Source organism: Photobacterium sp. WH24, assembly GCF_019204055.1.
In the GTDB taxonomy this organism is placed as follows: Bacteria; Pseudomonadota; Gammaproteobacteria; order Enterobacterales; family Vibrionaceae; genus Photobacterium; species Photobacterium arenosum.
In genome coordinates this window covers 1-57,671 of sequence record NZ_JAGSOZ010000020.1, presented here as the reverse complement: position 1 = coordinate 57,671, position 57,671 = coordinate 1, and the positions used below count along the sequence as shown (strand labels likewise).

The following is a 57,671-nucleotide window of genomic DNA, read 5'->3' as shown; positions in this document are numbered from 1 at the left end:
CGAAGGTTACACTGCCAAAATCGGGACCCAAAAAAGCGCAACTATGACCAGCTGTTACCTGCTGATCAAATGCGAAAATGGCTGGAAGAAAAAAGTGTGTGACAGCCTGAGAGAAATTCCGGAGATTAAATCCATCAGTGTCGTCGGTGGTGGGTTTGACATCATCACTTTACTGGAGGCTGCTTCATTACACCTGATGAATGAACTGTGTGATGAAGCAGAAAACATTGTCGGCATTAAGGAGCTGCATACCACAGTCGTATTCCACAGCCCTATTTGCCGCTAAGCGCCCGAATCACGCTTAGCCGCTTCATTACGGCATTACCCTCCTGGCACTCTACCATGCAGTCAATACTGCAGGCAGCAGAGTGCCAGGTACTCATCTAGACAGCACCGATGATCACCACTGTCTGTTTATCACCTTGCACTTTACCCAACCAACTGACCTGTCCAAGCCGATTTGCTTCCTTCGAACCCAAAATGCTGGCAGGTAATCCATCCGTTTTCACTTCCAGTTTCAGATCCCAGGCCATAGGGTCGCGCAATACAAAACGCATCAGCTCTTTGAGTAACCCGTAACCCTGTTCACCCGGCAAAAAATGACAGTATTGCTCATAATCCAATTCATGGAAGACCAGATTAAATTTACCCGTGATATCGGTAAGGTGATCACCCAAGTGATAATCCTGGCCCAGCACACAGTTAACATGCCCTAAGCGGTTAAGCTGTGAAGGGGCAATTTTCACCCTGCGGGGTACCCACTGTTCAATACTGACTTTTGCCAGATTAAAGCAGTGAGCCACAATACCTGACACCAGATTTGGAGAGCGCGTTCTTGAAGATAACTGACCAATATAAGAGAGCAGTTTTGCCCTGTCGAAGTTAAAATCACTGTCTTCGCTGAGATCAGAAGAAATACCAACCAGGTTAAACAGATTACGGGACAGCGGGTCGACCGCCCCGGATTCGTACCGGACATGGTATCTGTATTTTTTCCATATCCGGTACAAGTGTGAGAGATACCTGTGATGAAAGAAATCGAAAAAATCTTTCACCGGATTATCTTCGCCTTCCCGGCCGGCCAGCTTTTCTGTATATGCGGTGGGTAAAGGTGAGCCAGTACCGTGCAGACCACCGAAATTCACCGTCAGGCTGGGAACATCTCTGTTATCCCATTGCACAGACTCAAACTGCGAAATATCAGAGCGGGGAAAACCCAGCTCAGGCGAAATGCGAAACCGCAGAAACTCCTGCTGCGGTGTTTTCGCCTGGCCTACAGAGGCAAATTGTACGGATGTTTTCTTTTTCTCAGCGGCCTCCAGTAAATAAACGGCCTGAAAAAAAGCATACTCATGGCTGGACTGATTGATCTTATCTATCATATCACCGCCTGTTTGCCCTGATTGCCATCCCACCGGTACACTTCGCCGGTTTTTACATCAATCACTTCCAGTTCAGAGAATGAGTTAATGCTGGAATACAAAGAGAAAAACTCATTCAGGATAGACACCAGCAGGTACATATCCCCTTCATTGGCAAACATGGATGAATCCATTTGCAGTACAATCTGGTTTCCCCGGATCGGCAAGCCACGGAATATACGTTCTATGGGCTTCATGTTAATGGCTTTAATGCCATTTAAGCGGTTAGCTGACGCGCGCTGAGACTGCCTGTCACTGCGTGAATGAAAGTCGTAAATACTCAGCATCATTTTCAGCACATCAGTATCAATTAAAGACAGATAGTTAAGCGACATATTGGCAATCAATTGCCAATGAAGACTACTGTCAATTTGTGGACTGACAGAAACTGTCGGCTTGGTCAGATTGGTGAAATTGGCATAGTTAGGCGACTTATGGGTAGAAAATGTAATGTCTCCGGGGGCCAGCCGTTGCGGCAGTTTACCGTTAGTGCAGGTTAACTTAATCAGTACGGTTTCAGTTTCAAGGTTAGCGACACCGGCATTGTGATCAAAAAAGGAAATATAGTGTGACAAGCCTTTCCCTGAAACATGTTCCGAGACTTTGACATTGTAGTAATGGCGATTGTTATCAATACCTAACTGATGCTCAAAGGATTCAAACGGCAAATAATCAACCTGACGACGGTTTTCATTACTCCAGCCTCGTACCTGATTAACAGAATACACTTCGAAGTTATTTTGCCGGGTTGTTTGCGGACGAACCCGGTATTCAGTGCGTTTATGATCCAAGCGGATCGGATCGGCATCCAGTTCAAACACATTGGCTATCGGTGTACAGAAAAGCCGCAAATTTTTCTCTCTTATTGTCACTTCAGACGGCAAAGAGCGTGAAAAATTAAACACCAGGCTCATGGTACTCTGGCTGGGTACACCTTTGAGCCATTCCAGACCATCGACATCAAAGAACATAAATTTGTCCGGCATCGAAAAATACTCCTGGATTAATCGATAACCGGAAAAAGAATTTGGCCCGTAGGGTAATAGGGCTTCATCTTCTGAAAAACCCACTTTCTTTATACAAGAAGCAGGTAAACGCTGACTTCCTCCTCCCGCAAGATTGACATCAACACTGTCTAAATAGCGAAATAACCACAGATACAGTATGCGGGAGATATGCAATTCACCGTGAATATGGAAACGTAATTTATCTAACCCAATGCGTGATAACTCTACCCCTGTGTCGGTTGATAAGGTGACATTGAGGTGGCTGTTCGAGCGGGTATTCTGCTGAGTCACGGAATTGATCGACAGTGGATACAAATCGACATCGTAACAGGTGCGAAACTGGCACTGAGTCTCATCGACCTTTTCACTGGCCATTTCATGGCCACGCGTCACTGTGCTTTTCTGCGACACACTCCCGGCATAGGGGATCATCTGCGCAATGCACATTGAAGGAACAGAACGTAAATAATGCGGCCACAACAGAGATATCAGGGATTGGGTCAGCTCAGGAAGCTCATCATCCAGCTTCTGACGTAATTTGCCGTTGAGAAATGCAAAGCCTTCCAATAAGCGCTCTACATCGGGATCATTGCTGCTTTCCGACAGAAACTTAGTCAGCTGAGGGTGGCTTTTCGAAAACTCAGAACCCGCTTCTTTAAGAAACGAGAGTTCATCCTGAAAATACTTGCTATAAGTCATGTTCGTCGTCTCTACACTGAAAACTTGCCGTCTACACCAACAGACAAGTCAATGTTCATTCTGGTTTTCTTATTGTTATGAAAAACTTCACCATTAACGGCAAACCGGAGCTGGAGCGGATCATCGGTATGGGGAACATATCTCACCACTACGCCGGCTAATCTTGGCTCAAACTTTTCGATGGTGGCTTTCACACTGTTTCTGATTTCCCGGACGATATTGGATTTATCGGCCAAAACATCATTAAAATCAGGCAGACCATAATCTTTGGCTATCATTGCATTGCCCGAATGGGTATTGAGCAAATCCGCCAGATGATGATGGATCGACTCAATCAGAAACTGTGTCGACTCCACAGCATCATAGCTGTTCTTTGCTTCGCCCATTTCAATGCGCTCGAGTAATCGGTAACCTTTATCCATAGACAGATTTCGAACGGCAGACCACTTCAGAGTCACTCGACCTGACAATAGCTGCCGTTCGCCTTTACTTAGTTTTGATCCAGTTTACCGACCAGAGACAATTCAAAACTGGCGCCCATGTACTTGAAGTGCGGACGCACAGCAAGAGACACACGGTACCAGCCCGGATCGCCTTCAACATCTGATACTTCAACCCGCGCAGCACGCAACGGACGACGGCCACGTACTTCTGCCGGCGGATTTTCCTGATCAGAGACGTACTGACGAATCCACTTGTTCAGTTCAATTTCAAGATCAGTACGCTCTTTCCACGATCCGATCTGCTCGCGCTGCAGCACTTTCAGATAATGCGCCAGACGGTTGATAATGAACATATACGGCAGCTGAGTACCTAACTTGTAGTTAGTTTCAGCGGCTTTACCTTCTGGCGAGTTACCAAAGAATTTTGGCTTCTGCACAGAGTTGGCTGAGAAGAATGCCGCGTTATCTGAGCCTTTACGCATCGTCAGTGCGATAAAACCTTCTTCAGCCAGTTCAAATTCACGACGATCAGACACCAGAACTTCTGTCGGAATTTTGGTTTCAATGCGACCCATCGACTCAAAGTTATGCACCGGCAGATCGTTCACCGTACCGCCGCTTTGAGGACCGATGATGTTCGGACACCAGCGGAAATTGGCAAAAGAATCGGAAATACGGGAAGCCAGCGCGTAAGCAGAGTTACCCCACAGATAATGGTCATGGCTGCCTGATACAGTTTCGTTGTAGTCAAACGCCTTAATCGGGTTATCTGCAACAGAATACGGCGCACGCAGCATGAAACCTGTGGTACACAGGCCCAGATAGCGGGAGTCTTCATGTTCACGCAGACCGCGCCATTTAGTGTACTGAGGGCCTTCAAACACCGATTTCAAATCTTTCAGGTTTGGCAGCTCTTCATAGCTGTCGACACCAAAGAACTGTGGACCCGCAGAGGTAATGAAAGGTGCGTGAGACATGGCACCTACGTTCGCCATGTATTCCATCAGTTTGATGTCCGGTGAGGTTGACGACATCTTAAAGTCACAGATAACCGCACCCACTGGCTTACCACCAAACTGGCCGTATTCACGGGTATAGATTTGCTTATACAGACCCGATTTCACCACTTCCGGGGCATCGTCAAAATCATCAAGGACTTCATTTTTCTTGGCCGAAATCACTTCGATCTGAATGTTTTCGCGAAAATCAGTCTGATCAACCAGATACTTCAGTCCGCGCCAGGAAGATTCAATGGCCTGAATTTCTGGCGAGTGCAAAATGGCATCGACCTGAGCAGACATTTTCTGATCGATTTCAGAAATCATCAGATCGACCAGCGACTGATCAACTTTATCGGATACATTTTTGCTCAGCAGTTCAGAAATGAATGCTTCAACGCCACGCTTTGCAACATCAAAACCTTCATCAGATGGCTTGAGCCGGGTTTCGTTCAAAATACTGTCTAACAGTGAACCGGATTCAGCCAATTGTGCATCCTGCTCCGGAGTCATAGCTTCAGTTGTCATGTGCCACCTGTTTATTCTTCGTTATTAGAATTGATGCTCAGTTCACTGAGCAGCTTGCTGCGCGCTTCATCATCCTGCAGCACCTGAGCGATACGTTTGCGGAATGCAGGCACGTTACCCAGAGGACCTTTCAGTGCAACCAGAGCTTCACGCAGTTCCAGCAGGCTGCTTAATTCAGGCACCTGGCGGGCAACGGATTCCGGTGAAAAGTCTTTGATATTTTTAAAGGTCAGATCAACGCCCATCTGAGCGCCTTCTTCGCCGCTCAAGCGGTTATCAACGTTAACTTTGACATTCGGCGCATAAGCACTCAGCACATCATTAAAGTTTTCTTTATCAACGTTTATCGGATCACGATCCTCGATGGGAGTCTCGTCATCACGGCCGGTGAAATCACCAATCACCATCATGCTCAGGGGCAGTTCCACTTCTTCCTGAGCATCACCTGTAGCAGGAACATATCGGATATTAATTCGCTCTTTAGGAGCGACTGAACCATCTTTAGACATAACTTGTCCTTCTTAGCAGCTATATGTTAATGAACGGCCGCAAGCCATTCTCTGTACTTAGCGGGAAACGCATCTTCCCGTGAATAAATTTGAGTCAGCGTTAAAGACAGTAACTGCTCCAGTTCGGCATCCAGAGTCGGTTCCCAGTAACTCAAATTAATGCGTTCTCTTTCTGGCCAGATCACTTCCAGATGCGGCAGCGCAATACTGTGCAGCCCGTTGTGGTGCAGTAACCTGGCCAATTGCAGATGCAAGAGAAATCGTGAACGCCCTGACTGGGCGTCATCCAGTAATGAAGACGCTGAAACCAGGAGCTGTCCCAGTTCTGCACCTTCCAGAATGTCATCACCTCTGTCGCCCAGCAGCTCAGCGAGCCCTTCATGGCCTGATGAGCCGGAAGTGGCTGACTGTGCAGCCAGCCATTGGCGGGTAGCTTCATCAGCGAAAGGGGTGTCATCCTCAAACTTCAGCGCGTCGATACCGGCTAACCGTGTGGTAAAACGCCGTGTCTCTTCGCGCACGGACTCCGCAGCCTGGCTAAATCCCAGCTGTTTGAGCATGTCGTGCATCAGGCGCTGACCGGTCAGCCAGAACGGGGTATTGCGCAGGCTTTTTTCAAGCCGGCGGTAATGTTCAGAAGCCGACTGATTGACCAGTGCCGACTCATAATCCGACAAGGTATCCTGATTAACCGGCAACCTGAGCGGTGTTTTTCCTTCTGCATCGTGAGGCGGTAATTCGTCAATTGCCATCCAGGTCACAAATCGTCCAACCTGATAGGCAAGCGGCATCTCAGGGCTCTGATGCAGTAAGTGTTCTGCCATCTGATCCAGGGATTTTTTATCCGCCTCGCCGCTCAATACACTTGTCTTTGCAAGGGGAACTGGCGGGGTTACTTTAGGCGGGGTCGCCGCAGAGGCAGACACAGGTTCAGGGGTAGCAACCGCTTTAGGCTCAGTCACAAATGACTGCCCGCCTGCCATCCGGCCTTTTTCTGGTTCCACTGCGGATTGTGGTGATGCAGGCACTTCCCCCAGAGAATTGCTGCTGGTAGTCAACGCATTGCGCGCATTGATTAAGGATGCCTCTGAGCCTTCAAAGACTTCGCCCATCGCAAAACTGATGTCCTGGCACAAGGCAGCACAGGCTTGCAGATCAGACTGAACAGGATTACTGAGTTTGGCTGCAATCAGTTCAATTTGATTATCCAGCCATTCTATCGCGCCATCCCGGCCACGCGCTCTTGCCGGATACAGTGAACTGCCATACTGTTCCAACGCCGATTTCAGCAAAGTGAGTCCGGTTTTCAGCCCGTCGCTACCGTAATGTTCTGCCCACGCACGCGTTATGTAAGCCATGGCTTTCAGATCTTTGCTGTGCTGTAACAGGACAGTTTCAGCCTGTAACTCAACAACTTGCCAATCCACCGTTTCACCAAATAATGAACCGAACTTTTTGACTTCAGCTTCCATTAGCTCATAGCAAAGTTCATAACGGGCATCTTCTCCAACCGGAAGCCCGGCACCTATCGGTGACAACAGCTCATCTAATCGGGTATTGAGCTCACTCATGTATCCCACTCCCAGTCAGGTAACACAACAGAGGTAACATTATTGGCATTGATACTGAGTGCCCCGGCTTTAAAACGGGTTGCCTGACTTGCTTCAATGTCCTGTTTAAGCAGAGCTTTGATGGTATCCACCCTGTCTGGCGCGAAGGTTTTCACATCCTGATAGGCCTGCTGAATGATATTTTTTTCGACCACCAGATCGGACTGCAGAGACTGACGGAGTATGTATTCACCGCGGCGTGCATAGAGTAAGGCTCCCATGCTTCGGATATCCTTACTTTCAGGAAACACCTGCTGAGCACTTTCGATCAGCCCGGCTGCATCTTTAAATTGCGCTTTATCCATTAGCTGCGACACCCGGGAAAGAATTTTGGTAACAGTCTGATACCGGATTTCGTGAGAATAGTAATACGCGCTTGCCGTTGCTTTTTTCCATGAGGCTTCAAACGCTTTACGGGCAAACACCACATCGCCCAACTCCAGTAAATTCAAGGCTTCTTCTGGTGTCACTGCGTTTTCACTGTATAAACTTGCGTTTTGCAACAAGGCATTAATTCTCGCCTGCGCACTCGACAGCTGTTTCTCAATGTGAACTTTGTCGCTGTCTTTTCCGCCCTGCATTAACCGGCGCATCACAATTAATTCATTCTTTATGGCTTGCAACTGATCGCGGCGTTCTGCATTGGTTGCTCTTTCCTGCTCAAATACCGGACTCATCTGCTGATAAATCTGCTTTTCCTGCGCTGATTTTCTGCGGTCATACTCTTCAACCACAGATACCGCAGTCTTTGATAACTCAGGGGTTTCTGAGGTGAATTCATTCAGAAACTGGTAGCTGTACCACGAGGTATCATCAGGCTGAAAAACCTTGCCGTCATAAGCAAAACTGGCTGGCTGACTGGTTTGGTAGCTGTCCAGGGCAAAAAAATAAGCATGTCGGATCACCAGAAACGCCACCAGCACTAACGTGGCGCAAATCAGGGTAATCTCCAATGAACGCCAACCATCAATGGCATTTACCAGATCATGTTTTCTTCTGCTTAATACCAGATCGGCATTACGCATATTGTTAAAAATAGGTGCATTAGACAGCGGCGTATCTGTGTCAATCTGACCCAGTATCTGCGCAAAATGAATCGGTGAGAAACCATGACTGCGTGGTTTGCCTATCACGGTTTTAATGGCTTTCCAGGCATGTGGCGGAATGACCACAGGCCGTTTCTGACCGGTTATCACCACCCCAATATCCGGGCTTGCCGCTACGCCCAGAAACAGGCAATACGCCATGACAGCAAGGGAGTACACATCATCTTCAGGCTGACCGATTCCGCTGCGGATATAGTCTGGCGATGCGTAATTCAGGCTGGCTTCCGCATAGGTGTTAGCTTCACCGGTATATTGTGCGGCGCCAAAATCAACCAGCCGAACGGCATCATCAGCGCCTATCAGCACATTTGAGGGTTTGACATCAAGGTGGCACACGCCTTGTGTGTGCGCATAGTCCAGCGCACCAGCCAGCTGGTAAATCAGCCAGGCAATGTGGTCGGCACGAAAACCTCCGTGATTATGGCGGCTGACTTTTTGCGCCAGATTCTCCCCGCTAACCCACTCCATGAAGAAGTAAGGCGTGGAAAACTCATGCCCGACTTTTATGTACTTCACAACATTGGGATGCTGACAAACTTCGAGTTTTGTTGCCTCGCTCAGCAATGCATTTTCAGCTGTGTCATTGCCACGCTGTAATACCGACTTACAGCAAATAATTTTATTGGGTTCATCTTTATCGGCTAATTTATACAGCACAGTGCCACGACCCGGCTTGGTAATCGTGTCGAGAATATCGAACTTCGCCCGCAAGCTTTCTTCAAGAGAAGGTCTGCTCGCAAGATCCAATTCCTTTTGACGTTTCTTTTTCTTTATCAGCGCGCGATTAATGACATCGTCAATCACAGACACCTTTTGATTGCCAGATTCAGACAAAGGGAAAAACCAGCCATAAAACCAATAGATGGCGAGAGTTTAGAGTTGTCTTATTAAGCATTTCAATAGCCGAATAACATTCCGGCCTTTTGATGGTCAAGAAAGTCATTTTCACTATAAAAAAGCTCATAATGAAACAGGGTGATGAGTGGCTTTTGCGCAGAGATAATCGCCAGAAATAAAGGGATGTTGATATTGATCCCAATTATTTTTTTCAGACTATAAAACCATGACAGATGAAATAAACACTCAATATTGAGTGTCACTTAATTAAAGCCGAAACATGGCCGTTTATATTGGTGCCATTTTAATGTTCGTACCTGTCTGCTATCGCTTCTTTAACAGGTTTTCTGACTGAGTACAGCTTTCACTGACATAGTTTTTTATAGATGCCCCGATATAAACCTGACTCTGGTTTGCAGAGAAGCAGCGCGTTAAAAGTGCAGTACCATGAAGGCCAATGAAAATGAAAAAAGGGCCATTTAAGCCCTTTTAAATTCACATCAACAAGATGAATGTTATTCGACGACCAGCTCGACGCGTACGTTGCCGCGCGTTGCATTCGAATAAGGGCAAACCTGATGTGCTTTTTCAGCCAGTTGGGTGGCGGCTTCACGATCCATTCCCGGCAGCGAAATGTGCAGCTCAACATCAATTGCAAACCCGACACCGGCAGGATTTTCACCGATACCGACTTGCGCTGTCACACTCGGCTCGCCAGGCAGTTTGATACTGTCCTGCGCTGCAACGAATTTCATGGCACCGATAAAACAGGCGGAATAGCCTGCCGCAAATAACTGCTCCGGATTGGTGCCCTCTCCTCCCTGGCCCCCCAGCTCAGCTGGCGTGCTGAGCTTCACTTTCAGTTTACCGTCCGCTGACTCGGATGCTCCGTCACGACCGCCAGTAGATGTTGCTTTTGTTGAATACAGAACTTTCATTACTTTTCTCCATTTAGTGAATGCGATAGTTCAATGACGGTTGAACACATCCTTCTGGAAAGATATTCAGTGCCATAGCTGGCCTCTCTCCAATTGCCTGAACCGTCAAATTCTTCTGTAGAAATAACTGTAGCTGAGTCTCTGAGAAATGACGTTTCCTCAGCGACGTAATTACCGGTTTTACGCCTGGTTTAAGCACTGTGATCATCGGCTACTCACAGCCACGGGCTGCATCACCTGATCGTAGTCACGCGGATTGAATCGCCAGTAGAAACAGACAGTGCTCACCACCAGGCCCAAATGCATCAGCCAGCCAGACGTGGGGATTTGAGCGCCTTACCGACTTCACGTAATGCCAACAACTCTGCATGGGCCGTAGGATCACACTCAGCCTGCATCCGGTTAACCCCAGTCGCGATCACTGTATCGTCTTTCACAACCACGGCACCAAACGGACGTCCACCTTGTTTCACGTTACTTTCGGCCAACGAGATAGCTTGCGATAAAAATGGATTCATACTGCGCCTTTTGCTTACGTGTGACTATTTCGGAATTCATTACTCAGGATAATCCGACACTATACGTTTTGTCCTGAGTACTCTGAAATTAAATGATTCACTGGCAGGTATTTGAAAATCAAATACTGGGCATTGTCTGGCTGACTCTGGCGCCTGGCTTTGGCTCTCGCTACAGAAGACATAACAGCGTTTGGCGGGAAATATTTACAGAAGCTATAGTCAATACAACAAAGTAAGCGATTATTCCAATACTGGTTACACAGGATCTGCGCATGCAAGAACCCAACACCATAATGAAACAACTCGGGTATTTAGGGCTGGTCCCTTTTGTCATCACCGCCCTGCTTGCTGTTGCTGACATCAGCCTTTTTAACATGTCCGGGCAACAAATGTTCATCGCTTACAGTGCGGTTATCCTGAGCTTTTTATCTGGGATCCTGTGGGGAAATGCCATTGACCATATTTCCCATAAACTCAGCCGCAATGCCCTTATATTAAGCAATCTGTTTGTGCTGCTTGCCTGGGCGGCCATACTGCAAGGCCATAAACATGACCTTATCGCGATAGGTTTACTGGCACTGGGTTATCTGGCCGTCTGGTTTGCAGAGAAGCTCATCCGGCAAACAGAAGGTGAAGTGAACCCCAGAGGATATCAGACTTTACGAGGCAGACTGACTGCAGGCGTGATTGTCCTGCATGGGGTGGTGATCTTGACTTAATTGACGCACAAGAGCCTGAGCCAACAAACCGAGACCGCTCCGCTGCGGACGGTCTCATTGATCAGCCCGATGTATACTCTTGCGGCAACGCTCGCTTACTCGGGTTTGATATTCTGATTCATCCTGAACAGATTGTGGGGATCGTATTTTTTCTTCAGTGCGACCAAGCGCGTGTATGCCTCCCCGTACGCGAAGGCCACACGATCACCTTCGTCCTGAGTCAGAAAATTAATGTATGCCCCGGCACTGGCGAATGGTTGTGACTTGGTGAAGAATTCCCGCGCCCAGGCGATGCAGGCTTCATCTTCCTCTGCACTGTCCCAGCGGCCATGTACATTCATGACATAGCGTGCATCACGGCTGGCGTATGCCATGGCATCCGGTGATACTTTTTCTGTCTGACCGCCAATGGTGCCGATAAATATCTCGCACTGAGGTGACGGCAATTTGCCGGCGAATTCGATCAGGATATCCAGTACCTCATCCGATAAATGGGTAAAGTTGTGCGACTTCCAGTAATTCCGGGCGCCTTGCGTCAATAAAGGATCAAATGCCTGCTGCCAGGCAACATAGGGTTGCACGCCGACATGCTCACCGTACGGTGTACCGAAACTGCGCAGGGGTGCAATCAGTTTTTCACCTTCAGCAGGATCGCCAAAATAGCACAATGCCAGCGCGATCATTTCTTTGCCATGAACCGTTTCAGGCAAAAATGGTAAGGGCGGTGCTTTGCGCGCCACCATCCAGACATTCAGCGCTTCTGGCATGGATTCGGTAAAGCGGGCAAATTGAGTCAAAACGGCTTTTGCCTGCTCAAACGGAAAGACGATCAGCCCGCTAAGCACATCCGGGCCCACAGGGTGCAGCTGAAACTCAAAACTGGTGACAATACCAAAATTACCGCCGCCACCCCGTAATCCCCAGAATAAATCGGCGTTTTCAGTGTCGCTGGCTTTTACCTGTGTGCCTTTGGCAGTAACTAGATGCGCTGAAAGTAAGTTATCGACCGTCATGCCGTACAAACGGCTCAACCAGCCAAAGCCGCCTCCCAGAGTCAAACCTGCCACACCTGTGGTTGAGTTAATGCCGAAAGGGGTAGCAAGGCCGTGTTTTTGTACCGCGGCATCCACATCGCCCAGCGTACACCCAGGCTCCACCATTACCTTTCGGGTATTCGGATTCACATGCACCGCATTCATCAATGACAGATCAATCATGATCCCGCCATCGCAAACCGCGTTACCGGCAATATTGTGTCCACCGCCGCGCACAGACAGCAGAAGGTCATGCTCACGGGCAAAATTCACCGCCTGGAGTACACATTCCGCCGAAGTACAACGAGCAATGAGAGCTGGCTTACGATCAATCATCGCGTTCCAGATCTGCCGGACCTCATCATATTCATCATCTTTGGGGACTATCACCTTCCCCTGAAAATGCACCCTGAATCTATCAATGGATGCAGCCTCTAGCTGGCTCATACCCGCCTCCGCGTCATTCATTACCTGGACCACATGCACAGAGTGCTCGCTCAGCCAACTATGGTTTATGGCGCAGGCGCACCACGGCGACCCAGAACGGATCCCGTGTAATTAAATCAACCTATCAATAGAGTAAAACCCATTCATGGGTGGCGGTGTTGTCCCTTATTGAGACGAAGTACAGGATTGGAGAATTGACGATTTGCTTCTGGCTGAAGAAGTACTCGGCTGACTTGATTCAGGTTCTTCACCCTATCTCATTTTGCCAAGGTTCAAGCGAAAAAAAACCGCTGATAGTTCAGCGATTTCTTCGAATGTGGCGGAGCCAGAACAAGGTATAGAGGGATTTTCAAATCCCGGAAAACATCATCTGAAACCCAATAAAAAAAGCCCCGTCGATGACGAGACTTTCGAATGTGGCGGAGAGATAGGGATTTATCGCTCGCAGGCTCGCGCCCCTTCGGGCGTTGCCTGAAAGGCAACGTGGTCTCGCTTCGCTCGGCTGAAGACTCGCCGTCCGCCCCTTCTAGGCTTCTTCACCCTATCTCATCTTGCCAAGGTTCAGGCGAAAAAAACCGCTGATAGTTCAGCGGTTTCTTCAAATGTGGCGGAGAGATAGGGATTTGAACCCTAGATACGCTATTAACGTATGCCGGTTTTCAAGACCGGTGCTTTCAACCACTCAGCCATCTCTCCGTAAGTGCGGCGAATAATACGTGGTGATGGTGGTGCTGTAAAGTAAAAAAAGTTCAAGTGCTCAATAAGCCGCCAGGCGGAAAGTTAACTGATGACTTTAGTCTCAGCCTGCAATAAAAAACACCACCTAAGCTAAGTCTGACGCCACAAATCCCTGATACTGACCAGTGTCATTACGGACAATATCGCGCAAAGCAACAGGGTGAAGCTGATGTGTGTCCAGTTGTAACTTGTCTGCCCAGATAAATTCAAGGTGGGGTTCTTTTGAAACGACAGCTGCCGGCACATCAATTCCTGCAAGACGGGCGCGAAACACCAGCGCGACTTCCGTTTGATGCTGCCCATTTTGCTGCCAGTCGTTTTCAGCGATACCGATCAGATCCCCGATCTCGGCGGTGAGCCCGGTTTCTTCCCGAATTTCTCTAGCTACCGCCTGCACTGCCGCTTCTCCGGCATCAACATGACCACCAGGGAGAAACGTGAATGCCTCCCCAACCCGTTTTACCAGAAGTACTTTTCCCTGCACTTCTATCAGTGCCCGGGATGCATAGTGTAATCCCAATCTTGCCACCTGTGTGGTTACTTTACTGTGCACATAGCTTAACGGCTTGAAGATACCGCGGCAAACAGCGCTCAGGTTATGCTCTTGCTATAGTTGTGCTAACCTTCTGCCTTCATTTACCTTACAAGGTTTAGAGAAATGAACATTTTCAGTAACTTCGAAAGCGGCAATATTGATGTTGTAAAAGCCGACCAGCCTGGTGATATTCAACTGCGAATAAAAAAAGACAACCAGTCTGATTTCTACCAATGGTTTCACTTTCGTCTGGAAACTCAGGCTCAGGTTGAACATGGCTTCGAATTACAGGATTTAGCGAAATCTGCCTACCCGGAAGGCTGGAAAGATTACGATGTTGTAGCATCTTATGACCGTGAAGAGTGGTTTCGCATCCCGGCTGAATTTGACGGCGACACCCTGCGCTTTAAGGTGATTCCTGAACAGCGCTCCATGTATTTCGCCTACTTTGCCCCCTACAGCTACGACAGACACCTGGATTTGCTGCATCAGGCCCAGATGAACTTCAACTGTGAACTGGAAACCCTGGGCAGCACGCTCGATAACAATGACATCAGCCTGCTGACAATTGGCGAGCCAGGCGAAGGTAAGAAGAAGATCTGGATTATTGCCCGCCAGCATCCGGGCGAAACCATGGCAGAGTGGTTCATGGAAGGCCTGCTGCAGCGCCTGCTTGATGAAACCGACACTGTCGGCCGTGCGCTGCTCGAACGTGCCGTCTTTTACATCGTGCCGAACATGAACCCGGACGGCAGCATCAGAGGCCATCTGCGGACCAATGCGGCAGGAATCAACCTCAACCGTGAATGGCTGACACCCAGCATGGAGAAAAGCCCGGAGGTCTTCCTGGTACGGGAGCGTATGCTGCAAACCGGCGTCGACCTGTTTCTCGACATTCATGGTGATGAAGCCATCCCATACAATTTTGTCGCTGGCTGTGAAGGCATTCCCTCTTATGATGAGCGCCACGCCACGCTGGAAAACAACTTTAAACAAGCCTTGCTGACGATTACGCCGGAATTTCAGGATGAATATGGCTATGACAAAGATGCACCGGGCGAAGCCAATCTGAACATGGGTACCGCTTGGGTTGGTGAGCAATTTCAGTGTCTGGCATATACCGTTGAAATGCCATTTAAAGATCACAACCTGCAACCGGATGCCTTTTACGGCTGGTCGCCGGAGCGCAGTCTGGCTTTCGGTCAGGACATGTTAGCCGCAGTACGTGTGGTCGTTGACCAACTGCGTTGATTATTGCGGCCTGAGAAATGCAAAAGCCAGTCTTCGGACTGGCTTTTTAGCACTTGGATGGCGCATTATTCAGCCCGCATTTTCTCAGGCTGGAACGGCGAAAGATACTCTGAAAACGGTTTGTGTCAAAGTAGAATTTTATCCCGCCAGCGACTTCATCTCACAAATACGCCATTGGTCACAAAGCACGATTTCTTTGCTTTGACGCTGTCTGAAAGCTCTGATAAAGATATGCCTGATCTCGACGCATAGTGCTTTCAGGAGGTAATTGTGTCTATCAACTCACTTGAATATCTGGAAATGGCTGATGCCGCTAACAAGTGGGATCAGCAAGACGAAACAGCATCATCTGCTAAAGTCTCTGCTAATAAACGTCAACAAGCTGCTGCACGCCGCCGTATCGAAATGCTGCGTGACATCCGTGAATGCGGATTAACCATTGAGGAAGCCAAAGAGCTGGGTTTACTCCACTGAAAACCCACAGTGAACTCTACCGATCTCGTCATGGCTAATGTGCTCTCTTGCATTAGCCATGAATTGTCACCACCTCATCATCGTTTTTTTCTATTGCATTAATTGCCCGATCCCCTCTTTTCTGAGCGACATAAAATCAGTACATTGAGCCCATATTGAGACAGATGGAAATTGATTATGTCGACTATCACTACCCGATGCCCGCATTGCCAGGGCCTGAACCGTATTCCCGTTGAACGTATTAATGACAAAGCCGTATGTGGTGCATGTAAAGAAGCACTGCTCGACGGAAAACCATTAGAAGGCACCACAGATAACTTCCAGGCTGTGCTGCAAAGTGAACAAGCCGTTGTGGTCGACTTCTGGGCACCCTGGTGCAACCCTTGCGTGGGTTTTGCCCCTGTTTTCGAAGATGTCGCAGCTGAGAGAGCCGGACAGGTGCGCTTCGTAAAAATTGATACCGAAGCTCAGCAGGCGCTGGCGGCGCAATACCGTATCCGCAGTATTCCTACCATTATGGTCTTCAGACAGGGCAAGCTGGTCGATACCATCAATGGCGCACTGCCAAAATCTCACTTCGACCAGTGGCTGAATCAGGCACTGGCAAAATAACCCTTTCCGCATATATAACGTGATAAATGACGCAGTATCTTTCTTATTAAAGATACCGCGTCATTGTTAGCCTCTGTATTCCTTCACTTTTTCGAGTACTTACCTATACTTAACTTCATAAAAATTATGTGTTTGGGTAATAGGTGTTGATGATATGCAAAAGCACTTTTCTCGCGCGTGTCTGGCTTTTACAGGCCTGTTCTGGCTGTCGGGATGCAGCAGTTTATCCTCGCTGGGATTCAGCAGTGACTACAGTATGTATGACACCGCCCAGGAATTTATTGACGAAAATGAGGTTCGCTCCAACGGTGCCGTGGTTGACAAAGGGCAGTATTACCCCAAAAGCGCCTACTCTTATACCTACCGTTATTGCAGTAACGGCCCGGAGCAGGCCGCGGAAGATATCGCGCAGTTTCAGAATCTGGCCAGGCAAGTTTGTGACCTCAACAATGGCCAGCTCAATCACCAGGAGACAGGCACCTGGTGCGTAGTAAACACCAACACAGCCGAGGAATACCCTTTCTTCTCAGCCAGTATCAGCGGTACGGATCAATGGGCAGATCTTTGTCTCGACGGCCCATTCGTGACGCTGAAAGTGATCGAAAATGATGGCGCACCGGACGATGAATGGTACAGCTCGGCCATTGTACTGGGCTACCTGCCTTACACGGCTGAACGCAGGCTGCTGGATGCACCCGCAGCAGCAACCGCGCTGATTGAGCCAACCAGAGCACCGGCTGCGAATGGCGCCTGGACAGAAGAAAGCGAACACATTTATACCAGTGTCGGCGAAAATGTCTGTCTGTATGAAAGGCCGCGCAACAGCACTCTGGGTTACACCTACCGAGGTACTGTCCGAAATGCCACCGATGGCAGAGTGAGGGTATTAGTCACCGAAAAATACAAAGGTGATATTCGGACAGCGCCAACCTTAGAGCGCTTAGACTGGCATGAAGAAGCCTATATTACGGCAAGCGCCAAGGCATGGTTTGTGTGCTCGTCGTGAATTGGCGACGACAGCCCCGATGGACTCCCCTTGGCAGAGAACGGCGTCAAGCCATTGATTTATAAGACACAAAAAAACCCGGCTTTTACCGGGTTTTACTTTCGAGACAGTGACAATCGCTAGACGACAAATTTCTTCATTGCACTGTTTAATTCATCCACCTGGGATTTAATGGACTGAGAAGTTTGGTTGGCATTGTCGCAATTGCCGGACACATCGTCGGCAGAAGATGACAGCTGGTGCACCAGCTCAGCAACAGACTGCGACACATTCGACTGTTGTTCTGTCGCAACCGCAATATCACTCACTTTCTGCGACACCACCTCCATGTAGCGAACCGTATCTTTGAGCATCTCATTGGCCGTCGCAGTATGCTCTGTACCTACCTGAACCAGAGACTGGCTCTGTTCGATAACCTGCACGACCTGATGTGTGGACGCCTGAAGTGCTTCAACAATGGCGTTGATCTCTGTCGTAGATTCAGTTGTGCGCTGAGCCAGCAGGCGGACTTCATCAGCAACAACCGCAAAACCGCGGCCTAAATCGCCGGCACGGGCCGCTTCTATCGCCGCATTTAACGCCAGCAGATTAGTCTGCTCTGCTACCCCCTGAATCACTTCCGTGACATGTTCGATACGATCACTGTCAGCCCTGAGTTGCTGAACCATGTCACTGGCCTGCGCTACCAGCGTATTCAGCTCTGTCACTGTCTGCTGGTTCTGATCCAACGCCTGCTCGCCATTCACCAACAGGGAAGCCGAGTGGGCAAGATCGTCAGATGCCGCCTGGGTATTTTGTGCCGTTTCATGGGCCGTAGCGGACATTTCTTCTATTGCTGTCGCCACAGAGTTGATCCGCGACGCCTGATCGTTCACTTCACCTGCCGTGTCAGCATTGGTGGCAAGCAGCTGATCCATGCTGGCATTCACCGCGTGCGCTTTGGTCGACACCCCGGTGACTAAGCCAGACAAAGCGACGGACATACGGTTCACCGCATCGATCAGTGCCGCAATTTCATCAGAACCTTTATTTGCCAGCGCTGTACCTGAGAAATTACCGTGCGATATTTCTTCAGCACGAGTTACCACACGGCTTAAACGCGAACCGATATCCCGCCCCAGCCAGGTTGCGATAAACAAAGAACATAAACTGGCAATCACACTGGTGGCAATCAGCAGAGCCACCACTTTCTGCACGCTGCTGCTAATGGCATCTCCACTTTCTGCAGCAATCACCTGCTGTTCGCTAACCACAGTTTCAATGGTTTGCGTCAGTTGTTCGACTGCAAGCAAGGTTTCTGTTTCCATCAGGTAAGTGGCTTTATTCCAGTCCTGTGCCTGACGGTGCATGACAACATCTGTCGCCATTGGCAAATACATATCCTGCATTTCTTTAAACAGCGACCAGAGACTTTTCTGGCTGTCACTCAGGCTGTCCTGCTTGCGGTTAATTTCAGACACCGCCCGGTTATTATGCCGCAGGTACTCTTCGAACTTGTCCAGATTGTCCTGATTAGCGCTGATCAAAAATGCCCGCAATTCGCCCAGGCCGTTGGATAACGATGAATAAGCATCCGTCAGCAACTTCATCAGGCGCTTACGATCGTCGCCCACAGGGTTACTTTCTTCTTCGTTAAGCATGCCCTGCAGCTGGTCTAAAGCAACTTCAGCCAGCGGCGCCGCTTCTGATTGCAATAACGTATGCGCGGGCAGGTTCTCCGGCGTGTGGCTCATAGCGGCCACCGCTTTTTCACTGGCTTTCAGTGCTTCCCAGTCAGCTTTCACTAACTTAAACTGCGCTTCACTCAGATGGTTTTGTAAACGGGCGACTTCTTCATCAACCTTGGTAAACGCATCGTCAAGTTGTTGACGGTACCTTTCCTGGCGCGCTTCATCTGCCGCCAGCATATAAGCCCGGAGGCTGGATAATGAAAATTCGGCGTTTTGCTGTATGGATCGACTGGCATCCACAGTGGGAATATCCACACTCAATAGTGAATAAGCATGACTTTCCACTTTACTGATCTGGATATAAAGAATGATTGCGGCGGCTAAAAACAACGCAGTCAACAAGAAAAAGCTAACTCTGAGCTTCCTTGCAATAGATAAATTCATAACTGACAAGTCCGTTTACTTCGTATGTTGGACCAATATAATGATAGCGATGTGAATTGTGAACACTTTGTCATCAAAGTATGAATTTTTTCAGCATTACGTGTGGTAAACACCTCAAAAAAGCACATCTTATTAAACAAATTGAATAATTATGTCGTTTAATAGCCCTAAGTATCTCGCCAACACCCCCATAAACATTACTATGCATCAAGTCCAGTACTTTGTAGAAAAAATATGACATTAAGTGATTTTTTATTCTCACAAAGCGCCACACCACTTTAAAAAGGTGACAAAAGTCACACAATCTGGACGATCAGTCAGTATAATTGCAAATAACAATAATTATTACTTCGAATCTGTTTTACATTCGTTTGGGTATCCGCGTTATGACACAATTATTCAAGCCGAGTCTAAGTACGCTTGGGCTGGCAATCAGAAAAATCTGCCACAAAAACATTCTGCCGATTTCCTTATTCGCTATCGCATTGCCTGCATTCGCAGATGAAGCAACGAACAGCGTACAGGATGTTGAGCCAGAGACTATCGTTGTGACTGCGTCAGCACTGAAAGTGGAAACACCTTTAGAAGAAACGCCTCGTTCTGCTTCAGTTGTTGATCGTGAAGAGCTGGAAATTCGTCAGGTTCAGAAAGTTGACGAAGCCCTGCGTTACCGAGCCGGTGTGACTTCGCAGCCCTATGGCGCGGACAACGACACAGACTGGATTAAAGTTCGTGGCTTTGATGCTGCCACCTATCTGGACGGTAACCGTTTATTTAAAGATGGTTATTATGGCTGGATGCTCGAACCTTTCGGCATAGAGCGTGTCGAGGTATTGAAAGGCCCGGCTTCTATTCTGTACGGTGAGGCGCCTCCGGGTGGCGTTATCAGTGCAGTCAGCAAGCGTCCGACCGATACACCGCAAGGCGAAATCGACCTGCAGGTGGGCAATCGCTCACACAAACAAATCGGTATCGATATTTCAGACTATGCCAATGAAAACGGTGATGCGCGTTACCGGATTGTTGCCATGGCTAACGAACGGGATGGTGTACTGGATGGTACCTATAATCAGCGATACTATCTGGCACCCAGCTTAGCGCTGGATTTATCAGATCGCACTACGCTGACCTTATTGGCCAGTATTATTGACGATGAAGGTGTGCCAACAAACGGCTTTTTCCCTGCTAATAGCAGCTTGATCGACACTCCGCAAGGCAAACTGGATCCAAGCACGAACTTGGGTGAGCCAGGTTACGACATCAATGAGAAAACGCAGTTCTCGCTTGGGTACGCACTTGAACACGAGTTTAACGATACCTGGACGCTGAAACAAAATGCCAATTACGGGCATATTGATATGCTGCTTCGTAGTTCTTATGTCTTCTCAGCACCTGCAGTTGACTCGGGTGGAAATATCATAGACCCGAACGTTTATAACCGAGGCTTGGTCTACCGTGATGGTTCTGTTGACAGCTACAGCCTGGATACACAAACTGTCGGCCGCTTCTACACCGACCGTACCGAACAAACACTGTTGCTGGGCCTGGATCTCCAAACCCATAAAAACGAAGGTAAAGAAAAAGACGATTACGCCTTTGGTGGTCCGATTGATATTTTCAATCACACACCGGGTAATTTCACACCCGTTGATCCAAGTACACTCACCTCGCGCACCATCGGGAAAGATCAAGTGGGTCTTTACGCGCAGCATCAGGTCAAACTTGACGGCCAATGGGTTATGTTACTTGGTGGGCGTTATGACTACGTAAAAACCAAGAACAACAACAAAACATCTGAAGTCAAAGAGAAACGTGATGATAGCCAGCTCTCTCTGAACGGCGGCCTGATGTATCTGGCCAGCAATGGATTCGCGCCTTACGCAAGTTACTCTGAGTCGTTTGAAGTACTGACCACTGTGGATCCCGCAACAGGTAAACTGTACAAACCGCTTGAAGGTCAGCAAACAGAAGTTGGTGTGAAATACACCCCAGAATTTATTGATGGTTATCTGAACCTTGCATTATTTGATATCACACAGAAAAACGCGCTGGTGACAAACCCGGCTACCTATGTAAAAACCCAAACCGGTGAGGCTACCTCGCAGGGTGTGGAAGTGGAAGGTATCGGTTACCTGACTGACAATCTGAAACTCACCGCCAGCTACACCTATACCGATGCACGTACAGACGAAACCTATGGTAAAGGCAAAGAACAGCGAGCCGCTCTGATACCGCGTCACGCCGCATCAGCCTGGCTGGACTATGACTTCACCACAGAGCTGTTACAGGGACTAACTCTGGGCGGTGGCGTTCGTTATAACGGTGAAACCGTCGATAACCCGGCCAGCAGTAGCCGTACTGTACCGTCATACACACTGGTGGATGCCGTTGCCCGTTACAACATCAACAACCAATGGCAGGCTCAGCTGAACGTCAACAACCTGTTTGACGAAACCTATGTGTCGAGCTGTGACTACTACTGTTACTACGGTGAAGAACGCAGTGTGATAGCCACACTGAATTACCGCTGGTAAACCCTTCACACGCGAAAAGACGACCTGAACCCTGCTCTGTGAGCAGGGTTTGTTTTTTTACACACCGCCAGCTCACCCTTTCCATAATTAATCTATATTGATACTTTAAATATCATTATATGGACATTAATTATGAACAACCCCTTGGCTCAACCCCTGACTGATATCACGTGCGAAATTGGCGAGTCGCCGATCTGGCTGGCCTCAGCGCAGACCCTGTTCTGGGTCGATACTGAGCACAACTGCATCCACCAGTATTCTCTGAAAACAAAAACCCATAGCGCCACCGACGTACCGGTCGCGGTCACGGCCATTGCGCCTGCCAGCTCTGGCTGGCTCGCCGCGACAAAAACGGGGTTGTATCGCTGCCATGCGGATTTCAGCGGCTTTGAGTTTATCGCCGACCCAACCGAAGGGCTGGCCGGAATACGACTGAATGATGCGGTGAATTGCCCGAGTGGCGATCTCTGGTTTGGCTCCATGAATGAAAGCCACCTGGAGCAAGCCGATGGCTGTCTGTACCGCTACCGGGCTGACACCCACACCATCAGTCAGCTTGATAGCGGATATGCTGTTGCCAATGGTATTGCGTTTAACGCCAGGCTAAAGCGCGCCTACGTAGCCAATATGTTCCGGGGTCAGGTTATCGAGCTGCAAATGAATGATGACTGGACTGCCGTCCTCAATAAACGTGTCTTTATTCAGTTGCCGGAGCAAGAAGGCTTACCCGATGGGCTGACAACCGACGCGCTGGGAAATCTCTATGTGTGCCACTGGAATAAAGGCGCTGTCAGCATATACAACCCGGAAGGCAAATGTATTCATCTCGAAGAGCTGCCGGTAAAGCATGCAACCCGATGTACCTTTGGCGGCGACAAACTCGACATTTTGTTTGTTACCACGGGCTGGTATGGCATGTCGGAGCAAGAACGCAGTGAGTTGCCACTCTCTGGGCGTACCTTTGTCATGCCATCGCTGTTTGAGGGAAATACCGAGAGTATTTTCTGCGAATCGTTTCCACATCAACCTTTTAGGCAATAGGTATACCCGCTATAATCGCCGGACAACAGGAATTGCAGGATTCAGCTATGGAAAACAAAGCCAACGCCGTCAGTCGCATTGTGGAAATCATCACCCAAAGCGCCAGACAGGAACAGCCGGTTCCGCTGCCGGATCTGATTTTTCATTCTGAGATCCCAAAACCGACCTATCATCGCCTGGTTCAGCAACTGGACGAAGAACAGTTTCTGACTACCGACGAACGCGGCAACGTTTACCCCGGTGCTGAGCTCAAACGTATTGCCCTCAACCTGAACAGCAATAACGAGCGAAAAGCACAACTTCAGGCGATATTGCACGGATTGTCGCGACGGGTGAAAGAAACCTGTGGGATTGCAATTCCGGACGGCAATGAAATGGTGTACCACGAACGGATTCAGACCAACTGGCCGCTTCAGATTGTCTTACCCATAGGGATGAAAACCCCGGTCTGGGCAACCGCCAGCGGCAAGTTGTTTCTGAGCTCCCTGCCCAAGACGCAGCGGGAGCGGATCATAGGCCAGCTGGATATGACCAAACTGGCCAAAAATACCCATACCGACCCTGATACGCTGGAGCAGGAATTAAAGATCATCCGCGGACGTCAGGTGAGTGTGGATAACGAAGAATTCATCGACGGGCTGGTCGCTGTGGCTATTCCGGTCAAATCTTCCGACGGCAAATTTCTAGCATCCCTGTTTTGCCACTGCCCGAAAACACGCAAATCTCTGGATCAGTTACTGACTTATCTGCCCGATCTCGAACGTACCCGGGATCAGCTTCAGGGCTATATTCAAGAACTGACATAAACACGGCCCTTTGCTGTTGCCAGCTAATCTCAGCTCAGCATCATTGCCATAATTTCATCCGCGGCTTCTTGCATCAGCGGCACAAAAGTTTCCAGATCAAGCAACGGATGACGAACCACAGGGCTGTGACAGAACAGAAAACCCAGCAGCAAACCATCACGGGCTATCGGCACGGAAACCGCGGCCATACCATCAATGAATTCACCATTATCGCGGCCATAACCCAGTTCACGGATAGCGGTCAGCTCCTGCTCCAGTTTTGCCTTGTCTATCAGGGTATGCTCGGTGAAGACTTCCAGCGCAATATTATCCAGAATCACCCGGCGCACGCCGTCCGGCAAAGTCGCCAGATACAGTTTGCCTGACGCCGTCGCGGCCAGCGGCACTGAGCTGCCAACCGGCAGGCTGATCTGCAAAGGCCAGTTGGTCTGAACCCGCTCAAAGTACAGCATTTCGATGCCGTTCGGCACAGAGATGCCACAGGTTTCACCAATTTGCGCCGACAGTCTTTCCAGTACCGTCAGGCGCTGCGATTCAAAGACCTTATTGCGCAGCACGGCCAGCGCCATCTGGCGGAATTCAGGGCCGGCAATCACTTTTCTCAGCATGTTCTCGCGCAGAATGCCGAGCTCTTTCAACTGCACAAGGAGTTTTGCAGTAGCTGGCTTGGGGAGATCCATCGCCTCAGCCAGTTCATTCTGATCGTACTGACCTTCGTGCTCGGAGATAAAGGATAAAATCCGTAAGACACGCTCAATCGTCGAGCCTTTTTCTTTTCGGGTAATGGGCTTAATAGTGGTCATGTTTATTCATATAGTGTTGTTTCAGGTCAGGTTATACGGATCATTCTGGCTGATCAATATAAGGTGAGCGAAGTGGGGTGTGTTCTCTTTAAAGTCTGTCTGGTATGTCGCGCTTGGGTTCAGTGCTTCCCTCGCCATGGTGTGACGCGCGCCAGACACTCTTTGCTGGCACAAAGAGTGCCCAGAAATGCCTACTTGTTCTTTGATGTTGTCCGGGGCGGTTGTAGGCGCTCCCTGCGCCGACAACCTAAAAATTCGTCCATGAATTTTTCCCTGGGAATGTGGTTTTTTGTGATTTTGGGGTGCTGTGGTTGGAAGTTTTTGTGAGGCATGAAGGTATGTCGCGCTTGAGTTCAGTGCTTCCCTCGCCATGGTGTGGCGCGCGCCAGACACTCTTTGCTGGCCCAAAGAATGCCCAGAAATGCCTGCTTGTTCGCTGGTGTGGTCCGGGCCGGTTGTAGGCGCTCCCGGCGCCGACAACCTAAAAATTCGTCCATGAATTTTTCCCTGGGGATGCGGTTTTTTGTGATTTTTGGGGACTGTGGTTGGTGCTTAAAGTAAGACATGAAGGTATGTCGCGCTTGAGTTCAGTGCCCCCTCACCATGGTGTGGCGCGCGCCAGACACTCTTTGCGGGCACAAAGAGTGCCCAGAAATGCCTGTTTGTTCGTTGCTGTTGTCCGGGCCGATTGTAGGCGCTCCCAGCGCCAACAACCTAAAAATTCATCCATGAATTTTTCCCTGGGGAAGTGTGTAGCTTTGGTTTCGAAACTCGTTTTTGGACAAAACTCAGTTAGCATAGTTTGTTACTAGAGAAGTAAATCAATAATAACTAATGAATACTGGGTCACCTGTTTAAAGGGAGTCGATGTAAACCTCTAATCAGGTAACACGGTTGCTGAAGTTGGAATAATCTCCCCCTCGTCAAACCATCCTTGCTGGAGAGCTGTTTTAGTTACTTCGTCGGGATTATCTGTGTAAGCAATAATCGCTAAGCTCTCTTGAGCCCGGCTGCAAGTTACATAAAAGAGCCTTTTGGTACGATCGATACCTGTGTCTCTGCCCTCTTTTTGATTCCGGAGATCATTTGATGTAAGAGGCTTAGCTCCAAAAAGCTTGTCATAACTGAATGTAGTACCACGAGCCTCTTTATCATCTAGAATGACCATAACACGAGGAAATTCAAGCCCCTTTATCCCTTGATGTGTGCCGAATTCTGATTCGTCTGAAATGTATTGGACATATTCTTTTAATTCACTGAACTTCGCTTTAAGTGCGTTGTCCCATGCTTCAATCGTTGGGTTAAGGTCATTCTCGGCATCAGACTCTTGATACTCCTTTTCCTCCTTTCTGGCTGCGATCACAGCTAAAATCTCTGGTAAAGGGAAAAGCCCACTACGATGAACTTCCTTAAGTATACTATGTAGGCAGGGATCTGAAGCTCCGCTCCACAAAGCATAGAGAGAGTCAACAGCCTGCTTAGCTTTAGTAAACTCTTCTCGAGGACTTCTACTTGCTTGTAGGTGTTCAGGCGAAATAAGTGGTGAATATTTGTTTACAATTCGACTAATAGCAAAATGATTCCCTGCCTCCAAGCTATTGATCAGTGGTAATACTCGTTCTGAAAACAGAGTAATACAGGCATGTGTGCCGTCAAGCAAGCTCGTTTTTAACTTCTCAACTCTATACAGTGGCTCAAAGAAACTTGAAAAACCTCCACGAATCGCTGCCATGTGGTGCTCTAAAGTAAGCGTTTTTCTATCCTCTATCCACAGTATGTCTTCGGTAATTTTTGCCATTTCTTGGCAAACTGAGTACTCAAACTCAGCCTTATTAATTTCGACTCGAGAATCTGCGATAAAAAGGCGAACAATACCTTCTTTATCTTTAACTGGCAGTTGAACGTTTTGGTCAACATCCTCACGGATCTTATTGATAAGCCTCACAACCCGTCGCGGACAGCGGTAGTTGTATTCTTTTTTTGGTTTCAACCAGTCATCAGGTAAGTCTTGACCTAAATGCTCTTTACCATCGAAGTAGATCCGTTGCATGACGTCACCAAATAGACCCATTGAAAACTGCTCTTTATTAGACGCTTGAACAACAAATAGGACTTCAATCAGATCTTTCTTGGTGTCCTGGCTTTCGTCTACGAGCAGCACTGGAAACTTGCGAATAAGGATTTGTTGCAAAAGAGGTTTGTTTTTCAGGAGTTCGACAGCAATACCGATTACTTCAGCGTGGTTTAGAGACCCTCTACTCGTATTTTCCCCATTGGGGTTGTATGAAAACTTTCGAATTGTATCAAGCGAGTCAAGCCGCTTTTGTTTTGACGCGATCTGACGAGGCCTGTCTTCTGCTGCCTTTGTTCCTACACGCCCTCTACGCTGAGCATCATCAAGTTTTTCAATCTCGGTTTGAAGGCTAACTCTGAGTATTTCTTTGATGTCGTTTTGGTGGGGTTTGATAAGTTCCCAAACAAAGCTGTGAATTGTTGAAACGCTAAAGCTTGGATCAAAGTCCAAACGACGCTTTATTTCGTCACATGCTGCATTGGTGTAAGTAATGATCGCTACTTGCTGAGCATTCGCTTGTAAGCGATGTACGTTATATTCCCGAAATCGCTTGAGTACTTCAACCAATGAGCGTGTTTTTCCAGATCCCGCACCGGCAAACAAAAAAAAGCTTTTAGGGGCGTCAAGGTCAAGGCAGCTGAAGATCTCGTCATCAACAGAAACAGTATGATGGGTATTTTTCATGCTTCAACGTCCTCAGCCGCCAAAATTTTTGCTAATTGAGGTTTCTCTGATTGAGGTTGATGAGCTAACTCCTCAAGTGTACCTTTAAGCCAATCTAAGCCCTCTTGTATGTAAAGCGGTGGCTTAAGGGTTAGAGGATCTGTCAAATAAAGAAGATCTAGTGCCATCTCTGCTTTTTTTGCACTTTTATTTAACGCTTCAAACATAGCGTCACAGGCGTCTTCAATAGTTGCCACTTGAGTTGAAGCAGCCATTTTTTTCGTGAGGCCTGTTTGACCAAACATATTCTTGAAGAGCGGAATATTGGCTAAGACCAAAGCATCTTCAAATGTATAAGGGATAACTATTTCAGGGTTTGCTGATTGTTCATCACCTGAAGCGAAAGCAACCTTAGTAAGTGATGGATAAGCTACTCTAACCTTTCCACAACTTGTTGTTTTCTCCTCTGGAGAAGCCTCGATGACTCCATCCAAATCAGTTTTACCTGGAGCCCAAGTCTTCAATGTGTCATTTCCAGTTAGTTGATTTTGACCTTTTTGGGGTCTCACTTTATTTGTCTTGAACTTGGGTTCATCATCAGCATTTTTTCCTTCAGTAACTTTCTTTTCCAGAGAATCTAAGTCGGTAATGATCAGAGTTGGTATGCCCAAGGCTTCAATTAGCGGACGCAAACGGTGTGCATGACTGCCACCAATTTCTAGGAGTGAGATATAGCTTCTATCCAGTTCAGGATGGTGATGTCTTATAAAGTGAGGTACCAGCATTCGCTCCGCAGGACCTTCTATCAGGATTGCTGCATCTGCGAAAAAAAGGTCGCAGTGTGTTGTTCTCAGGTAACGAGTTGCGAACTGCGCAGTTTCGATTCTTTTTTGTTCTTCAGGATCTTGCCCTTTTGGACGACGTCTGGGCTCAAGTCCAAATACCGCCGACATATTTACAACGCAGGCATACGGGACTTCCTGAACAGCTGAAACTTGTTTTCTGCGGAAATAGCGTAAGCCAGTGAAGTCCACTTCGTGAGTAATATGACTCGAGTGCGTGCTTACAAGCATCTGAGTAGAGAACTGCTCCTTGTTCCCAAGATCTGTGTGAGCCCTTAGAACGCTATATGCCTTCTTGATGAAGACCTGTTGCACTTGTGCGTGCAAATGAGCTTCAGGTTCTTCAATCAGCATTAGGTGAAGAGGCTCTATGGGTTTACTGCTGTTTTCTTCACGCTTTCCTGCCTTGCCAACTCGCATCCATTCATCACGGAAGCGGATCAGATTAAAAATCATTGAAATAAGGTTTTGGTAACCGAGTCCATTATATTTTTCCGGCAGGCAAAATCCGGCTGTAGAGGGAGTATCAGTACGCAGAACATTGAACTGAACTGCTGAGTCGTGATTCAACCCTTCTAGAGGATTTACTTTGCTTGAGAGCAGAATTTGGGGATCACTAAAACCAGGGTAGTTAAGACCCTCCAGTTCACCTATCGCGTTGCTGAAACTGCTCTTCAACTTTTCGTCGAATGCACTTCTGGCTGCCTCCATCGCTTCGAGCGCATCTAGGTCACTTGCTTCAGGTAGCTCATTTGGATTGAGGTGCTTGTCAAAATAGCTTCTCAGTTGAGCGGATAGACGTCGATCACTGTTTGCAGCTCCTTCACCTGAGTTCGGATCGGAAAAACCACGTTGTGCGTTGATAATGTCAATTTTAAATAAACCATCAAACGGGTCGCCTTCCATTGCCTCCATGTACTCAGTGATGGGTTGCGATGGTGTATTATTGGCCAACTCTGGATCCAATACGTAGGCATTGATTGTGAAGTAACTCTGGAGCTTTCTATCCAAAAAATCCCGCATTGATGTTGGCCACAATGCTAGAGAAGATGAACTGTTATCGTCACTTCCTGATTGACGGCAGGCCATGGTCTTTGTCGCTGCGGAGCGTGCGGAAGAATAGGCTTTATATAATTCTTCGGGATCCCTTGGCTCTAGAATCAACCTAGCACCGAGCAAGCCTCCGTCCCAATCTAGAGTTGGCAAAAGGTGCCTGACATAATGGAGCTTTGACTCATCTACTTCTAACCAAACATCAATTGACGGTAATTGCTCGCGCCAACTGTCCAAGGTTAAGTCCAGTTGCTGATCCTCACCGAGAGTAAGCCAGTCGGTACCTATTTTTTCGATGCCAGCCCAGTTTGATAGGGTAATATCTGTTGTCGATATCTCTTTTCGCTTTGCTTTTTTCAAAAACATGATCAGCGCATCCATCGCTGATGTTTTACCACTGTTATTCGCGCCAACAAAAATTGTACTAGTTTCAGCAAGTTCTATACGGCAGCTCTTTAACTTTCGAAAGTTTTGGATGTCTATATGGACAATTTTCATTGCTATGTTCCCTAGCTTATTTTGGATTCACCGAGTTATTGTGGCGCTTTCTTTTTGATCATATTGTTGCTGTTTTAGTGGTTTGACTAAGAGACCGAATCGCTACCATCTCAGTAGACACTTTTAAGCTGCTTTCCATTTCTTCGGCACGTAACACAGCAGCTCTGTCTATCTTCTAAGGCGTAATGTACTACAAAGTACATACAAAGATACTTGACTTTGGTCTCACTAAAGAGCGAGTGATTAATGCTCAGGAATAAAGCAATTGGTAGCATAATTAGATGAATGATTGGATATTAAAATATTAGTTTTTGTAAGGTAAAACTCACCTTTTCACAGATAGTGAAATACTGGTTAAACACGTTTTGGGGCAATAACGAGTTGCCCCCCCAAACAATGTCACTCCCCCAGGGAAAAATTCAGGACGAATTTTTAGGTTGTCGGCGCCGGGAGCGCCTACAACCGACCCGGACAACACCAAAGAATCAAAAGGCATTTCTGGGCACTCTTTGGGCCAGCAAAGAGTGTCTGGCGCGCATTCGGGAATGGTGAGATTGCCACTAAACCCAAGCGCGACATACCCGAAAAAACCTCAGAATTTCCCAAAACCACGCTACCGCCAAAGTGCTCCATCAAGAACCCCCTGAACCTCTCGTTTCCAAGACTAGAACACGATTTCAGGGTTGCTGTATTGAATGAACCACAGTGTGATTTCAGGCAACAAATCAGTACAACGGCCTTGATTTTCAATGTCTTCACCGCAGACGAGCGACCTGAAATTACGCTCGTCGGGTTTAACTCAGCCTGAAGGGTTTGCCCGCTTCGCCGGGCAAATAAAAAATGCCCGGACAACACCAGAGAACAAGCAGGCATTTCTGGGCACTCTTTGGGCCAGCAAAGAGTGTCTGGCGCGCATCCGAAAATGCTGAGATTGCCACTGAACCCAAGCGCGACATACCTTCATGCCTCACACAAACCGCCAGCCACAGCAACCCAAAAAATCACAAGAAAACCACTCCCCCAGGGAAAAATTCAGGACGAATTTTTAGGTTGTCGGCGCCGGGAGCGCCTACAACCGACCCGGACAACACCAACGAACAAACAGGCATTTCTGGGCACTCTTTGGGCCAGCAAAGAGTGTCTGGCGCGCATCCGAAAATGCTGAGATTACCACTGAACCCAAGCGCGACATACCCGCACAATCTTTAGAAATACACTCGCTGTCTGGATTCCCGCCTGCGCGGGAATGACGGATTGTTGCATTTACGGCAAATAAAAAATGCCCGAACTCACTACAGAGTCCGGGCAAAACGGGCGGTCAGCCAGTCCACCTCCCCAAAAGAAATGTCGCTAGTTCGCGTACCTCAACCGCGCATCAGCCCAATCCGCATGGTCATAGCCATCGCCATCACCCGCGGTGCCGACGACCAATTTCAGCTCAGTGACATTGGACGGGATCGGCAGATTCACATTCACCGGTCCCTGGCTGCCGGTCAGCGTGACACTCTGATAGGCCAGACTGCCGTTGAGCCAGACTTCAAACACCACACTGCCGTTATTGCCGACTTCATCATCCACACCAATCACCGCCTGGAACTGGTCATACTCACCGGCCACCAGGGTATAAGTGACGCTTGAATCCGCATGCACACCAAGCCCTTTGCTGTAGACCGCACCGCCAATGGTGATCGGACTGCCGTCATTGGCCAGCTCTTCGCCATTGCTGGTGTCTTTTTCCAGCGGGCCCCAGCCATTGATTACCGTGCCGGTTTCGGTCATGTCACTGAGATAGCTGTACTGACTCTGCCCGGAAGACTGCAGCAGTTTGGCATCGCCCCAGCTCGCGTGGTCACTGCCGACGCCGTTACCGGCCCCCGTCACCACCAGTTTCAGCTCATAATTATCCGAGCTCAGGTTGATGGAGACATACTGGGCAGTGTCTGAACCGGTCAGCGTGCCGCTCTGATAACTCAGTACACCATCGACCCAGACTTCGAACACCACGCTGCCGCTGCCGCCGACTTCGTCATCGACACCAACAAAAGCGCGGAACTGGGTATAATCACCACCGCTGATGTCGTACACCACTTCAGATTCGGCATGCACACCCAAACCTTTCTGATACTGGGTGCCACCAATTGAGATGGTGCCGCCGTCATCCGATGCGGCTTCGCCATTACTGGCGTCTTTTTCAAACGGCCCCCAGCCATTGCTGGATGACACTTCTGCCATATCACTCAGGTACACCACTGTGGCTTCTGCCGGTGGCTCAGGCACTACGATCTCCGGTCCTTCGTACTCAATCTGCTCCAGATAAGCGACCAGCGCTGCCCGTTCGCTGGCACTGCTGACGCTGTGCTGGGAACCGGTTTGCAGCACATCATTGAGCGTCGCGGCCTGTCCGTTATGGAAATACGGTGGCGTTGACCAGATGCCAATCAGGGTTGGCGTATCAAAACCGACGCCGCCAAGCGGATTACCGCTGCCCTGACCGGACGAGGCCTGAATGGTGCCGACATCATGGCGTTGATTATCGGTATAGAAATCCCCGCTGTGACAGGTGTCGCAGCCTTTTTGGGTAAACAGCGTCTTACCTGTCGATGCGGCCGCGGTCAGACTGCCGTCCTGATTGCGGTACGGGCTGCGTGGATACGCATTCAGACTGCTGACGTAAAACGCCAGATTGTCGAGATCGACACTGTAGCCTGCTTTGTTCGCGCCCAGTGGATCCGAGGTCAGCGCAAAGATCGCATCATCGAGAAAACCCACGCCCTGAAACGCCAGACGAATATCGTTTTCAAAATCATGAATTTCATCGAAGTTGGCTGTCCAGTGAACCCGGCCATTCCCCATGCCGACTCGGCCGAGCAATGAAATGGTATTGCGCAGCCCTTCACCGCGATCGGTAAAGTCCCAGACACGGTTATCACTGTCGCCGTCTGTATGGCAGCCGGCACACGAGATATAGCCATCCCTGGTCATGCGCGCATCGCTGGCGTTGTAGAAAATCTGCTTACCGGCCAGAACGCGCGGATGCATGGTTTCATTTGCCACCAGCGCAATATCCGCCAGCTTGGCAATGGCTTCGCCCTGATTTTCAAACGGCGACAGGTCATGAACCGAGATGGTGCGCGACAGGAAGTTATGCACAAACAACAAGTTACCGGCTTTCACCAGTCCTCGCGGGGCTTTACCTGAATCTGCAATTTCACTGGCCCGCTCACGGGAATAGGCATCACGCACCTCGACGCTGTTTTGCCCTTCCAGCGCAATGTAGACATAATCGCCCAGCTCGCTGAACACCAGCGCTTTGGGCTGTGCCCTGTCGTCCATGTCCATTTGCAGGCTGGGGACTTCAGCCAGCGTATTGAGGTTGATCTGCGAGGTAATGGCACGCAGGGTGGTTTCAAAGGTCAGCGCCTGATTCGGATCACCTTCATTGTATTCACCGCGATCCACATTGGCTTTAATCGCCGGGACCCAAGCCGACTGACCATCCGGCGAGATAGTAACCGCATTGAGATAATTCGGGATCCCGCGGCTCCTGTCTTCGCCATCCACAGTGGTGGTGTCTTTCTGCAGATTGACCACAGAGTCCACTGACATCGAACCGATATGCACAGCCACGACTTCAGCATGAGACTGAGGTGAGATAAAACGTGTTACCAGTGCGGTGGCCGAATCGCTGTCGACGGCGATGCCTCTGGCGCTCTGGCCCACACTGACCGTGCCGGTAATCGTACGGTTTGACGGGTTGATTTTGACCACTTCGCCGGTTGCCTGCAAAGTGACCAGCGCGGCACTGCCGTCCGGTGTAAACACTACACCATGCGGCTGGCTGGCGCGCGGCAGATCTATGGTATGCAGTACGCTGCCGGTGGCAGACAAGACTTTGATATTGTCGCTGTCCTGATTCGCCACCCAGAGGTTGCCATCAGGGGCAATCGCCAGGGTGCGGGGTTTCTCGCCGACCTGGGTTTCCCACACTTTACCAAATGGCGAGACCTGGCTGATCGCCGAGACGGTGCCGTTATCCTCATTGACCGCGTACACCCGGTTGGCATCTTTCACTATTGTGCTGGCCGTCGTGGGCGTGTTCAGCGTCAATGGGTTGTACACGGTATGCTGCTGCGTTTTGCTTGTGGTCAGAGAGCCCGATTCTCGTACAGTCACAATGGCATTCCAGTGATTTGGCGAGCTGTAAGTGTGACTGACCGAGCCATTGCTGGAAAATGCGGTTGGCGGTGTGCCGTCACCAAAGTCCCAGGAATACTCCAGATTACCGCCCAGCAAAGGAGAAGCCGAGGCTGAGAAGGAAATGGGCGTACCCAGCGTAACCTGAGCCGTGCTGCCAAGTGTAATATCATGACCCACCACAGAGCCGGTGGAGAAACGGTAACTGGTCGCAGGCAGCGGGTTACCGGCAAAATCTTCAATGCCATCTAATTCAACCACATAAATGCTGTCGGCATCTAACTGGCTATCCGGTGTGAAGTTGGCAAACCCTAAGTTCACACTGTAAGTCCCGCTGATCGGGGTACTGCTGCCCAGCTTGGTCACGGTAAAGGTATTGCTGTTGACCGACTCCATCAGCAGGCTGTCGGAAAAGACAATACCGACCCGGGACGAACGGGGTTGCAGCGTTGAATCGATTGCCGGACTGCTGTGAACAATCGCCGGAGGCGTATTGTCTGGCCCGGCCTGATGGGCGATTAAACCGCTGCCGGTGCCGTGATCATTGCCGACCCAGACCATATTGCCGAACGGGAACACCTGACCATGGTCGGTATCGCCGCCGGCGGCATTGAGCGAGCCGCTGCCTGATAGCTGTATGTTGCTGATATTGCTGACATCCAAGACTGAGATATCGTCCTGGTTGCCGAGAAACAGCTTATGATCCTGCACGTTACAGTACAGATTCTGAAACCCGGACAGCTGATCGTGCACCAGTGTCATGGGCGTTGTTGTTGTATCGTAAATTCTCAGCTTGTCCGCGGTAGAGCGGGCGCCGAAGAAGGCATATTTACCGTCCCAGCACGAGGCATAATATTTCTCAGGCAGAGAGCTGAGGGTTTTCTCCAGCGTTGGGGTTTCCGGATCATCCAGGTTCAGGATAGAAAAACCGGCGGTGGTTTCCATGCTCGACAGGAACATCTTGTTGCCCACCACAAAGACCGGACCGATATTGAAACCGCCCAGTTGCGAGGTTGGAATAGTTTTCACTATCGAAGGGTTACTGACGTTGCTGGTATCTACTATGGTTAACCCGGCATTACCACGGGCCACATACAAATAAGGGGCCTGCCAGAACAGCTGCCAGGACACGTTATTGTAGTCACCAAAATTGACGCCCGAAATGGGCAGCTTAGAGACCTGAATCGGATTATTGACATCAGACCAATCCCAGATTTCAATCCCTTTCCCTGTCTGGATGGCAATCAGATTACCTTCGCTCAGACCAAAAGAATGCGGCTCGCGAAATTCCGCGGTACGCAGCCCGTTACCGGTACGGTACTGATTACTGGTATCGGGTTCATAGACCGTCTTGACCAAAGACAGGTTGGTCGGGTCTGAGGCGTCCAGCGCAATCCAGCCACCGGGGCCGCCGCCGCTGTCAGGGGCAAAAATACCCACCATATAACCATTGAGCATGGTCATGACATTCACGCCATAATGCTTTCTGCCGGGGTAATCCGGCGGCAGAAATCCGGTGGTGTCATCCACCAGCGGGTAAGACACCTGAGTGAAAGTTTCGCCTGTACTGTAGTTGAGATTACCCAGCCCCGGCCCCTGTGCCGCCATTACTGACGCACTGAGTCCGAGCGAGGCAAGCATGCCCAGCACAGGTCGTATGCCGGGGTAGCGGTTAGATCGCTTCCGTATTGCAGCCATGAAAGATCTCCATGATTTATTGTATCACTAGCGCAGAATTGAACTGCATGGGGCCTGTTCAGAGACCGCCCCTCAACCTCGGTTAGTGAGTAGGGTTGATTTATCGTGATTACTGCAAAACTTCGCCAACTGAGTCGCGGCGGAAAGCCGCTTATTATTGAGGCGGCTTCCTGCATTGGGAAGCCGCTCTTTTGAGGTGTTATTTCATGGTCGGCATGACAAAGTCAGCCTGTTGCTGCTGGTTTTTCGGCCAGCGGGTGGTGATGGTTTTCATGCGGGTAAAGAAACGCACACCATCGCTGCCGTGCATGTGCAGCGGCCCGAACAGGGAACGCTTCCAGCCACCAAAAGAATGGAAAGCCATAGGCACTGGGATCGGCACGTTGACACCCACCATGCCCACTTCCACTTGATCGCTGAACCGGCGTGCCGCTTCACCGTCTGCAGTGAAAATCGCCGTGCCGTTCCCGAATTCATGTTCATTGATCAGCGTCAGGGCTTCATCCAGCGACTGGGCGCGCAGCATTGACAGGACAGGCCCGAAGATTTCTTCGCGGTAAATTGTCATCCCGGGGGTGACGTGATCAAACAAAGTGCCGCCGACGTAATAACCGTTTTCAAAGCCGGGAACCTGATAATCACGGCCATCCACCAGTAAAGTGGCGCCTTCAGCTTCACCTTTGTCGATATAACTGCTGACGCGTTTCATGTGATCGTCTGTGATCAGCGGCCCCATTTCGTTCTCAACCGACTGGCCATAGCCCGGCCCGACCCGTAACTCACGAATCCGGGCTGTGAGTTTCTCTGCCAGCTTATCGGCCACTTCGTCACCAATGGCAACCGCGACAGAAATCGCCATGCAGCGTTCTCCGGCCGCACCAAAGGCGGCGCCCATCAGCGCATTAACCGCCTGATCCAAATCCGCATCCGGCATCACCACCAGATGGTTTTTCGCACCGCCCAGTGCCTGCACCCGTTTGCCGTGTGCCGAGCCCTGTGAATAGATGTATTCCGCAATCGGTGTCGAGCCGACAAAACTGACTGCTTTGACTCTGGCATCGCTCAGCAGCACATCCACCGATTCCTTATCGCCCTGCACGACATTAAACACCCCTGGCGGCAATCCGGCCTGGGTCAGCAATTCCGCCAGTCTCAGTGCCGCGGACGGGTTTTTCTCAGACGGTTTCAGCACGAAGGTATTGCCGGTTGCCAGGGCAATCGGGAACATCCACATGGGCACCATGACCGGGAAATTAAAGGGGGTAATCCCCGCGCAAACGCCCAAAGGCATCAGCATGGAATGCGAGTCCACATCTGTGCCCACATTGCGGCTGTGTTCGCCTTTTTGCAGATGGGGAATGCCGCAGGCAAATTCGACCACTTCCAGCCCGCGGGTCAGTTCGCCTAACGCATCACTGTGTACTTTTCCGTGCTCGCGGCTGATCAGTGTTGCCAGCTCGTCCATGTTCTGTTCCAGCAAGGCTTTGAAGCGAAACAGGATGCGCGAGCGATTAAGCGGTGTCATTTGCGCCCAGGCCGGCCATGCCGCTTCCGCGCTGGCGATTGCCTGCTCGGTATCCGCCACGCTGGACAGGCCAACCTGATCGATCACTTTACCGGTGGCCGGATCCGTGACCGGCAGATTGCGATCTGAGGTCACTGGCACTAATTCACTGTTGATGTAATTTCCAATCATCATTAACTCCATACCTTTTTATACAGTTCAATCACTTCATTCTTGCTCGGAATGCGCGGATTATTATTCGGTGATCCCGATGCCAGCGCCTGCTCCGCCATGGTGTCCAGCAGCTCATGATACTGGTGCCGGTCAATCCCGAAATCCGACATGGCCGGCACCTGCAGATCGGCGTTAAGCTGAGTCAGCTCAGACATCAGACGCTGCACGGCTTCTTCGTCACTGACGATGTCATCAGCCAGCCCCATCGCGCGGGCACAGTCGGCATAACGCGTCAGACTGGCCGGAATGGAAAACTCGGTAATCGCAGGTAATAACATGGCATTGCTCATGCCATGCGGGACATGGAAATGGGCGCCAATCGGACGGCTCATGCCGTGCACCAGTGCGACAGACGCGTTGGAGAAAGCGATACCGGCCAGTGTGGCTCCCAGCATCAGCTTCTCTTTTGCATCATGATTGCCAGGGGTGTTTACCGCTTCGCGAAGATTCGGCGCAATCAGGCGCATGGCTGACAGCGCCTGCTGATCGGAAAACACCCCGGCTTTGGCGCTGACATAAGCTTCAATGGCATGTGTCAGGGCATCAATCCCGGTATCGGCAGCGATACGGGCCGGCACCGACAGGGTCAGCTCATAGTCGATGATCGCCGCCTGGGGGATCAGTCCCGGCCCCATGCACAGCATTTTCTCGTCTGTGTCCTGATCTGTGATGATGGTCACCCGGGTAACTTCCGATCCCGTGCCTGCTGTGGTCGGAATCGCAATCACGGGCAAGATGGCTTCTGTCACCACATGGGGTACTTTGTAGTCACGCATCTGACCGCCGTGCTGTGCCAGCAGACCAATGGCTTTTGCGCTGTCGATGGCGCTCCCGCCGCCCAGTGCAATCAGGCAGTCAAACTGGCCTGTCACCACCTGATCAACCGCCGGCAGGATAGAGGCCTCAGTCGGCTCCGGCTCGGTATCCAGAAAGACACCGCACTCCAACCCTACCGCCGCCAGTGCGATTTCAACCCGGCGTACATAACCCAGCTCAGACATCACTCGGTCGCTGATAATCAATGGCTGACGGCAAGACAGCAGTTTCAGCATGTCTGCCACTTTATCCAGCGCGCCAGCCCCGATTTCCATCAGGCCGGGCATTACGATTCGTTGTGTCATCCCTTTCATCCTTTCAACCTTTTAATCATCTTCATAATATAGAGCACATGCCGATAAAAATGAGACAAAAAATATCAAAATAAATCAATTTTGAGAGAGTGAGCAAAGTCGGTGAACATCAGGATCGGCAAAGCCGTTCCGGTAGCACAGCCACCGAAACAGCAAAGTTAACCCATTGATATTCAATGAATTATCTGAGAGTCATGACATCAGTTCTTTCAAGGCGTTCGACACCGCCAGGTAGCGTTGGTAGCGCTGATGAAGAATGGCTTGCTGCTGTGGCCTGGGCGTAAGAGGCGTATTGAGCTTGGCCATCGCGGCTACCGCCTGCTGCAGAGCCGGGAAACAGCCTGCACCGGTTGCGGCAGCCATCGCCGCTCCTCTGGCACCGGCTTCGGTGCAGTCGGAGGTCTGAATCGCGACATCCAGCACATCCGCAAACAACTGGCTCCAGACCGGGCTTTTGGCGGCCCCGCCGCTGAGAACCGCAGTGTCGATATGCTGACCCGCCAGCCTGAGCTGACCAACATGTTCTAAATGCCCAAAGACAATGCCTTCATAAACGGCATAGAGTAAGTCCGATTTTTTATGCCATCCGGCCAGCCCGAAAAAATTCCCCTGCACCGGCTGATTATCACAGCCGCCGTAGAGGTAAGGGTGAAACAGCGGCAGATCGTCACTGATCACAGTGTCAGCCACCATGGCATTAAGTTGCTGAAAAAGATCAATATTGTGGGTTTTGGCTTGCTGTTTTTCTTGTTTGAAAAATTCGCAGATGAACCATTCGAGGTTCGAGGCCGAGGTCGCACTCGACTCCACCGCCAAATAACGCTGGCCGGGAAAATGGCAGGCCATAAAGACATCCCTGCCCGGTAAGGTGTCCGTCACCACCTGATTAATGCTCCAGGAACCGGCAATCACAGAGGCGGCCTGGCTTTGCCAGACCCCTGAGCCGATAGCGCAGGCCACGATATCAAAACAGCCACTGACCACAGGTGTGCCTTCGCTCAGTCCGGTTAACGCCGCTGCTTCCCTGCTCACCCGGCCCATAACATCCTGACATTCCCTGATGTCGGGAATCGCCTGCTGCATCTCTGGAATAGCTAATGCAGTAAGTAAAGCGGCCGACGCCTCTCCTGCTGAAAAATCGTATAAACCCGAGGCACTGAGATCCCCGTACTCGGTCGATATCTCGCCGGTCAGGCAAAAATTCAGGTAATCCTTACAGAACAGGACGCTGCCGATGCTCTGGTATGTCTCCGGGTGATACTGTTTGAGCCAGCAAAGCAGTGTGGCCGATTGTGCCGGCCAGACACCCTGACGGTTGAGCTCCTGAATCAACTCATAGTCGGGCTGATTTTTTATCGTCTGCACCAGATCACTGGCGCGGCAATCGAGCGATTTGATCGCCAGCAGGGGCATCGCCTCGTGATCCAGCAAATACAGCCCGTTACCATGACCGCTGCACCCGACAGCTACCACCTGTCCGGACTGCACGGCCCATTCTTCCAGTAAGCGACGTATCAGGACCGCGCACTGACTCCACAGCGCTGCCATATCGCACTGAGCAAAACCCGGTGCAGGAAAATGCGTCGCCACTTTGTCACCCAGCGCACCGATTTCGCGGCCCTGTAAATCAAAGAGCGCCACTTTTATTCCCGTGCTTCCGCAGTCTATACCCAGTACGTATGGTGTCATTGCTTGCTTCCTTTTCTTGCTGACAGTGAAAAATTACTGCTGATAAATGGCCAGTGCATCAGACACGCTGGCGTTGTTGTGGATCATCGCCATGAAAGCCTGCACGATGCGGCTCGGGTTAGGGTGCTGGTAAATATTCCGGCCATACACCATGCCCAATGCGCCCTGATCCAGCAGTTGACGCGCCTTGCTGAAGACCACTTCGACATCTTCTTTGCCGCCGCCGCGAACCAGCACAGGACAACGCGCCGCTTCGACCACACGGTGGAATTCCGACGCATCAGCCGTTGGATCGGCTTTGATGATGTCTGCCCCCATTTCGCGGGCCAGACGCACCAGAGTCACTATCTTTTCCGCATCACCGTCTACTGCATAGGCTTTACCCGAACTGGCCGGCTGCATCACCAGTGGCTCGATCATCAGCGGCATACCGTATTTGTCGCAGTCGTTTTTCACTTTGCTGATATTCACCACACACTGGCGGAACAGATCCGGCTCATCAGGCAACATAAACAGGTTGACCACCACGCAAGCCGCGTCCATCTGCAGCGCCTGCAGTACCGGCTCCTGATCATTTTGCATCACAGCCCACATATGACGGTGGCGAATCGTGTTGTACGGATTACCCATATCCAGCCGCATCACCAGAGCCGGTTTGTCTTTGCCGTCAACGTTTTGCAGCAGGTCGCTCTGACCATAATTCATCTGAATCGCGTCCGGTCTGGCTTCCACCAGCTGGCTGACCACAGAGTCCATGTTTTCCAGGCCATCGAGAAAAGACGGCTCGTTACACACCCCGTGATCCAGTGCCACGTCCAGACAACGGCCGTTGTTAAACAGCCGGTTCATCCTTACTTTCTTACTGATATACATAGTTTCCTCCTGAAAAAGATGTGGTCCAGATTTGCTCAACCTGCTCAGTGCTGACGGCCAGACCATGATGTAGCTGCAACTGACGACAACTTTCTGCCAGATCCTGTTTTGTTTGCTGTTCATTCCAGCCCAGCGTCGCGGCCACCAGCTCAGTCACCTCAGCCAGCACCTGATTGTTTATCTGTCCTGCAATTGCCACCGAAGTGCGGCGCTGCAGCACATCCAGCGTGCGGCACACAGCCTCGTGTTCAATCAGATACATCAGCTCGCGCCTGGTGTACGCCGGCAGGCTGGTCAGCACCGTATCCTCACCGGCGCTCAGGTAGGCCATCACAGCCAGGCACTGAGTGCCGTAACGTTGCAGCAGCATCTCCGCTCTGGCTTCGCTCAGGGCATATTTGACATGGGCTGCTTTAGTAAAGGCTTTGCGTTCAATATCTGTCTGCGGGAAATCCCTGCCGCCGCCTATGGGCCGGTCGGCGGTTGAGATCCGGCGGGTGTGCGCCATATCCGATAAGATCTGATCGGCCACTTCCTCCCCGAAGGCGCGAAATGTCGTCCATTTGCCGCCGATCAGAGAATAAAGGCGAACCTGACCGTCTTCCGTGCTGTCCACCCGCAGAGCATGACTGCGCGGGATCTGCCCTATGGTCGAGGTTTTCACCGACGGCAACGGGCGTACGCCGCTGAACTGATACACTATGTCTTCCCGCTCAATCACCAGTGCCGGAAACACGGCTTTCAGTGAGTCGAGCATGTAATCAATTTCTTCACCGGTACAGGTCACGGCATCCAGATCTGCCACCGGAATGTCTGTCGAGCCGATCAGTACGTTGCCGTAGTAGGGAAACAGAATGCATACCCGCCCTTCCGGGTTCTCGTAAAACACCATGTGCCCGTCCAGCTCGGCCAGTAACTCAGGGTGGCGGACAATAATGTGCGAGCCTTTGGTGCCCTGCAGATAGCCCGAGGCCAGTCCCAGACGATCATTGGTCTGATCGACCCAGGCCCCGGTGGCATTGACCAGTTTGTCTGCGCTGATCGTGCTGGTTTCCCCCGTCAGGGTGTCACGCAGGGTAAAACGCTGACCGTCCCGTGCCAGCAGCTCGGTATAGTTACAGGCCAGACTGCCGCTTTGCTCGCCCGTGTCGCTCAGCACCTCCATTGCCAGACGCTCAGGGGCACTGATCCAGGCATCGTAATAATCGGCGCTGCAGGCGACGGCAGAGTCAAACTGTGGCCAGCGTGCTGCCGTTTCAGACTGCGAAAAGAAACGGTGTTTCGGCAGACGCTGATCGCGACGGGTGAAAAAGTCGTAAAACCACAGCCCCAGTTTAATCACCAGCGCCCCGCGGCGACTGGGTTTGTCCATCAGTCCGGTGAAGTTAAACAACGCGTAAAACAGCCCGGACCAGCGAGAAAAGATCGGTATCGTGGTAACCAGCGGCTGCACATAATGCGGCGCATTGACCAGCAGGCGGTTACGCTCTGCCAGTGATTCCCTGACCAGGGCAAACTCGCCGTTTTCAAGATACCGCAAGCCACCGTGAATCATCCGCGACAGGGCGGCGCTGGCTTTACTGCAGAAATCTTCTTTCTCCACCAGCAAGACTTTCACCCCCTGCAAAGACAACTCCCGGTACACACTGATACCGTTAATACCGCCACCGACTATCACTACATCGAAATGCGCATCCTGGGGTAATCGTTCCCGCCTTTGTGTTCCATCGCCTGCCATACTGCTCCCCTTATCGATTCTTATTGTGGGTGGGAATCACATCAGTCAGTCTGTAACTGGCTGAGCGACTGAGCCACCAGCGTGCTGATGGTATCCACATCCACAGCAGCCAGATTTACCTCTCCGGCCCGCGCATTCTCAGCCGCCTGGATCGGATTACGGGCGCCGCACAAGGCATAGGTAATGCCCGGCTGTGACAGCGTCCAGGCAATGACCAGCTGCGCAACCGAGATGCCATAATCGTTAGCCAGCGGCGTGACCAACTGGCAGAACTGCTGCACTATCTGACGGTTTGGCTGAGAAAATAACGGATTCGACAACCGCTGATCGTCGCCGTCAAACCTACGGTCGGCAGAGATTTTTCCGCTCAGCAGACCAAGTGCCAGCGAGGAATAACTCAGGCAGGACACCCCGGTGGCGCGGGTATGCGGCAACAGGCTCTGCTCAAGCTCACGTTCTATCATGTTGTACTTTTCCTGCACCGCATCGACGGTGCCGAACTGCTGATAATGCTTCAGGCCTTCCAGGCTGATATTGCTGACACCAATCGCGCGGATCTTGCCCTGTTGTTTCAGCTCCATCAGGGTCGCCATGGTTTCTTCAATCGGTGTGGTCGGGTCCTGCCAGTGGGTGATGTAGAGATCGATATAATCTGTCCCCAGACGACGCAGACTCTGTTCCAGTTCGTACTGAATAGCATCGCGGCCAAGATAACGGTGTACCGGTTTGCCTTCTTCATCGAAGAAATGGTTGCCTTTCTGAGTGTGCCAGACCAGGCCGCATTTGGTGGCCAGCACCACTTTATCGCGCTGGCCCTTGATGGCTTTACCAACCAGTTCTTCCGAGCGGCCCAGTCCGTATGCCGGGGCCGTGTCAATCAGCGAGACACCGCAAGTGATCGATTCCTGAATCGCGGCAACGGCCTCCTTTTCATTGGTGCCACCCCACATCCAGCCACCCATAGCCCAGGTGCCCAGGCCAATCACCGAGGCATCAATACCTGAAAAACCTAACTGTCTTTTGTTCATGGTCATCCCTCTCAAGTTAACAATTCTTCTATGTTTCAATATGCATCGAGCACACCCTGTGCGGTCGATTCATCAGTGATCAGTGTATTGAGAAAACCGCCGCGCAGCGCAGCAGCAATCGGCATCACTTTTTCAGCCCCGGCTGCGACGCCGATACTGACCGGGATCTGGCGCATTTCCGCCAGCGACAGGCCGACCAGCTTGTTGTTCAGCGCCGGAATGCAGGCCGAGCCGGACTGGTCATACAGATGCGCAAAGACTTCCCCTTTGCACTGGCTCTCTGCCACCAGGGCTTTTTCGCCGTTGATCCAGTGACGCAAGTCAAAATAGCTTTCGTCGCCTTTCGCCACCGCGCCGATGCCCGCCAGCGCAATGTCGGCGTGCCGGGCCATCTCCAGCACTTCCTTGGTGGCCCGCATGTTGATCAGCATGTCGCGGTCCGATTGCGTATCTGCAAACAAGGGCGCATGAAGCTGCATCGAGCGGCCTCCCAGCTTTTCCGCCAGCGCCGAGGCCAGGTAGTTCACATCGGTAAAATGCGTACCCTGCACCCCGCCGGTGGCCGGCACTACAGTCACCTTCATGCCTTTAACCGGCTTCATCACGTCGACGATGGTGGCCAGTGCCTTGCCGCCGCTGATGCAGATGACATCATTCTTACGCAGGGTGTCCTGTAAAAATTCCGCCGCCACTTCCGCTATCTGCGTAAACCCAACGACAGGATCATCGGCATAGGACGGACAAAGTACCGCTTTAGGCAGACCCGTACGTGCCATCAGCTGCTTTTCCAGCTCCATTACCCCCATGTGCGGAATGTTGAGGATAATTTCGACCAGCCCCTCTTCCCGCGCCTGACGGATAATGCGGTTCACCTTGGCCGGTGACAGATCCAAGCTTTTCGAGATCTCCGCCTGGCTGCGATTCTCCTTGTAATGCGAGAACAGCACCTTGCTCACCAGACGGGAGACATCCAGGCTTTTCGTTGTGGTTTGCATAGGTTCAGCCCTCTCAGGATTTGGCTTTCGACTTCTGGTGCAAATGGTGATCCGCCGCCACAGCCGCCAGCAGGATCAGTCCTTTAATGAACTCCTGCCAGTACACAGACACATCGAGCAGAATCAGTGAACTGGACACCACACTCAGCAGCGCTATCCCCAGAATTGCTCCGAAGATGGTGCCTTCGCCGCCTTTGAGGCTCGCGCCGCCGATCACCGCTGCTGCAATAATGTTCAGCTCCAGCCCGACCCCGAAGTTGGGCGTTGCCGCACCGAATTTCGACATATAGATGATCCCGGCCAGACCGCAGAGCGCGGAGGACAAGACGGTGACGTACAGCTTCACCTTGTTGGTGTTGACGCCTGAATATTGCGCGGCTTTCTCGTTACTGCCGGTGTAGAAAATCTTGCGGAAGGCTTTGGCATTTCGCAGCAGGAAGTCGCTGATAATGATCACCACAAAGAAAATGATGATAGAGAACGGCACTCCGAACAGGGTTCCCTGACCGACAAACTTAAATTCAGGCGGCAGAGTGAACAGCGAAATGGGCGTGCCCTGGGTGATGATCATGCTGGCACCCCGCGCCAGCCCCATAAAGGCCAGAGTGACAATAAAGTGGTGCAGGCCCAGCCGCGTGACGCACAGCCCCATCAGCCAGCCAATGAAACCACTGAAACCAATGGAGGCCAGGCTGGCCAGCCAGGGGTTCATGCCCAGCATGAAGAGCTTGGCGGCGAACACCATGGCCAGACACATCACCGCGCCGACCGACAGGTCAATCCCGCCGACAATCAACAGCATAGTCATGCCGACTACCACAATGCCTTCGGTGGAAAACGACAGCAGCATGGCTTTCATATTGGCCCAGGTCAGAAAATACGGTGAGGCAAAGCTCATGCCGATAAACATCGCCACTATGATGAGGATCAGCGTGAATTCCCGCATCTGACTGACACGCACCAGCGCATCACGGAAGGAACGTTTTTTACCGGTCACCGAAGTGCCGGGTGTAGATACATGTTCAATAGTCATTATTATGTTCTCCTGCATTACGCCTGTACGGCTGCCTGCGTCAGTTCCGCGGAACCGGACGCAAGGTGCATGATATTCTGCTCAGTAATGTGATCCCCAGTCAGCAGCCCCATCTGACGCGACTCGCGCATCACCATGACTCTGTCACTCAGGCCGATGACTTCCGGTAATTCTGAAGAGATGACAATGATGCCGACACCTGTGTTTGCCAGATCGCGGATCAGTTTGTGAATTTCAGATTTTGCCCCCACGTCAATGCCCCGGGTTGGCTCATCAAGAATGATGAGCTTAGGGTTCACCGACAGGATTTTAGCCAGGGCGACTTTCTGCTGGTTGCCCCCGCTGAGCGACGACACCTTATGATGCAGGCTGCCGCTTTTCAGGTTCAGTCTGTCGGTCAGGGTCTGGGTTTGATCAAATTCCTTGTCTTTGCTGATCAGACCGTGCTCAGACACCAGTTCCAGCTTGAGCGCAGAGACATTAACGGCAATGGATAAATCCAGAAACAGACCTTCTTCTTTACGGTCTTCCGAGAGATAAACAATGCCTTTGTCTATCGCATCGCGATAACAGTTAATGGTGATCGGCTGGCCGTTGAATCTCAGCTTGCCGCGCTGTTTGGTGTGCAGGCCGCACAGGCCCTTGACCATTTCAGAACGCCCGGCACCAATCAGACCGGCGACGCCAAAGATTTCGCCCTGGTACACCTTAAAATCAATGTCGTTAAATCTGTGGCCGTCTGACAGGCCTTCAACGTCGAGGATCACAGGATTGTTCTCGACCTGACCCTGACATTTCGGCGGATACAGGTTGGCAATTTCGCGTCCGACCAGGCTCTGAACAATCGCCTGCGGTGTGGTGTCCTCTATCCGTTTGGTATGTATGTAATGACCGTCGCGGAACACGCTGACCCGGTCGCACTGCTCAAAAATCTCCGCCATGCGGTGACTGATATAAATGATGCTGATCCCCTGTGCTTTCAGTGTCTGCATAATGGCAAACAGGATGTCGGTTTCCTGATCCGTCAGCGCCGCTGTCGGCTCATCCAGGATCAAAATTTTGCAGTCCAGCACCAGAGCTTTGGCAATTTCCACCAGTTGCTGATTAGAGATAGTCAGATCAGACACTTTCTGTCTTGGGTCTATATCGGCCAACTGACTGACCACCTCGTAGGCTTCGCGATATAAGGTTTTGTAATCCACCAGCCAACCATCCGAGCTGTTGATTTTCGCCATCATGATGTTTTCAGCCACTGACACATCAGAGCAGAGTGCAATTTCCTGATGGACAAACCCGATGCCCAGCTTCTGTGCTTCTAACGGACTGCTGACCACCACTTTTTCGCCATTGATAAACATTTCCCCGCTGTCCGGCTGGTGTATGCCGTCGATGATTTTCATCAGCGTAGACTTACCGGCACCGTTTTCACCGGCAATGGCATGCACTTCACCGGGCAGTAAATCGAAGCGGATATTATTCAGCGCGGTTGTCGAACCAAAGGTTTTGGTCACATTTCGGATCTCAAGCACTGGCGTTGTGTTGGACGTTTCCACCGTCTCTCCTCCATGAGTATGCTGAGGGAAGAGGCCCGGATACCGGGCCTCAGCAGGGTAGGACTTACTCGTTGATACCTTTAGTGCCGCGTTTCGACAGGTACTTATCCCAGTAGAAATCATCAGCATTGGCTTTGGTGACGATAGAGAAACCGTTATCGACGAACGGCACGCTCATTGGGTTATACCCGGCACGGTCATGATCGTTCATCGGATCGATCAGGCCGGGATGCGCCGCCATATACAGCAGCATCATGCCCATGTAGCCCTGCATACCCTGGTTCGGGTTCACCGCACCGAAGATTTCACCTTGCTTGATCATGTCGAGGATCTTGGCGTTCACGTCGGCATTGAACACACGGATTTTTCCGCCCAGCTCTTTGGCTGCCTGCGCTGCGCCCATGGCAGAGGTTGCTTCAGGCATAAAGACAGCGCCCAGGTTCGGGTGCGCCTGTGCCATAGTCATCAGAGAGTTATAGGCTTTGGTGGCATCGGTATTACTGGCCGCACGCGAGACCAGCTTCATGTCAGGCCATTTTGATTTCATGCGCGCAATAAAAGCACTCACGCGTCGGTCGTGGTTATCCTGGCCCGGGTTCTCCAGCACCGCGTACTCACCTTTACCGCCCATGTCTTCCGCCACGGCATCGGCGGCGAACTTACCTTCCTGATAGTTATCAGAGGTAATAAAGGACACCCGCTTACTGTTAGGTGAATCCGCTGCAAAGGTCACAACAGGAATACCCATTTCTGCCGCCCGGTTAATGGGTTCAATAAAGGGATCCGGGTTCATGGGGTGCAGCAAGATTCCGGCCGGTTTCTTCGCCAGTATCTGCTCAAATGACGCGAGCTGTTTATTCACATCGTATTCCGGCGTGCCGGTATAGACAGTTTTACAGCCCATTGAACGTGCTGCTTCCTTCATCATTTCATAGACAGGGAACCAGTACTCCACACCGGACACCATCACGTTCATGTAATAGGTTTCACCCGGCTTACACTTGAACGCCGTTGGCGCTTTGGTTTCAGCCATAGCTGGTGAGGTAGCGGACAGAATGGACAGTGCAACAGTGGCGGTAACCATCTGAAGCGATTTCTTCATGACACGTAACTTGCTCATCCCACTCTCCTTTGTTTGGGGGATTACGAACTTTCAACCTACTGCCACCAGCTTGTGATACCGCGACCAAGCTTCAGATTGAGAAATAAACCAGTGAATGAAATATTTTTGCTCTCCGTGAAAGATGTTTACTAGATGTTAAAGATATTTCATTTGAGTTAAATTTATGCACAAAATACGACCGAGTCAAATTAAATTGATATCAAAAGTCTCATTTTGACTCAACAATCGCGATTGCTGTCCAGCTCTTCTATGGCAAGAACGATTTATGATAGCGAGCATTTAATCGCTAACAGGCTGATAACCAGTCAATTTATTAACAATACTAACAATAAAAACAGTCAGGCCTGCGCTGATCCACGACAAAAAAATGAGAGTACTAAAGCGTGAAGCGCCTCACTGTTTATTTTCATTCCGCCGGGTCTTCAACCCAAAAGTCATGTCACAAAACACTACCATCGCCTCAGCGAACTGATTACACTGACAATCTGTTTTGTTAACACATATGTCAGGATGTATATGTTGGATTTCACCTTACTAAGCGCATTTATCCCTACTTTTTTCTTTGTTTCTATTACACCCGGTATGTGTATGACACTCGCTATGACACTGGGGATGAGCATTGGTGTTAAACGCGCACTCTGGATGATGGTGGGTGAATTGCTTGGTGTGGCTCTGGTCGCCATTGCCGCTGTGATGGGGGTTGCCACAGTTATGCTGAACTATCCTCAGCTTTTCAGTGCCCTTAAATGGGTTGGCGGTGCTTACCTGTTCTGGCTGGGCATCAACATGTGGCGTAACCGGGGCAAAATGTCGCTGAACCTGGAAACGCCTACGGTGACACAGCGCGGACAGCTTATTTCTCAGGGATTCATCACGGCTATTGCCAACCCTAAAGGGTGGGCCTTTATGATCTCTCTGCTGCCACCTTTCATTAACATTGACATGCCGATGGCACCTCAAATGGCAGGTTTGCTGGCTGTCATTCTGATGACAGAGTTCGTGGCCTTACTGGTTTACGCCAACGGCGGCAAGAGCCTGCGGCTGTTCCTGACCAAAGGGGACAACCTGCGTTATCTCAACCGCATTGCCGGCACGTTAATGATGGGTGTGGGTGTCTGGCTGGCGCTGGGCTGAACCAGATAACAAATGGAAATCGTCAAAATGATGCCGGCATTTGTTCGGCATTTTTTATACCTGCGTCTCGTCAAAAATTCGTCACACGCCACTAATCCCCTGAACTTCAGCGTCAAAAACCCCTCCATTCAACGCCATTACTATGTCCGACCGCAGTTTTTTGCGAGCAATATCACTTTCCATTGAGCAACGATGTGCATTACAATCTGTTGGTCGTCAAAAAACACACGAAAAAAGGAAAAAAAATGTGTTGTGATTCCCCTGATTTAATGCGGGTTAAACGTGCCATCTGGCAACGATTGACCTGTAAAGCCATCTACCTTTGTAAAAACTGCAACAAGAAAACGAAAGTCTAACGCTGCATCAATCAGATTCCGGCCTTCTGAGTTCCTCTCCTTTTGAGCTTTACCATTCATTTTCAATGGGAGCAAAGCTCCCATTAACGCCTGAACGAACGCCTGAACACTTCCTGTCCTCTTCCCTCTTACCCAGCTTACACAGTCCCGATACTTCATGCGCAATGTCTTGTTTAAAAAGTCTAAAAAGCAAAAAACCGCTACGCAAAGTCAATTTAACGTCACGTAGCAGTCAGCTTTATGTCACCAAGAAAACCGATGTGATATCTGTCACACTGATAAGTAAGGGGACGGATTACACTGGCGGCATCCGTCTCTGTTGAAAGATCTGAGGGAACAATGTGTTGCGATAATCCAATGCTCTACCGTGTGAAACGAACACTATGGGAAAAGTTTACCTGCCGTGCAATCTACCGCTGCAAGACATGCAATACGAAAATGAAAGTGTGAGGAAAAGGACGGCTGGCTTTACCAGCGGCTTGTCGCGCTGAACACCATCAACCGCAGCAGCAGATGCTATGTTTGAAACATGGTGGTAAAACACTACTGAGGCCAATATGCGCTTCCTGCCTGCTTACTTACTGGCACTGATATTAACAAGTTGTTCGCTGACAGACGGCTTTAGTCCCAACACGGTCAATGGCGTGCCCAATATCAGTGTCACTGAATCAAAAAATGCACGTCAGCACTTAGACTCAGCGACCAGATTGTTTACCGTCGTGAGGGAATTACCTTCGCTGGACTGCTGCGATGAATTACCCGTGCTTTTTACCCTCTCCCGCGATGATGTGATCGCAGAACTATCGTCCGGGCGCAGTTTCGTCAAACTGATAAAACTCACCCCTCACCTCAGACGGCAAGATCTGATATTGACAAGCCTCGTCAGCCAGACTGTCTTTGCCCCTCAAGTGCAGTTTTATACCGAAGATTTCCTGCTGATCGACAGCCTGACAGCCTATCGCTACCGCCCTTTCTCCTATCAGGAGCCGGATAGACTCGAAATCACCCTGCCTCTCAGTTTGTACCATCCTCCGGTTCACTATGTACTGGTTTACACCAGCCAGAGCGAAATGGACACCTACACCCCCTTGCTTGACATTGAATCCAAGTATGATCGCAACCTGGGTCTGGATATCATGCCCCGCCCCTGGTTCATTGCCCCACACGCACCAACAGGAACGCTGATTTTGAACCGTGCCAAATAATCGGCCTCAGATGACATCCATGATTATTGGTCGTAACGCCAGCGCGGCGGAAATGTCTGGTTCATCACCAGTGAATCGTCCACCAGTTCAAACTGCAGTTTTGCTTCGTTCTTTGAGACATGATCCACAATTAGGCAAGCCTCAAAGATCGACCAGTTAAAATCGACTGTCACAGTGACCTTTGTTCCCGCAATAACAATGTCTTTTATCGTCATCGAATCCGGCACAATGCTCATGTGCCGATCATCCGTCCAGGCCAGTTGATGAAGCAATGGCTGAAACTCACTTTCCGCCGACTTCACCGCCGCGTTAATCTGCGCATCACGATCCGGCAACTCAGTATTGAGTGCCAGTACCAGCGATAAAACTTGATCACTCATAATGTGTCCTCGTCTCTGTCATCACAATCAGCATATCAGTAAACAGCGAGCAAGGCGCTCACCTTAAATTGTCTGTGAATACCTCACGATCCTTGTGCCAGCCGGCAAAGCAATCGCCAGCATGCCCTCCCCAAAATCAGCGACTACACTCAAGTCATCTGTTCTGTCGATTTGCAGGTACTTCTATGGATAACAAAGAAAAAGAGGCGGGGATTTTACAGGCTCTGGCTGTGCGCCTGGAATCTCAGCGTTTACCCAGAGCATTAGCCATGAAAAAGCGGGTAGACAATGGTGAAACCCTGAATGAACATGATATTCAATTTCTGAAAGAAGTCTTCGAAGATGCTCAGCGCATCATGCCTATTGTTGAGCGCCACCCCGAGTGGCAAAACCTGGTCACGAGCCTTATCGGGCTGTATCAGGAAATCACCAGCAAAGCGCTTGAAAATGAAGAGCATCAAAAAGGCAAGACTTAGCCTTCGATGAGCGATTGCACCACCGTTCTCTGTATCTAACCGCGTAGAACAAGCCGCAAAGAAAAAGCCCCCACCGAAGTGAGGGCTTACTGATTCCATCAGCCAATCATACGTTCGCAGCTTTGGTCATGCTCATTGAGCAATACCGTCTGCGCACGTTTAAAGAAGTTAAAATCGGTCGCGGTCGCGCTGGTGTAAGCGCCCATCATGCGGCCGATGATCACATCACCGTTATCCAGTTTCGGCAGCATGATATTTTCAGCGATCACATCAATGCTGTCGCAGGTCGGGCCGGCCAGTACACTCGGCGCGTACTCACCATCCTGCTTCAGAGTCACCAGCGGATACTGGGCGTCGTCAAACATCAAACCACTGAACGAACCGTAAATCCCGTCGTCCAGGTAATACCACATCTGACCGTCACGCTCAGCCTGCCCCATCACAGACGCGACACTGGTGACCGACTGCGCCACAATAAAGCGGCCCGGTTCTGCCAGCACCTGAACCGTTTCAGGCAGTTCGTTCAGCGCCTCGTTAATCGGCACACAGAACTGGTCAATCGGCATCACCTGCTGCGAGTAAGAAACCGGAAAACCGCCGCCAATGTCCAGCGTGCTCAGCGCCGGTAAACCACGTTCCACCACCTGCTCCATCACTTGCTTACAAGTGCGGATCGCATCAACGTATTTCTGCGGATGCAGGGTTTGTGATCCCACATGGAACGACAGGCCTTTGATACGGATATTCCAGGCTTGAGCCGTTTCAATAATCGTCAGCGCCTGCTCCGGTGAACAACCGAACTTCTTCGACAAATCGGCAAAGGCCTCAGCGTTACGGAAACTCAGACGCACCAGCAATTCAACGTCGTTGTGATACGGTTTGAACTTCGCCAGCTCGTTCAGGTTATCCACCACAAACACAGTGCAGCCGTACGCCAGCGCGTCGCGAATATCAGCGTCACGCTTAATCGGGTGGGTGTGAATAGTGCGCTCGGCAGGGACACCTTCCTGCGCCACCAGATCCACTTCACCACTGGTTGCCAGATCAAAACTGGCCCCTTCTTCGAGCAAAGTTCTCACCACAGCCGGGTGCGGCAGCGGCTTGAGCGCGAAGTGAAGGGTCACATTAGGCAGCGCATTATTGAGCGCACGGTACTGCTGGCGAATCACATCGCAATCGAGCAGTAATAACGGCGCACCGAACTGTGCCACTGAAGATTCAATCAACTGAACCTCGTCAGCCGCCAGAGTCTGAGCGGTGAAAGAATGAAAATCTAATACAGAGTGAGCATGAGCCATAGCTGGCCTCCAACAATCGATAGCACTTTTCATCCGCGATGATGAAAAGTGGAGCGTCAAAAAAAGCGCACAAGCGCAGTCAAAGTCACTCTTGGATAGTTGCTCTATCGCCTTGCCACAATATCAGCTGTGATGTACTCGGATTGGCTATCATCAAGAAGCGGCGCGATAGTAAAGTCATCATGTTTTCCGCGCAATAAAAAATTGGGCGCTCAACACAAAAAATTTTTGTGGTGACGATAGCATTTTATTATGGTGGGTTTAGGTGGTGTGTATTGGTTTGTCGCGCCTGGATTCAGCGCCCCATTCAGCATTTTCTTATGCGCGCCAGATACTCTTTTTAGGCCAAAAGAGTATCCAGAAATGCCTTTTGGTTCTCTGGTGTTGTCCGGGCCGGTTGTAGGCGCTCCCGGCGCCGACAACCTGAAAATTCATCCATGAATTTTTCCCTGGTGTGGGGTTTGCTTGAGCTGAAGTAAACGCGGTACTTCGGAACCGTTTAGCAGCAAGCATGTACTTACTCAGCGAGATTTTTACCCAAAGCGTTTTAACCTCTATGTTCTCATCTGGTAACGCAGGGATATGTAGTGGTATGTCGCGCGTAACCTCAGAGCACACCTCAGCATTTTCTTGTGCGCGCCAGATACTCTTTTTAGGCCAAAAGAGTATCCAGAAATGCCTTTTGTTCTCTGGTGTTGTCCGGGCCGGTTGTAGGCGCTCCCGGCGCCGACAACCTGAAAATTCGTCATGAATTTTTCCCTGATGTGGGGGATTGCTTGGGCTGAAGTAAACGCGGTACTTCGGAACCGTTTATTAGCAAGCATGTACTTACTCATCGAGATTTTTACCCAAAGCGTTTTAACCTCTATGTTCTCATCTGGTAACGCAGGGATATGTATTGGTATGTCGCGCGTAACCTCAGAGCACACCTCAGCATTTTCTTGTGCGCGCCAGGTACTCTTTTTAGGCCAAAAGAGTATCCAGAAATGCCTTTTGGTTCTCTGGTGTTGTCCGGGCCGGTTGTAGGCGCTCCCGGCGCCGACAACCTGAAAATTCGTCCTGAATTTTTTCCTGATGTGGGGGATTGCTTGGGCTGAAGTAAACGCGGTACTTCGGAACCGTTTAGCAGCAAGCATGTACTTACTCAGCGAGATTTTTACCCAAAGCGTTTTAACCTCTATGTTCTCATCTGGTAACGCAGGGATATGTAGTGGTATGTCGCGCGTAACCTCAGAGCACACCTCAGCATTTACTTGTGCGCGCCAGGTACTCTTTTTAGGCCAAAAGAGTACCCAGAAATGCCTTTTGTTCTCTGGTGTTGTCCGGGCCGGTTGTAGGCGCTCCCGGCGCCGACAACCTGAAAATTCATCCTGAATTTTTCCCTGGTGTGGGGATTGCTTGGGCTGAAGTAAACGCGGTACTTCTCGCTCTGCTATCAAATGTGATAACAATCGCGAGTTGAATAGTGGCGAGGAAGAAATCTTAACCCCGCTGGATGTGACGTTCGCCGAGCGGCCAGAAAGGAACACCCGCCACAATGGCCTGAATATGGACTAAATTTAGCTTTATGCTAGTCTTCAGGTGTGTTTACATCTAAGAAACTATACGCAAAGGCAGGAGAGAAACATGAAAGTGGAAACCATCAGCTATCTCAAAAAGCACGCAGCGAATCTGCCGCTTGATGAACCTATGACGATCACACAGAACGGGAAACCAGCCTATGTGATTGAGTCCTATGAAGAACGGAAGAAACGCGATGAAGCAGTCGCCTTAATGAAGCTTTTGTCATTCTCGGTTGATGACGCGAACAATGGCCGTGTGATGTCCAGTTCGGACTTCAAACAAAGAATGGCTAAACGTCGTGCTAATTCAGAGAAAAGTGATAATGATCAAGCCAGTACAGATTAATTATACCGACACTTTCGCAAACACCTTTGACGATGTCATCGACCACTTGGCACCGCATACCAGTGAATCGCAGGTATTGAAACGGCTAGAGAAAACGATAGATAAATTCGAAAATTTAGTAGGCTCAACACCTTACGCCGCCCCAATTTCACAGACCTTGCTGGATCTTGGAATAACCCTATTCAGGGAATACAACAATGACGGTTTTCGTTTGCTTTACCGCGTCATTGAGACGCAAGAGAGCACCATCATTTTCGGTGACGTCTTCCTAACTCAGAAGCAGAATATTGAGCAGGCTTTAATTAATTATTGTCTGTTGCATAAATAACATAAGAGAGCATGATTGGGTGTCTCAGAAACAGCTAAGTAGATTATTTACCATCATTTTTGTGCTTACCGGCTTTACTGGTTGCGCACAATCTTCTGTCAATAGCACCGAGGCGGCTAAAAGATGGGATGCGCAATATGAGCATTGCACTGATATCGCTCGTGCAAATACGACCGATTTTCCTGACAATACATGGTTTGATTCACTCACCGTGGAAAGCCAAAAATCGGTCATTGGCTATTTGTATAATTACAACCAAAGAATTTGCACCGCTGAAGAAACCGAACTGCTTCGCTCTGCAATTGAATATGATCACAATAGCGATTTGAACAGTGACTACGAAGAAATCTTAACTCCTCTGGATGTGACATTTTCTGATCGACTGGAAGGGATCGAAAAGTCTGAAATCTTAAAAATTCAGGCCCAGTATTCGAAACCATTTAGCATCAGGCATGTGCTTACTCAGCTAGATCTTTATCCAAAGCGTTAAGCTTAACTCTCCACTTTCCCCCTGTGCTCTCATCTGATAACACAGGGGGAAATTTGCATATCGCGGTATGTCACGCTTCAAACTCAGCGCCTCACTCAGCATCTTCTTATGCGTGCCAGGTACTCTTTTTAGGCCAAAAGAGTACCCAGAAATGCCTTTTGTTCTCTGGTGTTGTCCGGGCCGGTTGTAGGCGCTCCCGGCGCCGACAACCTGAAAATTCATCCATGAATTTTTCCCTGGTGTGGGGATTGCTTGGGCTGAAGCAACTGCTGTGCTTCGGAACGGTTCAGCATCAGGCATGTACTGACTAAGCGAGATTTTTGGGACTGTCCTGAATTTAGGATCACCCACAGATAAAAGCTATCCGCGTTTAACGCTCCAACTCATGACCGGCTGCAATCTGCAAGAAATGCGAACGATCTTTGTACTTCGAATTTTCCTTTACCCGGTCATCTATTTTCTTCAGTAGCAGCCTGGGCAAGGTAACGTTTTTCTTTGTCGCTCCCCCCAAATAAGGCTCGATATCAATTTCAACAACACCCCATACCCAGCCCTCATATTCAGCATCACTCTGCCAGTCTGACAAAGCTCTTGGCTTCGGCGGCATATCACCATGCTCAGCCAATCCCTCTAAGTGCAAGTGAGCCGCTTCTTTAGCATTTGCCATGGCCTCTTCCAATGTATCGCCGGCAGAGAAGCAGCCTGGCAAATCAGGAAAAACCACACCATGAGTGTCATCAGAACCGCCTATTTCGATTGCAATTGGATACAACATAAGATCTCCTTCAACAATGAATCACAGAAATTAAGCGGGCTTTACAGTCCCGCCTGTTTCTTAATGGCTTTTACCAACCCCACTCCTAAATCCTTTTTCGGGTGGGGAACCGTTAGCGGCAGTTTATGGCTTGGGTGTCTAAATTGATGATGACTTCCTTTCACTCTGACCAACACCCAACCTGCTGCTTCCAGCTCTTTAATTAAGTCTCTGCTTTTCACTGCTCCTCTCTATGCATTTCACCTAGAGTTATAATAACTCTACCTCTTGACATCGGTCAAATGAAGTAACCCTAATAACCCTGAACTATGACAACAAAGTTGCTCCGGTCGATTAATCCTCACACTTACGGGGAACAGCGATACTGCGGACGTATTCAGCTGGTAACGAACGGTTCATCCCCGTACTCACGGGGAACACATCTCTTGTGTCTATATGTGAATCGATTATCACGGTTCATCCCCGTACTCACCTGTCTCTTCTACACAAATCCCCCGGTTTTCACCGGGGGATTTTTTTTGAACCATTTAGAAGAAGTTTGATCTGATCCTTACCTTTTGTTTTAGATATAACTTGTCATGTTTGTAAGTGAACCATCCGTGTGGGCTCAGAGTGTTTTCCAGAGTGCAAAGTTGGGGGATATACGCAGAACCAAACGACTTGTACAGTTA

General features: G+C 50.2%; 46 protein-coding genes and 1 tRNA gene (1 of these 47 running past the window's edge). 16 read left to right on the top strand and 31 right to left on the bottom strand.

Features of this window, described 5'->3' with window-relative positions:
• Window positions 1–286, top strand: partial view of an Lrp/AsnC family transcriptional regulator gene (locus tag KCG43_RS18735; protein WP_370630713.1) — the 3' portion only. Its footprint begins 167 nt before the window's first position; only the last 286 of its 453 coding nucleotides appear in the window; the start codon falls outside the window, past its left edge; the stop codon is at window positions 284–286.
• A gap of 97 nt (window positions 287–383) precedes the next feature.
• Here the strand turns inward: KCG43_RS18735 and tssG are convergent, their stop codons facing one another.
• The 9 genes from tssG to KCG43_RS18690 all read right to left on the bottom strand — a co-directional run bounded on the left by tssG (window position 384) and on the right by KCG43_RS18690 (window position 10,614).
• The gene (gene tssG / locus KCG43_RS18730) at window positions 384–1,382 is read right to left on the bottom strand and encodes a type VI secretion system baseplate subunit TssG (protein ID WP_218386836.1); all 999 of its coding nucleotides are present in this window, start codon (window positions 1,380–1,382) and stop codon (window positions 384–386) included.
• Window positions 1,379–3,127: a type VI secretion system baseplate subunit TssF gene (tssF, locus tag KCG43_RS18725; RefSeq protein WP_192014473.1), complete on the bottom strand. Its 1,749-nt coding sequence runs from the start codon at window positions 3,125–3,127 to the stop codon at window positions 1,379–1,381. Before tssF ends, tssG begins: the two co-directional genes overlap by 4 nt.
• 11 nt (window positions 3,128–3,138) lie before the next feature.
• Entirely contained in the window at window positions 3,139–3,549 is a 411-nt protein-coding gene (tssE, locus tag KCG43_RS18720; RefSeq protein WP_192014474.1) for a type VI secretion system baseplate subunit TssE, read from the bottom strand.
• Between the two features lie 68 nt (window positions 3,550–3,617).
• Window positions 3,618–5,096, bottom strand: coding sequence for a type VI secretion system contractile sheath large subunit (gene tssC / locus KCG43_RS18715; protein WP_192014475.1), 1,479 nt, complete (start codon window positions 5,094–5,096; stop codon window positions 3,618–3,620).
• A gap of 11 nt (window positions 5,097–5,107) precedes the next feature.
• Window positions 5,108–5,605, bottom strand: a complete 498-nt coding sequence (gene tssB, locus KCG43_RS18710; RefSeq protein ID WP_192014476.1) for a type VI secretion system contractile sheath small subunit — start codon at window positions 5,603–5,605, stop codon at window positions 5,108–5,110.
• 26 nt (window positions 5,606–5,631) lie between these two features.
• Window positions 5,632–7,176, bottom strand: a complete 1,545-nt coding sequence (gene tssA / locus KCG43_RS18705; RefSeq protein WP_218386833.1) for a type VI secretion system protein TssA — start codon at window positions 7,174–7,176, stop codon at window positions 5,632–5,634.
• Window positions 7,173–9,125, bottom strand: a complete 1,953-nt coding sequence (locus tag KCG43_RS18700; protein ID WP_192014478.1) for a protein kinase — start codon at window positions 9,123–9,125, stop codon at window positions 7,173–7,175. The genes tssA and KCG43_RS18700 overlap by 4 nt, the downstream gene beginning before the upstream one ends.
• Window positions 9,126–9,673: 548 nt before the next feature.
• A complete protein-coding gene (locus tag KCG43_RS18695) occupies window positions 9,674–10,096 on the bottom strand; it encodes an organic hydroperoxide resistance protein (RefSeq protein ID WP_192014479.1) in 423 nt (140 codons plus the stop codon).
• Window positions 10,097–10,401: 305 nt separating this feature from the next.
• Window positions 10,402–10,614, bottom strand: a complete 213-nt coding sequence (locus KCG43_RS18690; RefSeq protein ID WP_218386824.1) for a nucleoside deaminase — start codon at window positions 10,612–10,614, stop codon at window positions 10,402–10,404.
• Between the two features lie 272 nt (window positions 10,615–10,886).
• Here KCG43_RS18690 and KCG43_RS18685 point away from each other — a divergent pair, with 272 nt between their 5' ends.
• The gene (locus KCG43_RS18685; protein ID WP_255558097.1) at window positions 10,887–11,333 is read left to right on the top strand and encodes a DUF3429 domain-containing protein; all 447 of its coding nucleotides are present in this window, start codon (window positions 10,887–10,889) and stop codon (window positions 11,331–11,333) included.
• A gap of 95 nt (window positions 11,334–11,428) precedes the next feature.
• Here KCG43_RS18685 and KCG43_RS18680 read toward each other — a convergent pair whose 3' ends face one another.
• From KCG43_RS18680 to KCG43_RS18670, 3 genes are all read right to left on the bottom strand, one after another.
• Window positions 11,429–12,814: an FAD-binding oxidoreductase gene (locus tag KCG43_RS18680; RefSeq protein WP_218386822.1), complete on the bottom strand. Its 1,386-nt coding sequence runs from the start codon at window positions 12,812–12,814 to the stop codon at window positions 11,429–11,431.
• Between the two features lie 605 nt (window positions 12,815–13,419).
• Window positions 13,420–13,510 (bottom strand) — tRNA-Ser (locus KCG43_RS18675).
• A gap of 127 nt (window positions 13,511–13,637) precedes the next feature.
• Complete coding sequence (locus KCG43_RS18670) at window positions 13,638–14,072, bottom strand: NUDIX domain-containing protein (protein WP_218386820.1); 435 nt, start codon at window positions 14,070–14,072, stop codon at window positions 13,638–13,640.
• A gap of 138 nt (window positions 14,073–14,210) precedes the next feature.
• Here KCG43_RS18670 and KCG43_RS18665 point away from each other — a divergent pair, with 138 nt between their 5' ends.
• The 4 genes from KCG43_RS18665 (at window position 14,211) to KCG43_RS18650 (ending at window position 17,430) form a co-directional block, all read left to right on the top strand.
• A complete protein-coding gene (locus KCG43_RS18665; RefSeq protein WP_218386818.1) occupies window positions 14,211–15,338 on the top strand; it encodes a M14-type cytosolic carboxypeptidase in 1,128 nt (375 codons plus the stop codon).
• A 270-nt stretch (window positions 15,339–15,608) separates the two neighbouring features.
• The gene (locus KCG43_RS18660) at window positions 15,609–15,812 is read left to right on the top strand and encodes a hypothetical protein (RefSeq protein ID WP_192014484.1); all 204 of its coding nucleotides are present in this window, start codon (window positions 15,609–15,611) and stop codon (window positions 15,810–15,812) included.
• Window positions 15,813–15,989: 177 nt separating this feature from the next.
• Window positions 15,990–16,424 carry a thioredoxin TrxC gene (trxC, locus tag KCG43_RS18655; protein ID WP_192014485.1) on the top strand — a complete coding sequence of 145 codons (435 nt, stop codon included), beginning with the start codon at window positions 15,990–15,992 and terminating at the stop codon, window positions 16,422–16,424.
• Window positions 16,425–16,578: 154 nt separating this feature from the next.
• Window positions 16,579–17,430, top strand: a complete 852-nt coding sequence (locus tag KCG43_RS18650; RefSeq protein WP_218386816.1) for a hypothetical protein — start codon at window positions 16,579–16,581, stop codon at window positions 17,428–17,430.
• A 119-nt stretch (window positions 17,431–17,549) separates the two neighbouring features.
• Here the strand turns inward: KCG43_RS18650 and KCG43_RS18645 are convergent, their stop codons facing one another.
• Complete coding sequence (locus KCG43_RS18645; RefSeq protein ID WP_218386814.1) at window positions 17,550–19,544, bottom strand: methyl-accepting chemotaxis protein; 1,995 nt, start codon at window positions 19,542–19,544, stop codon at window positions 17,550–17,552.
• Between the two features lie 386 nt (window positions 19,545–19,930).
• Here KCG43_RS18645 and KCG43_RS18640 point away from each other — a divergent pair, with 386 nt between their 5' ends.
• The 3 genes from KCG43_RS18640 (at window position 19,931) to KCG43_RS18630 (ending at window position 23,925) form a co-directional block, all read left to right on the top strand.
• A complete protein-coding gene (locus tag KCG43_RS18640; protein WP_218386811.1) occupies window positions 19,931–22,078 on the top strand; it encodes a TonB-dependent siderophore receptor in 2,148 nt (715 codons plus the stop codon).
• Between the two features lie 132 nt (window positions 22,079–22,210).
• Window positions 22,211–23,119 carry an SMP-30/gluconolactonase/LRE family protein gene (locus tag KCG43_RS18635; RefSeq protein WP_218386808.1) on the top strand — a complete coding sequence of 303 codons (909 nt, stop codon included), beginning with the start codon at window positions 22,211–22,213 and terminating at the stop codon, window positions 23,117–23,119.
• 47 nt (window positions 23,120–23,166) lie between these two features.
• Complete coding sequence (locus tag KCG43_RS18630) at window positions 23,167–23,925, top strand: IclR family transcriptional regulator (RefSeq protein WP_218386806.1); 759 nt, start codon at window positions 23,167–23,169, stop codon at window positions 23,923–23,925.
• A gap of 29 nt (window positions 23,926–23,954) precedes the next feature.
• Here KCG43_RS18630 and KCG43_RS18625 read toward each other — a convergent pair whose 3' ends face one another.
• The 14 genes from KCG43_RS18625 to KCG43_RS18560 all read right to left on the bottom strand — a co-directional run bounded on the left by KCG43_RS18625 (window position 23,955) and on the right by KCG43_RS18560 (window position 48,647).
• On the bottom strand, window positions 23,955–24,728 hold the full coding sequence (locus KCG43_RS18625; protein ID WP_255558096.1) for an IclR family transcriptional regulator: 774 nt from the start codon (window positions 24,726–24,728) through the stop codon (window positions 23,955–23,957).
• Between the two features lie 877 nt (window positions 24,729–25,605).
• Window positions 25,606–27,486, bottom strand: coding sequence for a UvrD-helicase domain-containing protein (locus KCG43_RS18620; protein ID WP_218386803.1), 1,881 nt, complete (start codon window positions 27,484–27,486; stop codon window positions 25,606–25,608).
• Entirely contained in the window at window positions 27,483–29,858 is a 2,376-nt protein-coding gene (locus KCG43_RS18615; RefSeq protein WP_218386800.1) for an AAA family ATPase, read from the bottom strand. The genes KCG43_RS18620 and KCG43_RS18615 overlap by 4 nt, the downstream gene beginning before the upstream one ends.
• Before the next feature lie 1,350 nt (window positions 29,859–31,208).
• Window positions 31,209–35,750 (bottom strand): NPCBM/NEW2 domain-containing protein, encoded by a 4,542-nt coding sequence (locus KCG43_RS18610; protein ID WP_218386797.1) that lies wholly within the window; start codon window positions 35,748–35,750, stop codon window positions 31,209–31,211.
• Window positions 35,751–35,949: 199 nt separating this feature from the next.
• A complete protein-coding gene (locus tag KCG43_RS18605; protein WP_218386855.1) occupies window positions 35,950–37,446 on the bottom strand; it encodes a CoA-acylating methylmalonate-semialdehyde dehydrogenase in 1,497 nt (498 codons plus the stop codon).
• Window positions 37,447–37,448: 2 nt separating this feature from the next.
• The gene (locus KCG43_RS18600; protein WP_218386795.1) at window positions 37,449–38,609 is read right to left on the bottom strand and encodes an iron-containing alcohol dehydrogenase; all 1,161 of its coding nucleotides are present in this window, start codon (window positions 38,607–38,609) and stop codon (window positions 37,449–37,451) included.
• Between the two features lie 201 nt (window positions 38,610–38,810).
• Window positions 38,811–40,307 carry an FGGY-family carbohydrate kinase gene (locus tag KCG43_RS18595; RefSeq protein WP_218386792.1) on the bottom strand — a complete coding sequence of 499 codons (1,497 nt, stop codon included), beginning with the start codon at window positions 40,305–40,307 and terminating at the stop codon, window positions 38,811–38,813.
• A gap of 33 nt (window positions 40,308–40,340) precedes the next feature.
• Window positions 40,341–41,180 carry a class I fructose-bisphosphate aldolase gene (locus KCG43_RS18590; RefSeq protein WP_027251177.1) on the bottom strand — a complete coding sequence of 280 codons (840 nt, stop codon included), beginning with the start codon at window positions 41,178–41,180 and terminating at the stop codon, window positions 40,341–40,343.
• Entirely contained in the window at window positions 41,167–42,918 is a 1,752-nt protein-coding gene (locus KCG43_RS18585; protein ID WP_218386790.1) for a glycerol-3-phosphate dehydrogenase/oxidase, read from the bottom strand. The genes KCG43_RS18590 and KCG43_RS18585 overlap by 14 nt, the downstream gene beginning before the upstream one ends.
• Window positions 42,919–42,959: 41 nt before the next feature.
• Window positions 42,960–43,946 carry an aldo/keto reductase gene (locus KCG43_RS18580; RefSeq protein WP_218386786.1) on the bottom strand — a complete coding sequence of 329 codons (987 nt, stop codon included), beginning with the start codon at window positions 43,944–43,946 and terminating at the stop codon, window positions 42,960–42,962.
• 35 nt (window positions 43,947–43,981) lie between these two features.
• A complete protein-coding gene (locus KCG43_RS18575) occupies window positions 43,982–44,941 on the bottom strand; it encodes a sugar-binding transcriptional regulator (protein ID WP_218386784.1) in 960 nt (319 codons plus the stop codon).
• Window positions 44,942–44,954: 13 nt separating this feature from the next.
• The gene (locus KCG43_RS18570) at window positions 44,955–45,974 is read right to left on the bottom strand and encodes an ABC transporter permease (RefSeq protein WP_027251180.1); all 1,020 of its coding nucleotides are present in this window, start codon (window positions 45,972–45,974) and stop codon (window positions 44,955–44,957) included.
• 17 nt (window positions 45,975–45,991) lie between these two features.
• The gene (locus tag KCG43_RS18565) at window positions 45,992–47,527 is read right to left on the bottom strand and encodes a sugar ABC transporter ATP-binding protein (protein WP_218386782.1); all 1,536 of its coding nucleotides are present in this window, start codon (window positions 47,525–47,527) and stop codon (window positions 45,992–45,994) included.
• 64 nt (window positions 47,528–47,591) lie between these two features.
• Window positions 47,592–48,647: a substrate-binding domain-containing protein gene (locus tag KCG43_RS18560; protein WP_225445010.1), complete on the bottom strand. Its 1,056-nt coding sequence runs from the start codon at window positions 48,645–48,647 to the stop codon at window positions 47,592–47,594.
• A gap of 522 nt (window positions 48,648–49,169) precedes the next feature.
• Between KCG43_RS18560 and KCG43_RS18555 the strand changes: the two genes are divergently transcribed.
• Complete coding sequence (locus KCG43_RS18555; RefSeq protein WP_218386853.1) at window positions 49,170–49,784, top strand: LysE family translocator; 615 nt, start codon at window positions 49,170–49,172, stop codon at window positions 49,782–49,784.
• Window positions 49,785–50,697: 913 nt separating this feature from the next.
• Window positions 50,698–51,345: a MalM family protein gene (locus KCG43_RS18550; protein ID WP_218386780.1), complete on the top strand. Its 648-nt coding sequence runs from the start codon at window positions 50,698–50,700 to the stop codon at window positions 51,343–51,345.
• Between the two features lie 23 nt (window positions 51,346–51,368).
• Here the strand turns inward: KCG43_RS18550 and KCG43_RS18545 are convergent, their stop codons facing one another.
• On the bottom strand, window positions 51,369–51,725 hold the full coding sequence (locus tag KCG43_RS18545; protein ID WP_192014504.1) for a hypothetical protein: 357 nt from the start codon (window positions 51,723–51,725) through the stop codon (window positions 51,369–51,371).
• Window positions 51,726–51,910: 185 nt separating this feature from the next.
• Between KCG43_RS18545 and KCG43_RS18540 the strand changes: the two genes are divergently transcribed.
• Complete coding sequence (locus tag KCG43_RS18540) at window positions 51,911–52,201, top strand: hypothetical protein (RefSeq protein ID WP_192014505.1); 291 nt, start codon at window positions 51,911–51,913, stop codon at window positions 52,199–52,201.
• A gap of 98 nt (window positions 52,202–52,299) precedes the next feature.
• Here the strand turns inward: KCG43_RS18540 and KCG43_RS18535 are convergent, their stop codons facing one another.
• The gene (locus tag KCG43_RS18535) at window positions 52,300–53,499 is read right to left on the bottom strand and encodes a type III PLP-dependent enzyme (RefSeq protein ID WP_218386778.1); all 1,200 of its coding nucleotides are present in this window, start codon (window positions 53,497–53,499) and stop codon (window positions 52,300–52,302) included.
• A gap of 1,626 nt (window positions 53,500–55,125) precedes the next feature.
• Here KCG43_RS18535 and KCG43_RS18530 point away from each other — a divergent pair.
• From KCG43_RS18530 to KCG43_RS18520, 3 genes are read left to right on the top strand one after another with little or no spacing between them, the layout of a single operon-like run.
• Window positions 55,126–55,407, top strand: coding sequence for a type II toxin-antitoxin system Phd/YefM family antitoxin (locus KCG43_RS18530; RefSeq protein ID WP_218386776.1), 282 nt, complete (start codon window positions 55,126–55,128; stop codon window positions 55,405–55,407).
• Window positions 55,385–55,735 carry a type II toxin-antitoxin system RelE/ParE family toxin gene (locus KCG43_RS18525; RefSeq protein ID WP_218386774.1) on the top strand — a complete coding sequence of 117 codons (351 nt, stop codon included), beginning with the start codon at window positions 55,385–55,387 and terminating at the stop codon, window positions 55,733–55,735. The genes KCG43_RS18530 and KCG43_RS18525 overlap by 23 nt, the downstream gene beginning before the upstream one ends.
• 19 nt (window positions 55,736–55,754) lie before the next feature.
• Window positions 55,755–56,225, top strand: coding sequence for a hypothetical protein (locus tag KCG43_RS18520; protein ID WP_218386764.1), 471 nt, complete (start codon window positions 55,755–55,757; stop codon window positions 56,223–56,225).
• A 370-nt stretch (window positions 56,226–56,595) separates the two neighbouring features.
• Here KCG43_RS18520 and KCG43_RS18515 read toward each other — a convergent pair whose 3' ends face one another.
• Window positions 56,596–57,000, bottom strand: a complete 405-nt coding sequence (locus KCG43_RS18515) for a type II toxin-antitoxin system HicB family antitoxin (protein WP_218386762.1) — start codon at window positions 56,998–57,000, stop codon at window positions 56,596–56,598.
• A gap of 41 nt (window positions 57,001–57,041) precedes the next feature.
• Window positions 57,042–57,221, bottom strand: a complete 180-nt coding sequence (locus tag KCG43_RS18510) for a type II toxin-antitoxin system HicA family toxin (protein WP_218386760.1) — start codon at window positions 57,219–57,221, stop codon at window positions 57,042–57,044.
• A gap of 357 nt (window positions 57,222–57,578) precedes the next feature.
• Between KCG43_RS18510 and KCG43_RS21550 the strand changes: the two genes are divergently transcribed.
• Window positions 57,579–57,671: transposase (locus tag KCG43_RS21550; RefSeq protein WP_218386851.1), on the top strand; the 93-nt coding region annotated here is incomplete at its 3' end.

Excerpts from the sequence above, each read along its gene's own strand:
- KCG43_RS18680 (WP_218386822.1), bottom strand. The coding sequence starts at position 12,814 with ATGAGCCAGCTAGAGGCTGCATCCATTGATAGATTCAGGGTGCATTTT.
- tssG (WP_218386836.1), bottom strand. The coding sequence starts at position 1,382 with ATGATAGATAAGATCAATCAGTCCAGCCATGAGTATGCTTTTTTTCAG.
- KCG43_RS18685 (WP_255558097.1), top strand. The coding sequence starts at position 10,887 with ATGCAAGAACCCAACACCATAATGAAACAACTCGGGTATTTAGGGCTG.
- trxC (WP_192014485.1), top strand. The coding sequence starts at position 15,990 with ATGTCGACTATCACTACCCGATGCCCGCATTGCCAGGGCCTGAACCGT.
- KCG43_RS18585 (WP_218386790.1), bottom strand. The coding sequence starts at position 42,918 with ATGGCAGGCGATGGAACACAAAGGCGGGAACGATTACCCCAGGATGCG.
- KCG43_RS18690 (WP_218386824.1), bottom strand. The coding sequence starts at position 10,614 with ATGAATCCATTTTTATCGCAAGCTATCTCGTTGGCCGAAAGTAACGTG.
- KCG43_RS18575 (WP_218386784.1), bottom strand. The coding sequence starts at position 44,941 with ATGCAAACCACAACGAAAAGCCTGGATGTCTCCCGTCTGGTGAGCAAG.
- KCG43_RS18665 (WP_218386818.1), top strand. The coding sequence starts at position 14,211 with ATGAACATTTTCAGTAACTTCGAAAGCGGCAATATTGATGTTGTAAAA.
- KCG43_RS18515 (WP_218386762.1), bottom strand. The coding sequence starts at position 57,000 with ATGTTGTATCCAATTGCAATCGAAATAGGCGGTTCTGATGACACTCAT.
- KCG43_RS18550 (WP_218386780.1), top strand. The coding sequence starts at position 50,698 with ATGCGCTTCCTGCCTGCTTACTTACTGGCACTGATATTAACAAGTTGT.
- KCG43_RS18540 (WP_192014505.1), top strand. The coding sequence starts at position 51,911 with ATGGATAACAAAGAAAAAGAGGCGGGGATTTTACAGGCTCTGGCTGTG.
- tssB (WP_192014476.1), bottom strand. The coding sequence starts at position 5,605 with ATGTCTAAAGATGGTTCAGTCGCTCCTAAAGAGCGAATTAATATCCGA.
- KCG43_RS18570 (WP_027251180.1), bottom strand. The coding sequence starts at position 45,974 with ATGACTATTGAACATGTATCTACACCCGGCACTTCGGTGACCGGTAAA.
- KCG43_RS18610 (WP_218386797.1), bottom strand. The coding sequence starts at position 35,750 with ATGGCTGCAATACGGAAGCGATCTAACCGCTACCCCGGCATACGACCT.
- tssE (WP_192014474.1), bottom strand. The coding sequence starts at position 3,549 with ATGGATAAAGGTTACCGATTACTCGAGCGCATTGAAATGGGCGAAGCA.
- KCG43_RS18640 (WP_218386811.1), top strand. The coding sequence starts at position 19,931 with ATGACACAATTATTCAAGCCGAGTCTAAGTACGCTTGGGCTGGCAATC.
- KCG43_RS18530 (WP_218386776.1), top strand. The coding sequence starts at position 55,126 with ATGAAAGTGGAAACCATCAGCTATCTCAAAAAGCACGCAGCGAATCTG.
- KCG43_RS18580 (WP_218386786.1), bottom strand. The coding sequence starts at position 43,946 with ATGAACAAAAGACAGTTAGGTTTTTCAGGTATTGATGCCTCGGTGATT.
- KCG43_RS18615 (WP_218386800.1), bottom strand. The coding sequence starts at position 29,858 with ATGAAAATTGTCCATATAGACATCCAAAACTTTCGAAAGTTAAAGAGC.
- KCG43_RS18635 (WP_218386808.1), top strand. The coding sequence starts at position 22,211 with ATGAACAACCCCTTGGCTCAACCCCTGACTGATATCACGTGCGAAATT.
- KCG43_RS18560 (WP_225445010.1), bottom strand. The coding sequence starts at position 48,647 with ATGAGCAAGTTACGTGTCATGAAGAAATCGCTTCAGATGGTTACCGCC.
- tssF (WP_192014473.1), bottom strand. The coding sequence starts at position 3,127 with ATGACTTATAGCAAGTATTTTCAGGATGAACTCTCGTTTCTTAAAGAA.
- KCG43_RS18695 (WP_192014479.1), bottom strand. The coding sequence starts at position 10,096 with ATGAAAGTTCTGTATTCAACAAAAGCAACATCTACTGGCGGTCGTGAC.
- KCG43_RS18535 (WP_218386778.1), bottom strand. The coding sequence starts at position 53,499 with ATGGCTCATGCTCACTCTGTATTAGATTTTCATTCTTTCACCGCTCAG.
- KCG43_RS18605 (WP_218386855.1), bottom strand. The coding sequence starts at position 37,446 with ATGATTGGAAATTACATCAACAGTGAATTAGTGCCAGTGACCTCAGAT.
- KCG43_RS18525 (WP_218386774.1), top strand. The coding sequence starts at position 55,385 with ATGATCAAGCCAGTACAGATTAATTATACCGACACTTTCGCAAACACC.
- KCG43_RS18650 (WP_218386816.1), top strand. The coding sequence starts at position 16,579 with ATGCAAAAGCACTTTTCTCGCGCGTGTCTGGCTTTTACAGGCCTGTTC.
- KCG43_RS18645 (WP_218386814.1), bottom strand. The coding sequence starts at position 19,544 with ATGAATTTATCTATTGCAAGGAAGCTCAGAGTTAGCTTTTTCTTGTTG.
- tssA (WP_218386833.1), bottom strand. The coding sequence starts at position 7,176 with ATGAGTGAGCTCAATACCCGATTAGATGAGCTGTTGTCACCGATAGGT.
- KCG43_RS18600 (WP_218386795.1), bottom strand. The coding sequence starts at position 38,609 with ATGACACAACGAATCGTAATGCCCGGCCTGATGGAAATCGGGGCTGGC.
- KCG43_RS18545 (WP_192014504.1), bottom strand. The coding sequence starts at position 51,725 with ATGAGTGATCAAGTTTTATCGCTGGTACTGGCACTCAATACTGAGTTG.
- KCG43_RS18590 (WP_027251177.1), bottom strand. The coding sequence starts at position 41,180 with ATGTATATCAGTAAGAAAGTAAGGATGAACCGGCTGTTTAACAACGGC.
- KCG43_RS18630 (WP_218386806.1), top strand. The coding sequence starts at position 23,167 with ATGGAAAACAAAGCCAACGCCGTCAGTCGCATTGTGGAAATCATCACC.
- KCG43_RS18595 (WP_218386792.1), bottom strand. The coding sequence starts at position 40,307 with ATGACACCATACGTACTGGGTATAGACTGCGGAAGCACGGGAATAAAA.
- tssC (WP_192014475.1), bottom strand. The coding sequence starts at position 5,096 with ATGACAACTGAAGCTATGACTCCGGAGCAGGATGCACAATTGGCTGAA.
- KCG43_RS18625 (WP_255558096.1), bottom strand. The coding sequence starts at position 24,728 with ATGACCACTATTAAGCCCATTACCCGAAAAGAAAAAGGCTCGACGATT.
- KCG43_RS18620 (WP_218386803.1), bottom strand. The coding sequence starts at position 27,486 with ATGAAAAATACCCATCATACTGTTTCTGTTGATGACGAGATCTTCAGC.